General features: G+C 69.3%; 52 protein-coding genes, 1 tRNA gene and 1 riboswitch (2 of these 54 cut by a window edge). Of the genes, 14 read left to right on the top strand and 39 right to left on the bottom strand.

The features are described 5' to 3' along the window. The 7 genes in view from EV644_RS24260 to EV644_RS24230 are tightly spaced (at most 46 nt apart) and all read right to left on the bottom strand, a layout consistent with a single transcriptional unit that may run on beyond the window. Window positions 1–616, bottom strand: partial view of an ABC transporter substrate-binding protein gene (locus EV644_RS24260; protein ID WP_132190957.1) — the 5' portion only. Its footprint begins 950 nt before the window's first position; 616 of the gene's 1,566 nt are visible here — the first part of the coding sequence; the start codon lies at window positions 614–616; its stop codon lies beyond the left edge, outside the window. A gap of 46 nt (window positions 617–662) precedes the next feature. Continuing rightward, window positions 663–1,697, bottom strand: a complete 1,035-nt coding sequence (locus EV644_RS24255) for an ABC transporter ATP-binding protein (RefSeq protein ID WP_199239989.1) — start codon at window positions 1,695–1,697, stop codon at window positions 663–665. Further along, window positions 1,694–2,701, bottom strand: a complete 1,008-nt coding sequence (locus EV644_RS24250; protein WP_132190958.1) for an ABC transporter ATP-binding protein — start codon at window positions 2,699–2,701, stop codon at window positions 1,694–1,696. Before EV644_RS24250 ends, EV644_RS24255 begins: the two co-directional genes overlap by 4 nt. A 17-nt stretch (window positions 2,702–2,718) precedes the next feature. Continuing rightward, window positions 2,719–3,870: an ABC transporter permease gene (locus EV644_RS24245; RefSeq protein ID WP_132190959.1), complete on the bottom strand. Its 1,152-nt coding sequence runs from the start codon at window positions 3,868–3,870 to the stop codon at window positions 2,719–2,721. Between the two features lie 6 nt (window positions 3,871–3,876). Beyond that, window positions 3,877–4,875 (bottom strand): ABC transporter permease, encoded by a 999-nt coding sequence (locus tag EV644_RS24240; RefSeq protein WP_132190960.1) that lies wholly within the window; start codon window positions 4,873–4,875, stop codon window positions 3,877–3,879. Between the two features lie 3 nt (window positions 4,876–4,878). Further along, the gene (locus EV644_RS24235; RefSeq protein WP_132190961.1) at window positions 4,879–6,873 is read right to left on the bottom strand and encodes an ABC transporter substrate-binding protein; all 1,995 of its coding nucleotides are present in this window, start codon (window positions 6,871–6,873) and stop codon (window positions 4,879–4,881) included. Between the two features lie 20 nt (window positions 6,874–6,893). Beyond that, complete coding sequence (locus EV644_RS24230; protein WP_132190962.1) at window positions 6,894–9,269, bottom strand: Ig-like domain-containing protein; 2,376 nt, start codon at window positions 9,267–9,269, stop codon at window positions 6,894–6,896. Window positions 9,270–9,556: 287 nt separating this feature from the next. Here EV644_RS24230 and EV644_RS24225 point away from each other — a divergent pair, with 287 nt between their 5' ends. Continuing rightward, window positions 9,557–11,431: a glycoside hydrolase family 127 protein gene (locus EV644_RS24225; RefSeq protein WP_132190963.1), complete on the top strand. Its 1,875-nt coding sequence runs from the start codon at window positions 9,557–9,559 to the stop codon at window positions 11,429–11,431. Between the two features lie 79 nt (window positions 11,432–11,510). Here EV644_RS24225 and EV644_RS24220 read toward each other — a convergent pair whose 3' ends face one another. Next, window positions 11,511–12,482, bottom strand: coding sequence for a sugar phosphate isomerase/epimerase family protein (locus tag EV644_RS24220; protein WP_132190964.1), 972 nt, complete (start codon window positions 12,480–12,482; stop codon window positions 11,511–11,513). Window positions 12,483–12,569: 87 nt separating this feature from the next. After that, window positions 12,570–13,577 (bottom strand): sugar-binding transcriptional regulator, encoded by a 1,008-nt coding sequence (locus tag EV644_RS24215; protein ID WP_132190965.1) that lies wholly within the window; start codon window positions 13,575–13,577, stop codon window positions 12,570–12,572. 141 nt (window positions 13,578–13,718) lie between these two features. Here EV644_RS24215 and EV644_RS24210 point away from each other — a divergent pair, with 141 nt between their 5' ends. From EV644_RS24210 to EV644_RS24195, 4 genes are read left to right on the top strand one after another with little or no spacing between them, the layout of a single operon-like run. After that, on the top strand, window positions 13,719–14,597 hold the full coding sequence (locus tag EV644_RS24210; RefSeq protein ID WP_132190966.1) for a transketolase: 879 nt from the start codon (window positions 13,719–13,721) through the stop codon (window positions 14,595–14,597). Continuing rightward, entirely contained in the window at window positions 14,594–15,574 is a 981-nt protein-coding gene (locus EV644_RS24205; protein ID WP_199239976.1) for a transketolase family protein, read from the top strand. Before EV644_RS24210 ends, EV644_RS24205 begins: the two co-directional genes overlap by 4 nt. Then, complete coding sequence (locus EV644_RS24200; protein ID WP_132190967.1) at window positions 15,561–17,045, top strand: FGGY family carbohydrate kinase; 1,485 nt, start codon at window positions 15,561–15,563, stop codon at window positions 17,043–17,045. Before EV644_RS24205 ends, EV644_RS24200 begins: the two co-directional genes overlap by 14 nt. Further along, window positions 17,042–19,906: a glycoside hydrolase family 2 TIM barrel-domain containing protein gene (locus EV644_RS24195; protein WP_132190968.1), complete on the top strand. Its 2,865-nt coding sequence runs from the start codon at window positions 17,042–17,044 to the stop codon at window positions 19,904–19,906. The genes EV644_RS24200 and EV644_RS24195 overlap by 4 nt, the downstream gene beginning before the upstream one ends. 16 nt (window positions 19,907–19,922) lie before the next feature. Here EV644_RS24195 and sppA read toward each other — a convergent pair whose 3' ends face one another. From sppA to EV644_RS24125, 14 genes are all read right to left on the bottom strand, one after another. After that, on the bottom strand, window positions 19,923–21,581 hold the full coding sequence (sppA, locus tag EV644_RS24190; protein ID WP_132190969.1) for a signal peptide peptidase SppA: 1,659 nt from the start codon (window positions 21,579–21,581) through the stop codon (window positions 19,923–19,925). A 39-nt stretch (window positions 21,582–21,620) separates the two neighbouring features. Continuing rightward, window positions 21,621–22,052, bottom strand: coding sequence for a DUF2550 domain-containing protein (locus EV644_RS24185; RefSeq protein ID WP_132190970.1), 432 nt, complete (start codon window positions 22,050–22,052; stop codon window positions 21,621–21,623). 94 nt (window positions 22,053–22,146) lie between these two features. Next, entirely contained in the window at window positions 22,147–22,551 is a 405-nt protein-coding gene (locus tag EV644_RS24180; RefSeq protein ID WP_132190971.1) for a F0F1 ATP synthase subunit epsilon, read from the bottom strand. Beyond that, entirely contained in the window at window positions 22,551–24,005 is a 1,455-nt protein-coding gene (atpD, locus tag EV644_RS24175; protein ID WP_132190972.1) for a F0F1 ATP synthase subunit beta, read from the bottom strand. Before atpD ends, EV644_RS24180 begins: the two co-directional genes overlap by 1 nt. A 5-nt stretch (window positions 24,006–24,010) precedes the next feature. Beyond that, window positions 24,011–24,922, bottom strand: a complete 912-nt coding sequence (locus EV644_RS24170; protein WP_132190973.1) for a F0F1 ATP synthase subunit gamma — start codon at window positions 24,920–24,922, stop codon at window positions 24,011–24,013. Window positions 24,923–24,929: 7 nt separating this feature from the next. After that, window positions 24,930–26,567: a F0F1 ATP synthase subunit alpha gene (gene atpA, locus EV644_RS24165; RefSeq protein ID WP_132190974.1), complete on the bottom strand. Its 1,638-nt coding sequence runs from the start codon at window positions 26,565–26,567 to the stop codon at window positions 24,930–24,932. A gap of 105 nt (window positions 26,568–26,672) precedes the next feature. Beyond that, entirely contained in the window at window positions 26,673–27,470 is a 798-nt protein-coding gene (locus tag EV644_RS24160) for a F0F1 ATP synthase subunit delta (protein WP_132190975.1), read from the bottom strand. After that, a complete protein-coding gene (locus tag EV644_RS24155; protein WP_132190976.1) occupies window positions 27,470–28,036 on the bottom strand; it encodes a F0F1 ATP synthase subunit B in 567 nt (188 codons plus the stop codon). Before EV644_RS24155 ends, EV644_RS24160 begins: the two co-directional genes overlap by 1 nt. Window positions 28,037–28,067: 31 nt before the next feature. Continuing rightward, entirely contained in the window at window positions 28,068–28,292 is a 225-nt protein-coding gene (atpE, locus tag EV644_RS24150) for an ATP synthase F0 subunit C (RefSeq protein WP_132190977.1), read from the bottom strand. A 73-nt stretch (window positions 28,293–28,365) separates the two neighbouring features. Further along, on the bottom strand, window positions 28,366–29,148 hold the full coding sequence (gene atpB / locus EV644_RS24145; RefSeq protein WP_132190978.1) for a F0F1 ATP synthase subunit A: 783 nt from the start codon (window positions 29,146–29,148) through the stop codon (window positions 28,366–28,368). 97 nt (window positions 29,149–29,245) lie between these two features. Beyond that, the gene (locus EV644_RS24140) at window positions 29,246–29,458 is read right to left on the bottom strand and encodes a hypothetical protein (protein WP_132190979.1); all 213 of its coding nucleotides are present in this window, start codon (window positions 29,456–29,458) and stop codon (window positions 29,246–29,248) included. A 126-nt stretch (window positions 29,459–29,584) separates the two neighbouring features. Further along, window positions 29,585–30,049 (bottom strand): Cg1360 family ATP-synthase-associated protein, encoded by a 465-nt coding sequence (locus EV644_RS24135; protein ID WP_132190980.1) that lies wholly within the window; start codon window positions 30,047–30,049, stop codon window positions 29,585–29,587. Window positions 30,050–30,324: 275 nt separating this feature from the next. Continuing rightward, window positions 30,325–31,443: a glycosyltransferase family 4 protein gene (locus EV644_RS24130; RefSeq protein ID WP_132190981.1), complete on the bottom strand. Its 1,119-nt coding sequence runs from the start codon at window positions 31,441–31,443 to the stop codon at window positions 30,325–30,327. Further along, complete coding sequence (locus tag EV644_RS24125) at window positions 31,443–32,438, bottom strand: L-threonylcarbamoyladenylate synthase (protein ID WP_132191099.1); 996 nt, start codon at window positions 32,436–32,438, stop codon at window positions 31,443–31,445. The genes EV644_RS24130 and EV644_RS24125 overlap by 1 nt, the downstream gene beginning before the upstream one ends. A 121-nt stretch (window positions 32,439–32,559) precedes the next feature. Between EV644_RS24125 and EV644_RS24120 the strand changes: the two genes are divergently transcribed. Then, window positions 32,560–33,576 carry an adenosine deaminase gene (locus tag EV644_RS24120; RefSeq protein ID WP_132190982.1) on the top strand — a complete coding sequence of 339 codons (1,017 nt, stop codon included), beginning with the start codon at window positions 32,560–32,562 and terminating at the stop codon, window positions 33,574–33,576. Window positions 33,577–33,642: 66 nt separating this feature from the next. After that, window positions 33,643–34,602: a hypothetical protein gene (locus EV644_RS24115; protein ID WP_241998685.1), complete on the top strand. Its 960-nt coding sequence runs from the start codon at window positions 33,643–33,645 to the stop codon at window positions 34,600–34,602. A gap of 305 nt (window positions 34,603–34,907) precedes the next feature. Here EV644_RS24115 and prmC read toward each other — a convergent pair whose 3' ends face one another. From prmC to EV644_RS24060, 11 genes are all read right to left on the bottom strand, one after another. Beyond that, complete coding sequence (gene prmC, locus EV644_RS24110; protein ID WP_199239975.1) at window positions 34,908–35,741, bottom strand: peptide chain release factor N(5)-glutamine methyltransferase; 834 nt, start codon at window positions 35,739–35,741, stop codon at window positions 34,908–34,910. Further along, window positions 35,738–36,814 carry a peptide chain release factor 1 gene (prfA, locus tag EV644_RS24105; RefSeq protein WP_132190983.1) on the bottom strand — a complete coding sequence of 359 codons (1,077 nt, stop codon included), beginning with the start codon at window positions 36,812–36,814 and terminating at the stop codon, window positions 35,738–35,740. Before prfA ends, prmC begins: the two co-directional genes overlap by 4 nt. A gap of 110 nt (window positions 36,815–36,924) precedes the next feature. After that, the gene (gene rpmE, locus EV644_RS24100) at window positions 36,925–37,131 is read right to left on the bottom strand and encodes a 50S ribosomal protein L31 (protein WP_132190984.1); all 207 of its coding nucleotides are present in this window, start codon (window positions 37,129–37,131) and stop codon (window positions 36,925–36,927) included. Window positions 37,132–37,315: 184 nt separating this feature from the next. Continuing rightward, a complete protein-coding gene (rho, locus tag EV644_RS24095) occupies window positions 37,316–39,499 on the bottom strand; it encodes a transcription termination factor Rho (RefSeq protein WP_241998686.1) in 2,184 nt (727 codons plus the stop codon). Between the two features lie 337 nt (window positions 39,500–39,836). Then, on the bottom strand, window positions 39,837–40,724 hold the full coding sequence (gene thrB / locus EV644_RS24090; RefSeq protein ID WP_132333393.1) for a homoserine kinase: 888 nt from the start codon (window positions 40,722–40,724) through the stop codon (window positions 39,837–39,839). Window position 40,725: 1 nt separating this feature from the next. Beyond that, the gene (gene thrC / locus EV644_RS24085) at window positions 40,726–41,802 is read right to left on the bottom strand and encodes a threonine synthase (RefSeq protein ID WP_132190987.1); all 1,077 of its coding nucleotides are present in this window, start codon (window positions 41,800–41,802) and stop codon (window positions 40,726–40,728) included. Window positions 41,803–41,807: 5 nt separating this feature from the next. Continuing rightward, window positions 41,808–43,130, bottom strand: a complete 1,323-nt coding sequence (locus EV644_RS24080; RefSeq protein ID WP_132190988.1) for a homoserine dehydrogenase — start codon at window positions 43,128–43,130, stop codon at window positions 41,808–41,810. Continuing rightward, entirely contained in the window at window positions 43,127–44,470 is a 1,344-nt protein-coding gene (gene lysA / locus EV644_RS24075; RefSeq protein WP_439649182.1) for a diaminopimelate decarboxylase, read from the bottom strand. The genes EV644_RS24080 and lysA overlap by 4 nt, the downstream gene beginning before the upstream one ends. A 56-nt stretch (window positions 44,471–44,526) precedes the next feature. Continuing rightward, window positions 44,527–46,185: an arginine--tRNA ligase gene (argS, locus tag EV644_RS24070; RefSeq protein WP_132190990.1), complete on the bottom strand. Its 1,659-nt coding sequence runs from the start codon at window positions 46,183–46,185 to the stop codon at window positions 44,527–44,529. Between the two features lie 163 nt (window positions 46,186–46,348). Further along, complete coding sequence (locus EV644_RS24065; RefSeq protein WP_241998687.1) at window positions 46,349–46,882, bottom strand: hypothetical protein; 534 nt, start codon at window positions 46,880–46,882, stop codon at window positions 46,349–46,351. A 27-nt stretch (window positions 46,883–46,909) separates the two neighbouring features. Continuing rightward, window positions 46,910–47,095: a PspC domain-containing protein gene (locus tag EV644_RS24060; protein ID WP_132190991.1), complete on the bottom strand. Its 186-nt coding sequence runs from the start codon at window positions 47,093–47,095 to the stop codon at window positions 46,910–46,912. A 152-nt stretch (window positions 47,096–47,247) separates the two neighbouring features. Between EV644_RS24060 and EV644_RS24055 the strand changes: the two genes are divergently transcribed. The 6 genes from EV644_RS24055 to zwf all read left to right on the top strand — a co-directional run bounded on the left by EV644_RS24055 (window position 47,248) and on the right by zwf (window position 51,875). Continuing rightward, window positions 47,248–47,319, top strand: a tRNA-Arg gene (locus tag EV644_RS24055). 231 nt (window positions 47,320–47,550) lie between these two features. Beyond that, window positions 47,551–47,946, top strand: a complete 396-nt coding sequence (locus EV644_RS24050) for an SHOCT domain-containing protein (RefSeq protein ID WP_132190992.1) — start codon at window positions 47,551–47,553, stop codon at window positions 47,944–47,946. Between the two features lie 292 nt (window positions 47,947–48,238). Further along, window positions 48,239–48,760 (top strand): ATP-binding protein, encoded by a 522-nt coding sequence (locus EV644_RS45505; RefSeq protein ID WP_199239974.1) that lies wholly within the window; start codon window positions 48,239–48,241, stop codon window positions 48,758–48,760. Beyond that, window positions 48,727–50,076, top strand: coding sequence for a LuxR family transcriptional regulator (locus tag EV644_RS24045; protein WP_199239973.1), 1,350 nt, complete (start codon window positions 48,727–48,729; stop codon window positions 50,074–50,076). The genes EV644_RS45505 and EV644_RS24045 overlap by 34 nt, the downstream gene beginning before the upstream one ends. Window positions 50,077–50,138: 62 nt before the next feature. Next, complete coding sequence (locus EV644_RS47240; RefSeq protein ID WP_255511345.1) at window positions 50,139–50,273, top strand: hypothetical protein; 135 nt, start codon at window positions 50,139–50,141, stop codon at window positions 50,271–50,273. Window positions 50,274–50,360: 87 nt separating this feature from the next. Further along, a complete protein-coding gene (gene zwf / locus EV644_RS24040) occupies window positions 50,361–51,875 on the top strand; it encodes a glucose-6-phosphate dehydrogenase (RefSeq protein WP_132190993.1) in 1,515 nt (504 codons plus the stop codon). A 79-nt stretch (window positions 51,876–51,954) separates the two neighbouring features. Here zwf and EV644_RS24035 read toward each other — a convergent pair whose 3' ends face one another. After that, complete coding sequence (locus EV644_RS24035) at window positions 51,955–52,554, bottom strand: TetR/AcrR family transcriptional regulator (protein WP_132190994.1); 600 nt, start codon at window positions 52,552–52,554, stop codon at window positions 51,955–51,957. 100 nt (window positions 52,555–52,654) lie between these two features. On the opposite strand from EV644_RS24035, the gene EV644_RS24030 reads away from it, so the two are divergent. Continuing rightward, the gene (locus EV644_RS24030; RefSeq protein ID WP_132190995.1) at window positions 52,655–53,404 is read left to right on the top strand and encodes an SDR family NAD(P)-dependent oxidoreductase; all 750 of its coding nucleotides are present in this window, start codon (window positions 52,655–52,657) and stop codon (window positions 53,402–53,404) included. Window positions 53,405–53,438: 34 nt separating this feature from the next. On the opposite strand, the gene EV644_RS24025 is transcribed toward EV644_RS24030, so the two are convergent. The 4 genes from EV644_RS24025 to EV644_RS24005 all read right to left on the bottom strand — a co-directional run. Next, a complete protein-coding gene (locus tag EV644_RS24025) occupies window positions 53,439–54,311 on the bottom strand; it encodes an LLM class F420-dependent oxidoreductase (RefSeq protein WP_132190996.1) in 873 nt (290 codons plus the stop codon). Window positions 54,312–54,504: 193 nt separating this feature from the next. Further along, window positions 54,505–55,386, bottom strand: a complete 882-nt coding sequence (folP, locus tag EV644_RS24015; protein ID WP_132190998.1) for a dihydropteroate synthase — start codon at window positions 55,384–55,386, stop codon at window positions 54,505–54,507. Between the two features lie 20 nt (window positions 55,387–55,406). Further along, window positions 55,407–55,498: riboswitch (ZMP/ZTP riboswitch) on the bottom strand. A 24-nt stretch (window positions 55,499–55,522) separates the two neighbouring features. Next, complete coding sequence (locus EV644_RS24010) at window positions 55,523–55,906, bottom strand: nuclear transport factor 2 family protein (RefSeq protein ID WP_132190999.1); 384 nt, start codon at window positions 55,904–55,906, stop codon at window positions 55,523–55,525. After that, window positions 55,903–56,782: the 3' portion of a DNA alkylation repair protein gene (locus EV644_RS24005; RefSeq protein WP_241998688.1), read on the bottom strand. Its footprint extends 224 nt past the window's final position; the window shows 880 of its 1,104 coding nt (coding positions 225–1,104); the start codon falls outside the window, past its right edge — the gene reads right to left on this strand; its stop codon occupies window positions 55,903–55,905. Before EV644_RS24005 ends, EV644_RS24010 begins: the two co-directional genes overlap by 4 nt.

Here is a 56,782-nt window from a genome sequence, read left to right as displayed (position 1 = left end):
CGTCGGAGCGGGACTTCACCTGCTCGACCGCGCCCTGGTTCAGCGCGGCCAGGTCGATCCCGGCCTGCTGGACGTCCGCGGTCAGGTCGGCGACCCAGCCGAGCGGCTCCAGGTCACGGTCGATCCGGGTCCGCGGGTCCTCGATGATCAGGTCCGGCAACCGGCCGGCCCTGGCGATGTCCTCGTACCGGATCGGGTAGTCCCAGGTGGCGTACTTGAGCTTCACAGCGGGGAACCTGGCCCGGATCGCGTCGCCGAGGACGAGGTTGAAGTACCGGGACGCCTCCCGGCCCGCGTCGTCACCGCCGAGCTCGAACGGCTTGAAGTTCGCGGCGAAGATGAACAGTTCGTCGTCGGCGACCGAGAACGGCTTGCCGTACCGGTTCGGGATGTCGACGCTGCCCTGCGCCGACCCGGCCCCGGCCCGCGGCGTCGCCGAGGTCGAGCTGGTCGTCGCCGCGGCCGCGGTGCCGACCGGCAGTCCGCCGGCCAGCGCCGCGAGACCACCGAGCAGCGCACTGTTACGGACGAAACCGCGGCGGGACAGACCGGGCGACGGGGGCGCGCTCGGGTCCTTTCCCTCGCCGTGGCCGGGCGTGTTCTGAACTTCGGACATGGTGAGCCTCTCTGCTGACTCTTCTCGGGGCGGTGGTGCCTGCCGGTCAGACCGTGACGGCCTCGGCGACACCCTTCAGCTCCAGCTGCTCGGCGAGGTGACAGGCGACCTTGCGCCCGCCCACCTCGCGCAGCTGAGGTACTTCGGTCCGGCAGCGCGCCTCGGCGTAACCGCAGCGCGGGTGGAACGGGCAGCCGGGCGGCGTCCGGGACGGGTCCGCGATCTCGCCGTGCAGCACGATCCGGGAGCGCTTCCCTCGCGACCGGGGATCGGGATCGGGCACCGCGCTCAGCAGCGCCTCGGTGTACGGGTGCAGCGGCCGGGTGTAGAGGTCGTCGGTGCTGGTGACCTCCACCACCTTGCCGACGTACATCACCGCGACGTCGTCGGCGACGTGCTCGACGATGCCGAGGTCGTGGGAGACGAACAGGTAGGTGAGCCCGGACTCGTCCTGCAGGTCCTTCAGCAGGTTGAGGATCTGCGCGCGGACCGACACGTCCAGCGCGCTGACCGCCTCGTCCGCGACCACCAGCCGCGGGTCGAGCGCCAGCGCCCGGGCGATCACCACCCGCTGCCGCTCGCCGCCGCTGAAGGCGTGCGGATAGCGGTGTGCGTACTCCGCCCGCAGCCCGACCCGCCGCAGCAGGGTGGCGACCTGGTCGTCGATCTCCGACCGGCTGCCGCGCCCGTGCACCCGCAGCGGTTCGGCGATCAGGTCACGCAGCGTCTTGCGCGGGTCGAGCGACGAGTGCGGGTCCTGGAAGATCAGCCGCACCTCGGCCCGGTACGGCTTCAGCTCCCTCTCGGACAGGGCGGCCAGGTCCACCTCGGCGCCGTCCGCGCCGCGGTACCGGATGGCGCCGGCCGTCGGCTCGTACGCGCGGACGATGCAACGGCCGAGGGTCGTCTTGCCGCAGCCCGACTCCCCCACCAGCCCGAGGGTGCGGCCGGCGCGGATCGTCAGGTCGACTCCGTCGACCGCCTTCAGCACGCCCCGGTTGCGGCCGAGGAACCCGCCGCTCAGCGGGAAGTGCATGGCCAGGCCCTCGGTGGTCAGCAGGTTCTCTTCGGTCTCGCTCACAGGTCCTCCTCGACGTCGTAGAGCAGACAGGCGACGTCGATGTCGTCGCTGCGCACCCGGGTCGGCACGGTCTGGTCGCACGAGCCGGCCATGAACAGGTCGCAGCGCGGGTGGAACCGGCATCCCGTCGGCCGCTCGTACGGCGGGGGCACGGTGCCGCGGACCGCCTCCAGCCGGCCGGCGCCGCGTTGACCGAGCCGTGGCACCGACCGGACCAGGGCCCGGGTGTAGGGGTGTTTGGGTGCTGTCAGCACCGATTCGGCCGGACCGTGCTCGACCACCTCGCCGAGGTACATCACGGCGACCTCGTCGGCGACCTGGGCCGCGACGCCGAGGTCGTGGGTGATCAGCATGATCGCCATCCCCAGCTCCTGCTGCAGATCCTGCAGCAGGTCGAGGATCTGCGCCTGGGTGGTCACGTCCAGCGCGGTCGTCGGCTCGTCCGCGATCAGCAGCCGCGGCCGGCACGACAGCGCCATCGCGATCATCGCCCGCTGCCGCATCCCGCCGCTGAGCTCGAACGGGTACGAGTCGACCCGGCGCTTCGGGTCCGGGATGCCGACCCGGCCGAGCATCTCGATCGCCCGCTGCCGGGCCGGCGCCTTGCCGAGGTTCTCGTGCAGCCGGACAGCCTCGATGATCTGGTCGCCGATGGTGTGCACCAGGCTGAGCGAGGCCATCGGCTCCTGGAACACCATCGCGATGTCCGCCCAGCGCACCTGCCGCATCCGCTGGTCCTTGGCCGCCAGCAGGTCCAGTGGTTCGCCGGACGGCTCCTCGCCGTGCAGCAGCACCTGCCCGCCGACGATCCGGGCCGGCCGCTCGACCAGCCGCAGGATCGACCTGGCGGTGACGCTCTTACCGCAGCCGGACTCGCCGACGACGGCCAGGGTGCGGCCTCGCCGTACGGTCAGCGAGACGCCGTCGACGGCCTTGACCACACCGTCCTCGAGCTCGAAGTGCGTCCTGAGGTCGCGCACCTCCAGCAGGGGCTCAGCGAGCATCTGTCCTCCTTCGCCGATCACTTGTACGGGTCCGCGGCATCGCGCAGGCCGTCACCGACGAAGTTCATCGCCAGCACCACGACCACCACGGCCAGACCGGGGGTGAGCAGCCACGGCGCGGTCGCCACGGCCCGGATGTTCTGCGCGCCCTCGAGCAGCACGCCCCAGCTCACGGCCGGCGCCTGCAGGCCGAGGCCGAGGAAGCTCAGGCTGGTCTCGCCGAGGATCATCCGCGGCACCGCCATCGACACCGACGCGATGATGTGGCTGGCGAAGTTCGGCACCAGGTGGCCGAAGATGATCGACCCGCGGCCACAGCCGTCCAGCCGCGCCGCCATCACGAAATCCTCCTCGCGCAGGCTGAGGAACCGGCCGCGAACATCGCGGGCCAGCCCGGTCCAGCCGATCAGCGACAGGATCACCGTGATCGCGAAGTACCGGGTGAGAGGTCCCCAGCTGGCCGGCAGCGCCGCGGACAGCGCCATCCACAACGGCAGCGTCGGGATCGACATGATGAACTCGATGACGCGCTGGATCGCGTTGTCCACCCGGCCGCCGCAGTACCCGGAGATGCCGCCGATCAGCATGCCGAGCAGGAAGCTGGCGAAGACACCGACCAGGCCGATCGAGAGCGACACCCGGGCTCCCTCGATCAGCCGGGACAGCAGGTCCCGGCCGGAGTGGTCGGCGCCGAGCAGGAAGAACGGCTGACCGGCCGTTTTCGGCCCGATCAGGTGGATGTCGCTCGGGATCAGCCCGAGCAGCTTGTACTCGTCGCCGCGCACGAACAGGCCGACGTCGATGATCCTGTTCCGGTCGACCGTGAAGGTCTGCTCGAACGTCTCCTGGTTCCGCGTCGACTGGTACCCGTAGACGAACAGGCCGTGCTCGGTGGACACGTGCACCCGCTGCGGCGGCGCGTACGGCAGGTCGGTGTGCGCGCTGTTGCTGCTCGCCGGTGCGAAGAAGCCGGCGAAGATGGCGACGAAGTAGATCGGCACCAGCACGATCAACCCGATCAGGGCCAGCTTGTGCCGGCGGAACTGCCGCCACATCAACCGCCACTGGGGCAGTGCACCGTGGTCGCGCAGGCTCTTCACGACCTCCGGCCCCGCCCGGTCCGGCGCAGGGTCCGGCGGGGGCTCGAGCGTCTCTGTCTGCTGGAGCATCCGGTCCTAGCCCTTCTGGAACCTTGCGCGGATACGGGGATCCCACCAGGCGAGCGCGAGATCGCTGAGCATCGTGCCGACCACGGTCAGGGCGCTGAGGATCAGCACGAAGCTGCCGACCAGGTACATGTCCTGGCTCTTCACCGCGCCGAGCAGCAGCGGGCCGGACGTCGGCAGGCTCATCACGACCGAGACGATCGTCTCGCCGCTGATCAGGCCCGGAAGCAGCCAGCCCACCGTGCTGAAGAACGGGCTGAGCGACATCCGGACCGGGTACTTGAGCAGCAGCTTCCACTCCGGCAGTCCCTTGGCCCGCGCGGTCGCGACGTACGGCTTGTGCAGCTCGTCGAGCAGGTTCGCCCGGGTGATCCGGATCAGCCCAGCGGTGCCGGCCACCCCGACCACGACGATCGGGATCCACAGGTGGGACAGCAGGTCGATCAGCTTGCCGAGGTTCCACGCCGCGTCGGCGTACTCCGGTGAGAACAACCCGCCGACGCTCTGGCCGAAGTACCGGAACCCGACGTACATCATCACCAGCGCGAGCATGAACTCCGGCACGGCCATCCCGATGAAGCCGAGGAAGGACGCGAAATAGTCGCCCCCCGAGTACTGCCGCAGCGCGCTGTAGATGCCGATCGGGAACGCGATCGCCCAGACGAACAGCAGGCTGGCCAGGGACAGCAGGATCGACAGCAGCACCCGGCTGCCGATCAGGCTCGCCACCGACTGGTTCCAGGCGAACGACTGGCCGAGGTCGCCGCGCAGGACGACGCCGGAGATCCACTTGCCGTACTGGACCAGGAACGGCTGGTCCAGCCCGTAGTGACGCTTCAGCTCCGCGATCTGGGAGTCGGGGATGTCCTGGCCCCGGGCCTCGGCGTTGCGGATCACCGTGGTGGTGTAGTCGCCCGGCGGCAGCTTGATGACGACGAAGGTGACGAAGGAGATCGCCGCGAGCGTCACCACCATCCAGAGCAGCCGGCGGGCGAGGAAGCGGGCCATACGCTACTGCCCGATCGCGAACTGCTCGGGGTGCGACAGGCCGGGGGCGACCGCCTCGACCATCTGGTCCGGGACGTTGTGGAAGTCGTTCTTCACCACACCGTAGGTGTTCGGCACGGTGCTGATCCCGATGTAGTAGAATTGGTCGGCCGCGATCTGCAGTACCTGTTTGCCGAGGTCGAGCGCCTTGTCGGCGTTCGGTTCCTGCCGGCCCTGGGTGAACAGGTCGAGCTGCTTCTTCACCTCGGCCGGCGGCTCGGCGCCCTCCTTGCCCTTGGACTGGTACCACTGCGCCCACGTGATGGCGTACCGCGCGCTGCCGTCGTTGGTCGGCACGTAGTAGTGGTCGCCACCGGTACCGGTCGGCAGCAGGAAGGCGCCGCCGGTCCAGCTGCCGGCGTCGTGGTCGTTCGCCCGCACCCGCTCCTTGTAGAGGTCCTCGCTGATCGCCTGGGTGCGCAGCTCGATCCCGACGGCCCGCCAGCGCTTCTTCACCAGCTCGATCGCCTCGACATGGTCCGGGAACGACTCGCTGATCAGCACGGTCACCGCCACCGGCTTGCCGTCGGCGCCGAGCCGGCGGCCGTCCGGCGCCTTCTTCGTCAGCCCGGCGGCGTCCAGGTGCTGGTTCGCCTTGGCGACGTCGAACTCGAGGAACTGGGTGGCGAGCTGCTCGTTGTAGAAGGGCGACGACTTCGGCGGCGCGCACTGCCAGGGTTCGCCCTGGCCGGCGTACACGGCGTCGATGATCTCCTTGCGGTTGATCGCGTGCGACAGCCCGACCCGGAAGTCCTTGTTCGCGAACAGCGTCCGCTTGGCCGCGTCCTTGTGGGTCATGTTCAGGCCGATGATCATCGTGTTGGTCAGCTGGGTCGGCACCTCGAAGATCCGGTAGCCGCCCTTGCCCCGGTTCTGCGCCACCACCGGCTTGTTCTGCGGCGTGCCGAAGTTGCGGTACTGCATGCCGAACTCGCCGTTCATCACCTTCAGCAGCTCGACCTGCGCGTCCTGGACCACCTCGATCCGGCAGCCGTCGATGTACGGCAGCTGCCGACCCTGGTCGTCGACCTTCCAGTAGTACGGGTTGCGGGTCAGCGTGACCGCGGAACCCCTGCCCAGCGCGGTCGTCACCTGCCACGGCGCCAGCGTCGGCTGGTCCGGGTTGGTGAACGGGTTCTGCTTCTGGGTGAACAGGTCGGTCCAGCTGCCGACCCCGGCCTTCTTGGCGGCCGCCACGACGCCCGGGGTGTACTTCTTGTGGAACTGCTGGAAGTAGTGCTTCGGCAGCAGCATCCCGTACGGACCCTCGCGCAGGAAGGTGGCGTCGGCGATCTGGCTGAGCAGCGACGGCTGCGGTGCGGTGTAGGTGATCCGCACGGTGCGCTCGTCCGCCTTCTCGATCGCGGCCAGCTTCTCGGTGTCCGGCGACAGGTAGACGTCGTAGATGCCGTCTGGGTGCAGGTCCTTGTCACAGGAGACGTCGAGCAGGGCGAACATCATGTCGTCCGCGGTGCACGGCTTGCCGTCGGACCACTTCAGCCCGTCCCGCAGCTTGAAGGTGAACACCTTGCTCTCGGCATCGACGGTGAACTCGCAGACGTTCGCCTCGATCTCGTCATAGCCGGGCTTGCCGGTCCGGTCCGGCTTCCAGCGCACCTCGGGCTCGTACGCCGTCGCGTACCACAGCCACTGGGTGTCCTCCTGGGTGAGCATCGCCGAGCGCCAGGTCCCGCCGTAGCCGGACTTGCCCGTCAGCGGCTTGATCACCAGCGGGTTCTTCGGCAGCCGCTCGGCCAGCGGTGGCAGCGACCCCTGGTCCACCAGCGCCTTCAGGGCCGGCGCCTCCTTCTCCCCCGCGGCCGCCGCCTGCCCACCGGCGCCGGCCGGCTTGGTGTCGAAGAAACCGCAGCCGGGCACGGTGGCCGCGGCCAGCAGACCGAGTCCGCCCTGCAACAACCTGCGCCGGCCGATCCGGCGTTCCTGCGTACTTCCGGACATCTCCACTCCCTGGTGTCGGTTCACTGCTCGACCGTGATGGCGCTGAACTGTGCGGTGCCGTAGTCGACGAGGCCGTTGTTCTCCCGGCCACCGTCGACGGCGAAACCGATGTAGAAGGTCAGGCTCGGCATCACTAGGCGCTCGTAGCCGAACCGGTCCCACTTCGTCTTGTCCTCGGAGATGAAGGCCTCGAACTCGACCTCGCCGGCCTGCGGGCGCTCGCGGCGGAGCAGCCGCAGCCAGTACTGCTTGGCCGGATCGAGGTACTCGTCCTCGGTCCACGGCCACGGTCCGACGCTCGGCGCCGGTCCGGACGGCTGGATCCGGATCGCCTGGGCCTTCATCCCGCCGTCGTCGGTGACACTGCTCGAGCCGCCGTCGTCGTTCACGGTGCCGAGGCCACCGGCCACACCGAACCCGATGCCGCCGTACATGAACGGCGCGGCCGGGTCGAGGCTGTCCCGGATCATCAGGCCGGCGGTGAGCCCGTTCGCCACCTTGGCGAGCGAGTCGAGCCTGGCGGTGACCTGGGCGACCGAGCCGGCGCCGCCGACCCGGAGCTTGCGGTAGACGTAGTGGAAGTTGCCGGTCCGGCCGAGGATCCGGCCCGAACCCTTGATCGTCAGGATCCCGCCGTCGAGGCTGCCTGACCCCTGCACCGGCGGCTTGCCCACCGCGGCGGACGTCCAGCCCGGCGTACCGGCCTGCAGGTTGACGTGCACCGGCACGGCCGCCGACTGGGTCGCCGTCCCGTTGTGGTCGGTCGCCCGGGCGGTCAGCCAGTAGGTGCCGTCAGCAACGTTCGTCCAGGTGGCCCGGTACGGCACGCTGGTGGCGGTGCCGATCAGCTGGTCGCCGGCGAAGAACTCCACCTTCGCCAACTGGCCACCGCGAGCTGCCGTGGCGTCGGCCTCGAGTGTGACAGTCGGCGCGGTCCGTTTCGCGACCACCTGGTTGTGCGTCGGGCTGGTCAGCCGGACGGTCGGGTTGCCGACCGGGTCCGGCACGATCGAGTTGAGGTAGTTCTCCAGGTAGGTGTAGCCGTTCGGCGCGATCTTCTGCGCGTCGGACGGGTCGGCCGGGTCCAGCCCGTTCGCCTTCTCCCACCAGTCCGGGATGCCGTCGTGGTCGGAGTCGACGGGTGGTTCCGCCGACACCAGCGGTGGAAAGCCCCCGACCTCCTTCTGCGAGTTGATCAGCCGGCCGGTGCCGTTGCGGACGTCGTTCACGATCCGCGCGTCGGCGGCGTCGCGGCGCGGCAGGATCGCACCGGCGGAGGCGAGCACGGCCTCGTAGGCCTTGGCCGGCGTCTGCGCGTCGATCTCGTCGGCGAATCTCACCGGCTCGGCCAGCTCGGCGATGCCGCCGATCGGGTAGCGGACCCCGCGCCGGTTGTGCGCGGTCACGTCCGGGTGCCCGTCGACGTGGTTGCCGTCGACATACCACTGGCCGCCGCGGTTCGCCGACAGGATCACCGGCGCGACGTCGGCCAGCGTGCTCGGCCCGGGCTTGTAGTAGTTGCCGACGATGTTGATGCCGTTGGCCCACTCCCCGCCGTACACCGAGGTGTAGCCGTGGTCGTAGACGACGTTGTTGCGGTGGTCGACCTCGAGGTTGATCCCCTCGGTGTAGCCGAACCGGGGCTGCCGGCCACCCTGGTGGGCGATCAGGTTGTGGTGGTAGCTGTTCCGCTCGCCGCCCCAGATCCCGCCGTACCCGTGCCGGCTCTTCGGGTGCGCGGACAGTGCCAGGCCCTCGGCCACGATGCACCACTGCACGGTCACGTCGAAGTTCCCGTACGGCGACAGGCACTCGTCCACCGCCCAGCTGAACGAGCAGTGGTCGATGATCAGGTTGCGGATCTCCGGACTGACCGAGCCGGGCACGTTGGTGTTGAAGGCGTCGTCGGCGATCGCGTTCAGGTCGCCGAGGCGGAACCGCAGGTAGCGGATCACGATGTCGTGCGCGCCGCCCTTGATCCCGGTGGAGTGCCCGGACAGACAGATGCCGCCGCAGGGCGCGGTCTGGCCGGCGATGGTCAGGTTGTTGCCGGCGATCAGCAACTGGGACTGCAGCTGGATGGTGCCGGACACCCGGAACACCACCGTGCGGTCCGACCCGGAGACAGCGTCGCGCAACGACCCGGGACCCGAGTCGTTCAGAGTGGTCACCTCGTAGACGGACCCGCCCCGGCCACCCTTGGCCCACTTGCCGGCGCCCTCGGCACCGGGGAACGCGGGGATCCTGTCCTCGGCGGCGCCGGCGACGGCCCCGGCGGCCTGTGCGGCCGGGGCCGCGCCGATGCCGATCGTGGCGGCCGTGCCGACCGCTGCCGCGGTGCCGACGAAGCCCCGCCGGGTCCAGCCGGTGACCGCGTCGGTGGAGGTCTCGGTCATTCTCACGCCTCACTTCTCGCCTGGGCGGCACGGGAGCGGGACCGCCGGGCGGAACGAATGATGAATATCTAGTCACTGTCGAATGAAATGACGGACTCATGGTCGCGGAGGTTACGAGGGGGTGTCAAGGGCGTGTCACTGACCGACTCCGGCCAGTGGAAACCGCAGCGGCAATCGTTTGCACGGGCTCTTGCCCGGCCGTCTCACCGGCAGCTACGATCCCGGCCAGCCCGCCCCGCCGACCGGTCACGCGTCCGGTCGGGCCGACAGGAAGGTGCCTCTCAGCCATGTCCTCACTGCAGCCGCCCGACCCGTCGGCGGCCGTCGCACCGATCGCTGCCACGACGCTGCGGCCGCTGCCACTCGGCGCCGCGAAGATCACCGGCGGTTTCTGGTCGGAGCGCCAGGACGTCAACCGCAAGGCCACGATCCCCGCCGCCGGCGACCGGCTGGAGGAGGCCGGCACACTGCGGAACCTGCGTCGCGCCGCCGGTCGCGAGCCCGTCGCCGACGGCTTCACCGGCCGGCCGTTCGCCGACTCCGACGTGTACAAGTGGCTCGAGGCCGTCGCCTGGGAGCAGTCCCGCGAGCCGTCGGAGGCCTTCGCCGCCTGGCAGAGCAGCACCAGCGCTCTCGTGGCCGACGCCCAGGAAGCCGACGGCTACCTCAACACCCACATCCGCCTGGCGGTTCCGGACGGCCGGTTCACCGACCTGGAGAAGGGCCACGAGCTGTACTGCGCGGGCCACCTGCTGCAGGCGGCGGTCGCGCAGTACCGCGCCACCGCCGATCGCACGCTGCTGACGGTCGCGACCCGCTTCGCCGACCTGCTCGCGGACCACTTCGGCCCCGGCCGCACCGAGGGGATCGACGGTCACCCGCTGATCGAGATGGCGCTGGTGGAGCTCTACCGGACGACCGGCACGACCGCGTACCTCGACCTGGCCCGGTACTTCGTCGAGGCCCGCGGTCACGGCCTGCTGGTCCCGCCGGGGCACCACGGCCCGGCGTACTTCCAGGACCACCTGCCGGTGCGCGACGTCCGAGTCCTCGGCGGTCATGCCGTGCGGGCGTTGTACCTCGCGTCCGGAGCCACTGATGTCGCGGTCGAGACCGGCGACACGGAACTGCTCGACGCCCTGCGGGAGACCTGGCAGACGATGGTCGACACCCAGGCCTACCTCACCGGAGGTGTCGGCTCCCGCTGGTACGGCGAGGCTTTCGGCGATCCGTTCGAGCTGCCACCGGACGCGGCGTACTGCGAGACCTGCGCCGCGATCGCGAGCGTGCAGTGGAGCTGGCGGTTGCTGTTGGCAACGGGTGGGAGCAGGTACGCCGACCAGCTCGAGCGCACGCTGTACAACGCGGTGATCTCCGGCGTCTCCTCGACCGGCGGCGAGTTCTTCTACGTGAACACCCTGAAGGTGCGGAACAACGCGTACGCCGACGACCAGCGCTCCGCGGTCGCCGGGCGGCAACCGTGGTACGGCACGGCGTGCTGCCCACCCAACGTGATGCGCACCCTCGCGTCTCTCGACCAGCTGGTCGCGACCTCGGACGACAGCGGCATCCAGCTGCACCTCTACGCGCCGGCGACCGTGATGGCCGAGGTCGGTGGCGCGGCAGTCGGCCTCGAGGTGACGACCCGCTACCCCTGGCACGGCCGCGTGACCGTCACCGTCACCGAGTCGCCGGAAACTCCCTGGACACTGGGACTTCGGCTTCCTGCCTGGGCGGAAGGCTGCAAGCTCACGATCAACGGGACCGAGGAACCGGTCGGCGAGGTCGGCCGGACCGCAGCCCTGGAACGACGGTGGAAGCGTGGCGACGAGGTGGTGCTCGACCTGCCGGTGCGTGCCCGGCGTACGGCGCCGGACGACCGGGTGGACTCGGTGCGCGGCTGCGTGGCGATCGAGCGCGGCCCGTTGGTGTACTGCTTCGAGCAGCTGGACCAGCCGGACGGCGTCGTCCTGGACGAGACCGCGGTGCTGCCGGGCGAGCTGGTCGAGACCGACCGCCCGGAACTGCTCGGTGGGGTGACGACCGTCTCCGTGCCGGCCAGACGGCGCGACGGGAGCGGCACAACGTTGACCGCGATTCCCTACTATGCCTGGGCGAACCGGGCGATGGGACCGATGACGGTGTGGATCGACGCGCCCTGATCGGCCGGCTCGCTGACGGGACACCGGGACCACGGCTCCGGCGATGACCACGATTCGGGTCGTCGCCGGAGCACTCGGCTCAGGAGAAGAGCGCCGCCCGGACCACCCGCTGGGCAGCCATCGCGTCGTGCGTCGCCTGCGCCGCCCGCAACTGCTCCAGGTCGAGTCGTTCAGCTCTGGTCTCGAGCTCACGGAGCGCGGCGACACTCTCGCGAACCGCCTCGCCCGCGTCCTCGCGGTACGGGAAGAGGTCCAGCTTGAGCGGACCCTCCCAGCCGATCGAGCGGACCACATGCAGGAACTCCAGCGTCTCCACCAGATGCAGCGATCCCGCTGTCAGGTCGTCGTCCCACTCGCGGTAGTTGTCGTCCACCTCGATGTCGACCAGCCGGCCCATCCCGTGGGCGAGGCTGAGCGCCTCGGCCGGATTCTCCTTGGCGAACAGCGAGTGGCCGAAGTCGATCACCAGGCCGACGTTGTCCACCTTCATCTGCTCGATCGCCAGCAGGCTGGCCGGCGCCGTCCCCCAGAACAACCGGTTCCGCGGTTCCTTGAGTTTGTACTCGATCCCGAACGTCACGTCCGGGAACGCCCGCGCGACCGCACCGATGCCGTCGATCGCGTGTTTGCGCAGCGTCGGGTGGTCGACCTGGAAGGGATAGTCGTAGCCGTCCTGCCCGGGCCAGAACTTCACGTACCGGGCGCCGAGCTCGGCCGCCACCGCGACCGCTTCATGGCCGAGCTCGATCGCCTGCCGGCGGACGTCGGGATCGGCGCTGGTGAAGGAGCCGCTGCGGAAGCGCCGGTCGTAGATCACCGGCGTCACGCAGACGGCGGACAGTCCGTACTCGGCCAGCGTCTTCTTCACATCGGCCACCTCGACGCCGGGATCGAAGGGATAGTTGAGATCCAGGCCTTGCAGCCCCGCGGCGGCGGCCAGCTCGATCGTCCGCAGGGTGCCCACCAGCGGGCCGTAGCCGTCGGTGGCGTAGCGATCGATGATCCGTCCGAAGGTCCACATCCCACCGGTGTATCCGCGTGCACTCGTCATCGCATCCGCATTTCTATTCAGAGTATGGGGATATATTCCGAGCGTGACCGTAGGACGGCACCCGCGAGGTGTCAAGGGTGGGACGGCTCAGTCGGCGACGAGCTGCTCGGCCACCGTGCGGTCGGTGATCAGCACGTCGATCCACCCACCGAGCAGGGCGGCGCGGATGGCGGCGTACTTGCGCATGCCGCCTGCGACGCCCACACAACGCAGGTCGTCGCTGCGCACCTGCGCGGCGGACAGACCGAGGACGCGCTGGTCGAGCTCCGAGCGGACGGACTTGCCGTCGGCGTCGAAAAACCGCAGGCAGATGTCACCCACCGCGCCCTGGTCGCGGAGTACCTTCTGGTCCTCGGCGGAGATGGCGTTGCCGCTCTCCTTCAGCAGCGGCGACGGCTCCAGGCTGCCGATCCCGACCAGCAGCAGGCTGAGCCGCGACCAGGCCTCCATCACCTCGCTGACCACACGGTCCTTCATCAGCGTCCGCTTCGCGCTCGGACTGCCGACCAGTCCGGGCACCGGGAGCTGGACGGGCGCGGCGCCGGTGAGGTCCGCCAGCCGGCCGACCAGCCGCGCCGCCTGGGACTGGGCGGCCGGATTGCCGACGCCACCGAGGATCTGGACGACCTCCTCGGCAACCCGGGTCGGCCGTGGCGTCATCGACTCGACGGTCGCCAGCAGGGTCGAGCTCCACGACGAGATCCCGATTCGGTCACCGCCGGTGAGGGTGGTCTCCAGGTACACGGCGGCAGCCGCGCCGAGAGCCGGGATGACGTGCGCGTCGTCCTCGCCACTGGCGTCGACGACGATCGCCTCGCGCAGCCCGTACCGCTGCTCGACGGCGTTCTCCAGCTCGGTGTGCACACCGCCGGGCGGGATCACCACGGTCCGGACGATGCCGGCCATCACGGCCTGCTTGAGCAGCCGGGAGACCCGCGGCTGCGAGATGTGCAGCTGGGCGGCGATCTGAGGCTGCCGGACACCCTGCTCGTGGTACAGCTTCGCGACCTTGGTGAGCAACCGCAGATGGTCGGCGGACGGCTGCCGCTGGGCTCCCGCCCGCGCACCGGCCCGGCCCGCGTTCGCCGTCGTCATGCTGGTCCGTCCCTGTCTCGAGTCCTGGCTAGAGCATGCCATGTCCGACCGGTTCCGGACCCGCCACCCGGACCGCCGTTGACGCATCCGGCGAGCGCCCGGCAGAATTGGAACATCCATGCGCTAGTGAATAGGTATTCTATGTTGACCTCGAGTCGCCCGCAAGTCGAGCAATGGCAGGCGTTCCGCGACCGCGTCCGCGACGCCGGCCGGGACGAACGCGCCCTGCTGCTCGCCACCGCCTCCGACCAGATCCGCCGCGACGTGCTCACCATGATCGAGCGGGCGGGTCTGGGACATGTCGGCGGCGACTTCTCCGTCACCGACATCCTCGTCACCCTCTACGCCTCGGTGCTCTCGGTCGCGCCGGCCGAGCCCGACTGGCCGGACCGGGACCGGTTGATCCTCAGCAAGGGTCACAGCGCGGCCGCGCTCTACGCGACCCTGGCCTCCTGCGGCTTCTTCCCGGCCACGGAGCTCGCCACCTTCATGGCTCCCCTGTCGGCGCTGAGTGGCCACCCGGACCGGACCAAGGTGCCGGGCATCGAGACGAACACCGGTCCACTCGGCCACGGCCTGCCGATCGGCGTCGGCACCGCGCTGGCGGCCCGGCTCCGGAACAGCCCCGCGCGCACCGTGGTGATCCTCGGCGACGGCGAACTGCAGGAGGGCAGCAACTGGGAGGCCGCCATGTGCGCAGGCCACCACCGCCTCGGGTCGCTCACCGCGGTGGTCGACCGCAACGGCCTGCAGCAGGGCGCCCGGACCGAGGACACCAACGCGCTCGAGCCCCTCGCGGACAGGTGGCGGAGCTTCGGCTGGTCGGTCGCCGAGGTCGACGGGCACGACCACGCGGCCCTGGCCGAGGTGTTCGCCGTCCGGTCGGATCGCCCCACCGCCGTCATCGCCCACACCCAGAAGGGACGCGGAGTGTCGTTCATGACCGACCGGGTCGAGTGGCACCACAAGGTTCCGAGCCGCGACGAGCTTGCCCTGGCGCGAGCGGAGCTGAGCCGATGATCGAGTCCACCCCGGTCCGCCCGGCCACCGACCGGCGGACCATGTTCGACTGCCGGCAGGCGTTCGCCGAGCAGCTCGCCGCGCTGGCCCGGGTGGACGAGCGGGTGGTTGCCGTGTGCAACGACTCGGTCGGCTCCAGCAACCTGGCCGGGTTCCGCGACGAGTTCCCCGACCGTCTGGTGAACGTCGGGATCGCCGAGCAGAACATGGTCGGCGTCGCCGCCGGCCTGGCCAACGGCGGGCTGCTCCCGTTCGTCTGCGCCGCTGCTCCCTTCCTCACCGGCCGCGCGCTGGAGCAGATCAAGGCCGACATCGCGTACGCCGACCGGCACGTGGTGCTGTGCGGGATGAGCCCGGGCGTCGCCTACGGACAGCTCGGGCCGACCCACCACTCGATCGAGGACCTGTCCTGGTTGCGGGCGATCGCGAACCTGCCGATCGTCGTACCGGCCGATCCCGCCCAGACCCGGGCGGCGGTCCGGTGGGCGGCGTCGGCCGACGGCCCGAGCTATCTGCGGATCCCGCGCTCGCCGGTGCCGGACCTGTTCGGGCCGGAGACGACGCTCGAGCCGGGCCGGTTCGTTCCACTGACAGAAGGCGACGACGTGACGCTGGTGGCCGCCGGGACCCTGGTCTGGCGGGCCGTCGAGGCGGCCACGCTGCTCCGGCACGAGGGCGTCTCGGCCCGGGTGCTGGCCGCACCGTTCGTCGAACCGCTGGACGAGGCCGCTGTCATCGCGGCGGCCCGGGAGACGCGCGGGATCGTGTCCGTCGAGGAGGCCACGGTCAGCGGTGGCCTCGGGGCCGCCGTCGCCGGAGTGGCCGGCCGGTACTGCCCGACGCGGGTGCGGGTGCTCGGAGTACCAGGGGTGTTCGCCCCCACGGGGGACGTCGAGTTCCTGCTGCGGTACTTCGGCCTGACCGCGACCGGGATCGCCGACGCCGCCCGGGCGGTGCTCGCCGATGCCGCCCGCTGAACCGCTCGTCCTGGCCGTCGACCAGGGCAGCAGTGCGACCAAGGCGGTCCTGGTCGACCGGCGCGGACGAGCGGTCGCCACCGGCCGGGCTCCGGTCACCGAGCGGCATCCGGAACCAGGACACGTCGAGCAGTCGGCCGTCGAGCTCCTCGCCAGCGTCCACCGGGCGGTCGCCGACTGCCTCAGTGGGTACGACGCGTCGCGGGTCGTCGCGGTCGGCCTGTCCACGCAACGCGAGTCCGTCGTGCTCTGGGACTCCCGGAACGGTGAGCCGGCCGGCCCGGTCCTCAGCTGGCAGGACCGGCGGACCGTCGCCGAGGTCGAGCGGATGGCCCAGCAGGCTGATGTCCCCGAGCTCGTCCGCCGCCGCACCGGTCTGCCGCTGGACCCGATGTTCTCGGCGTCGAAGGCCCGCTGGCTGCTGGAGCACGCCGATCCGCGGGCGGTTCGGGCGGGTCATCTGCGGCTGGGCACGATGGACGCCTGGCTGCTGCACAACCTGACCGGCGCCAACCGGACCGAGCTGGGCAACGCGTCCCGCACCCAGCTGCTGGAGTTGGACTCAGCCGGCTGGGACGACGACCTGCTGGACCTCTTCGGGATTCCCCGCGGCTGTCTTCCCGAGGTCGCGCCGTCGGCCGGTCCGCTCGGAACCTGCCGGGGCCTGGCACCGCTGCCGGACGGAGTACCGGTCACGGCTGTGCTCGGCGACTCACATGCCGCGCTGTTCGCGCACGGGGTCACCGGGCCCGGAGTGGTCAAGGTGACGTATGGGACCGGCTCGTCGGTGATGGGCCTGGTCGACCCGGACGTGCAGGTCGCCGCCGGTCTGTGCCGGACGATCGCGTGGGCCGATCCGGCGCCGCGGTTCGCTGTCGAGGGCAACATTCGCGCGACGGGTGCGACGATCCGCTGGCTGGCCGGATTCCTCGGCCTCGGTCCCGCCGAGGTCATCGCCCTGGCCGCCGCGTCGCAGAGCGACGGCGTGCAGCTCGTCCCCGGCTTCACCGGCCTGGGTGCGCCCTGGTGGGACGGCTCGGCGGTCGGGCTGGTCAGCGGTCTGACGCTCGGTGCGACACCGGCCCAGCTGGCCCGGGCGGCGGTCGAGTCGATCGCCTGCCAGGTCGAGGACGTGCTCGCCGCCGTCGACGCCCTCGGGACCCCGGTGACGACCGTGCTCGCCGACGGTGGTGCCAGCGCCGACGACTCGCTGATGCAACTCCAGGCCGATCTCAGCGGCCGGGTCGTCCGCCGATCGGCCGACGGGCAACTCTCGGCCAACGGTGCCGCCCGGATGGCCGGCCTCGGCTGCGGCCTGTGGACCGAGGCCGAGCTGCCGGGCCTGACCCCGGCGTACGACGACTTCCGGCCCGCTCTCGATCCCGGGCTCCGGGCGCGGAGGCTGGCCGAGTGGCACGACGCGGTGGACCGATCGCGCGGCACGAACCGGCAACTGGGAGGAGCACGATGAGGTACTACGAGGATCCGGGCCCGGGGTACGGCGCTCTGCCGCCACGCGCCGCGGTGCGCTCGGACGCACCTCGGTTGAGCCTGAACGGGACCTGGCGCTTCCACCTGGCCGAGTCGGTCGCCGAGGCGCCGGCCGGGTTCGAGCGGGAAGACTTCGACGACTCCGGCTGGGACACCATCCCGGTCCCGTCGAGCTGGCCGATGCACGGGTTCGGGCGGCCGGCGTACACGAACCAGCCCTACCCGTTCCCGCTCGACCCGCCTTACGTACCGGACGAGAACCCGACCGGGGACCACCGGCTCGGGTTCGAGCTGCCCGAGTCGTGGTCCGGAGCGTCCGCCGTGCTCCGCTTCGACGGGGTGGACTCGTGTGCGCGGGTCTACCTGAACGGTGTGGAGCTGGGGGTCACCCGGGGCAGCCGGGTGCCGGCCGAGTTCGACGTCAGCGAGCAGTTGCGGCCGGGGCGGAACGTGCTCGCCGTCCGGGTGCACCAGTGGTCGTCGGGCAGCTACCTGGAAGACCAGGACATGTGGTGGCTGCCGGGGATCTTCCGCGACGTCACGCTGGTCGCTCGACCGCCCGCAGGGGTTCCGGACGTGTTCGTGCACGCGGACTACGACCACCGCACCGGGACCGGCACGCTGCTGGTCGAATCGGTGCCCGGGGCAACGGTACGGATCCCGGAGCTCAGTGTCTCGACCGTGGCCGGGCAACCGGTCCCGATCCCCGGCGTCGAGCCGTGGTCCGCCGAGTCCCCGCGGCTGTACGACGTCGTGGTGGCGACCGAGGCCGAGTCCGTGACCCTGCGGACCGGCTTCCGCACAGTCGCGATCAAGGGCGGCGTCCTCACCGTCAACGGGCGGCGGGTTCTGTTCCACGGGGTCAACCGGCACGAGCACGATCCGGTCCTCGGCCGGGCGATCCCGGAGCACCGGCTGCGGCAGGAGCTGCTGGTGATGAAGCAGCACAACATCAACGCGATCCGGACCAGCCACTACCCGCCGGACTCCCGGATGCTCGCGCTCTGCGACGAGCTGGGGTTCTGGGTGATGGACGAGTGTGACTACGAGACGCACGGGTTCTTCCTGCTCGGCTGGCGCGGCAATCCGGCCGGCGATCCGCAGTTCGAGGCGGCGTCGCTGGACCGGATGCGGCGGCTGGTCGAGCGGGACAAGAACCACCCGAGCGTGATCATCTGGTCGCTCGGCAACGAGGCCGGCACCGGACGCAACCTGGACGTGATGGCCGCGTGGACCAAGCAGCGCGACCCTTCCCGGCCGGTGCACTACGAGGGGGACCTGACGAGCGCGTCGGTCGACATGTACAGCCGGATGTACGCCTCGCACGCCGAGGTCGAGGCGATCGGCCGGCGCGCCGAGGAGCCGCTGAACGACGCGGAGCTGGACGCCCGCCGCCGGGCGATGCCGTTCGTGTTGTGTGAGTACTCCCATGCCGGGGGCAACGGCCCGGGCGGGTTGCCGGAGTACGAGGAGTTGTTCCACCTGTATCCGCGCTGCCAGGGCGGGTTCGTCTGGGAGTGGATGGAGCACGGCATCAGCCGGCCCGGTGGCGGGTACGCGTACGGCGGCGAGTTCGGCGAGGAACTGCACGACGGGACCTACGTGCTGGACGGTCTGGTCTTCCCGGATCTCACCCCGCAGCCCGTGCTCGCGGAGGTCCACAAGGCCTTCGAGCCGGTGCACCTGAGCGTCGACTCCGAGGCCAGGGAGCTGCGAGTGGTCAATCGGTACGACTTCGTGGACACCTCGCATCTGGCTCTGCAGTGGGAGCTCGCGGACGACGGTCGGGTGGTGACGCGCGGTCTGCTCGCCCTGCCGGTGGTGGCGTCCGGCGCGGAGGCCACGGTCGACCTGCCGAAGGAGGCACTCGACCTGCCCGGGCTGTACTCCGAGCGGTGGCTGACCGTGCGGGCCACGCTGGCCGCCGACACTCCGTGGGCGCAAGCAGGTCACGAGGTCGCCTTCGGTCAGGGACAGCTGAGTACAGGAAGGCCGCCTGTTGCGAGTACGCGGGCACCCACCTCTTCGAGCTCCGGCTCACTCGCTCTCGGGCCCGGGCGGTTCGACCGGCACACTGGACGGCTGGTCGGGCTGTACGAGTGGCCAGTCAGCCATGTCCCGCTGGAGCTGTGGCGGGCACCGACTCAGCATGATGCGCGGACCTGGGACGCGACCACTCTTGACCGCAGGACGAGATGGGCCGACGCCGGACTTCATCGGTTGCGGTACCGGACCTTGTCTGTCGAGAAGAGTGGCGACGAACTGACGGTGGTCACCAAGGTGGGGGCGGCCGCGATCGACGCCGGCGTGGTCACGACGTACCGGTGGAGCCTGGTGGACGACCGGTTGACCGCCGAGGTCGAGGTCGAACCGGTGGGAACCTGGACGGTGCCGTGGGCCAGGGTGGGTCTGACCCTCGGTCTGCCGGCGGGGTTCCGGGACCTCACCTGGTTCGGCCTCGGCCCCGGCCCGGCGTACCCGGACTCGCGGGCCGCCGGCCGGGTCGGGCGGTTCACCGCGACTATCGACGACCTGCAGGTTCCGTATCTCTACCCGCAGGAGAACGGCGCTCGCGGCGACGTCCGGTGGGCCGAGTTGTCCGGACCTGCCGGGCAGCTCCGGGTGGCCGGCGATCCGGTGCTCGCACTGACCGTTCGCCGCTGGACGATCACGGACCTCGCCGCCGCGGACCACCCGGAGGACCTGGTGCCCGGTGACCGGATCTGGCTCACGCTCGACGCCCTGCAGCACGGTCTCGGCAGCCCCACCAGTGGCGCCCCGATTCTGCCGCCGCACGACCTGCAGCCGCGATCCCACCGGTTCCGGTTCAGCCTGGGCTGACAACCAGGACCCGGCGTTAGGTGAGGCGCCAGTTCAGGGGCATCGTCAGTACTCCGGTGGGCGGGAGGCCGAGTGCGGCGTAGATCGCGCTGGTGAGGCCGTCCGCGGTCCAGGCCTTGGCGGTGGCGGCCAGGTCCTCGGTGGATTCCGGCGGGCGCAGGCGATCCAGCAGGGACCGATGGGGTGCCGCGGTGAGGGCGATCTCGTCACGGTCGAGGCCTGCTCGCTGGCAGGCGAGCTGGATCGCTCGCTCGAAGCCGCCGAGCTCATCGACCAGCTTGCGCTCGTGGGCGTCGGCGCCGGTCCAGACGCGGCCGCGGGCCAACGGCTCCAGCTCGGACTCGGGCATCCCGCGGTCCTGAGCGGCCTTGGCGACGAAGTCCGCGTAGATGCGGTCCAGTGTCTCCTCGAGCCGCTCCCACTGCTCCGGGGAGAACTCCTCCTGGGCCGAGTACATCCGCGCGTTCTCGCCCTGCGACACCGCCTCCTGCGAGATGCCGATGCGGCCCAGCGCGTCGCGGACGACTCCCTTGCCCGACAGCACGCCGATGGAGCCGGTGATCGTCCCCGGCTGGGCGACGATCACGTCCGCCGGCATGGCCACGAAGTACCCGCCTGAGGCAGCCACGCTGCCCATGGAGGCGATCACTGGCCGGCCGGTGGCTCGCAGGCGCAGTACCTCGTGGCGGATGGCGTCGGAGGCCACATACGAACCGCCCGGGCTGTCGACTCGCAGTACGACGGCTTTGACCTTCTCGTCGTCGGCTACAGCGCGCAGTGCGGCGCCAATGGTGTCGGAGCCCGAGCCGGAACCACCCATGGGGCCACCACCGGAGTTGCGGCCGACACTGATGGCTCCACTGACCCGCACGACGGCTACTACGGGCTTCTGCGGCCAGGGGAGGTTGTCGCGCACATCCCGGAGAGTGCGGGGGCCGCGGCGGTGGTAGCGCTCCACCAGCAGCGGTGTGGTCTCCCCCAGGCTCTTCTCGAGCGCGTCGTACACGTCGGACCGATAGCCCAGCTGGTCGACCAGACCGGCCTCACGCCCGGCTTCAGCGGACAGTGGTGCGCTGTCGACGAGCTCCCGCACCCTCGCGGTGTCCAACCGCCGCCGTACGGCGATGCCCTCGACGATCTGCTCGAAGGCAGACTCGGCCAGGCGGGTCGCCATCTCCTTGGCAGGCCCGGTCATCTCCTTCTCGGTGAACGTGTCCACGGCGGTCTTGTACTCACGCCGCTTGCCGAACTGCGGGATCACCCCGGCCTTGTCCAGCGCTCCCCGGACGAAGATCGCCTGCACGGAGACGCCGGTGACCCCCAGCTCCCCTGACGGCTGGACCCAGATCTCGTCGAACGCGGTCGCCAGGTAGTACGGCACGGTCCCCCGGCTGACTTCTCCGAACGACTCGGTCCAGGCGACCGCGGTCTTCCCGGACGCGCGGAAGTCCGCCACCGCCTCCCGGAGATCCTGTACCTGCGCCAACGACAACGCCGGACCACTCAGGTGCGCCACCACCCCGCGCACGTTCTCGTCGCGAGAGGCCTTCCGCAGCCCCTCGACCAACTCCCGCAAGGTCGGCAGATGCCGCATCCGGAAGGCAGCCACCGGCGATGCCGGCGGCGTTTCCAGCACACCCCGAGTCAGATCCAACTCCAGCAAGATGCCCGTCATACACCGACCCTAGACAAGCCGGGCAAGAAGCGCAGGCAGCTAGAGGTAGGTCTCGGTGCTGGGTGGGGCGGATTCCATCCAGGCCAGGACGCCGGTGAGGGCTTCTTCGGTCATGGCGAAGTGGACGGTGCGGTCATGGAGCTCGGCGTCGACTATCACGTGGCCGGCGTAGGTGACCAGGGGCTCGTTGCCCATCGGGCGGCGGGTGGTGACGCCTTGGAGCCGGCGGCGGTTGACGATGAGTTTCGGCCACCAGGCGAGGCTGAAGACGCGAAACCACTGGAGGTCGTCACCGACGTAGCGGGCCAGGCCCAGGGCCCAGCCGCGGCCGTGGTCCTTCTGGGCGAGCTGGAGGCTGCAATCGAACGTGCCGCCGTCCCTGGACAACCAGCGACGACGGCACGCGAAAGCGACGATCAGCAGTGCGGCGGCAAGCAGACAGACCCCGACCACATCGAGGACTGTCCTCATATTTTGCCGACCTCATTCCTGGTGCCCTCGCTGAATTGGCACCAAACCCCGAACCCGTACTGACTGTGACGATATTCAATTATTACAGGCAGGGTCAGGACGCCTTCTCGGCGGCCCTCACCCTGGCCTCGGCGATCCGGACCTGCTCCTGCTCGTCCTCGGAGTCGGTCCCGATGGACTGGGCCTGCTCGAGCGCCCGCTTGGCCTCTTCCAGGTCGATGTCGTGCCCCATCTCGGCGTTCTCGGCGAGGATCGAGACCCGGTCGTTCGCCACCGAGATGAAGCCGTCCGGCGCGGCCGCGACGAAGTACTCGTCGTCGACGGTCCGCACCTGGACGGTGCCACCCTGCAACAGACCCAGCAGCGGCGCGTGCCCCGGCAGGATACCGACGTCACCGTCGGTGGTGCGGGCGATGACGATCTTCGCCTGCCCCTCCCATACCGTCCGCTCGGCCGCGACCAGGGCGACCTCGAGGTGCTTGCCGGTGTCCTCGGCCATCAGAGTTCCTTCTGGAGCTCAGCCCAACGCCGCTCGACGTCGTCCAGGCTGCCGACGTTGAAGAACGCCTGCTCGGCGATGTGGTCGCACTCACCCTCGGTGATCTTCTTGAACGACTCGATGGTGTCCTTCAGCGGCACCGTCGAACCCGGGGTGTTGGTGAACTTCTCCGCCATGTAGGTGTTCTGCGACAGGAACTGCTCGATCCGGCGCGCCCGGGCGACGGTGATCTTGTCCTCTTCGGACAGCTCGTCGACACCCAGGATGGCGATGATGTCCTGCAGCTCCTTGTTCTTCTGCAGGATCTGCTTGACCCGGACGGCCACGTCGTAGTGCTCTTGGCCGATGTACTGCGGGTCGAGGATCCGCGACGTCGAGCTCAGCGGGTCGACAGCCGGGTACAGACCACGCGAGGCGATGTCACGCGACAGCTCGGTGGTCGCGTCCAGGTGCGCGAAGGTGGTGGCCGGCGCCGGGTCGGTGTAGTCGTCGGCGGGCACGTAGATCGCCTGCATCGAGGTGATCGAGTGACCCCGGGTCGACGTGATCCGCTCCTGCAGCACGCCCATCTCGTCGGCCAGGTTCGGCTGGTAACCCACCGCGGACGGCATCCGGCCGAGCAGCGTGGAGACCTCGGAACCGGCCTGGGTGAACCGGAAGATGTTGTCGATGAAGAGCAGCACATCCTGGCCGGCGACGTCGCGGAAGTACTCCGCCATCGTCAGCGCCGACAGCGCGACGCGAAGACGCGTGCCCGGCGGCTCGTCCATCTGGCCGAAGACCAGCGCGGTGTCCTTGAAGACGCCCGCGTCCTCCATCTCGTGGATCAGGTCGTTGCCCTCACGGGTGCGCTCACCGACGCCGGCGAACACCGAGGTGCCACCGAAGTTGTGGGCGATCCGGTAGATCATCTCCTGGATCATCACGGTCTTGCCGACGCCCGCACCGCCGAACAGGCCGATCTTGCCGCCCTGAACGTACGGCGTGAGCAGGTCCAGCACCTTGATGCCGGTCTCCAGCATCTCGGTCTTGGACTCGAGCTGGTCGAAGGCCGGCGCCTTGCGGTGGATCGGCCAGCGCTCGGTGATCTCGAACTCGGACTCGTCCTGGCTCAGGCACTTGCCGGTCACGGACCAGACGCGACCCTTGGTGACGTCGCCGACCGGGACGGAGATCGCCGCACCGGTGTCGCGCACCTCGGTACCGCGGACCAGGCCGTCGGTGGGCTTCATCGAGATCGCCCGGACGATGTTGTCGCCGACGTGCAGCGCCACCTCGAGGGTGATCGTCTGGGTGGTGTCGCCCAGGGTGATGTCCACCTCGAGCGCGTTGTACATGTCCGGCATCGCGTCCGCGGGGAACTCGATGTCGACGACCGGGCCGATCACCCGGGCGACGCGGCCAACGGCACCTGCCGCGCCGCTGTTGTCTTTCTCGGTAACCGTGGCAGTCATCTCTCTCACTCGCTCCCGGCGGAAGCATCGGCCAGCGCACCCGCGCCACCGACGATCTCGCTGATTTCTTGGGTAATTTGGGCCTGACGCGCCTGGTTGGCCTCACGCGTCAGTCGCTCGATCAGGTCCTGCGCGTTGTCCGTCGCGGACTTCATCGCCCGCTGCCGGCTGGCCAGCTCGGAGGCCGCAGCCTGCAGCATGCAGTAGTGGATCCGGCTGGCGACGTACTTCGGCAGCAGTCCGTCGAGCACGTCCTCCGCGGACGGCTCGAACTCGTACAGTGGCAGTACGTCGTCGGGCTCCGGGGCCTCCTCGCCCTCGACGACCTCCAACGGCAGCAGCCGGATGACGTCCGGGCGCTGCGTCAGCATCGACACGAACCGGGTGAAGACGATGTGGATCTCGTCCACACCGCCCTCCTCGGTCGGGGTCAGGAATGCCTCGATCAGGGCGTCGGCGATCTCCCGGGCCCGGGTGAACGACGGCGCGTCGGAGTCGCCGCTCCACGACTGCGCGATCTCGCGCTGCCGGAAGGTGTAGTAGGCGATCCCCTTGCGGCCGCTCAGGAACGGCAGGATCTCCTTCTCGTCCTCGCGGAGCAGCTGGTTCAGCCGCTCACCCTCGCGGATGACGGAGGAGGAGTACGCGCCGGCCTGGCCACGGTCCGAGGTGATCAGCAGCACCGCGGCGCGCTTCGGGTTCGGGTTCTCGGTGGTCAGCGGGTGGTCGACGTTCGAGAACGTCGCCACCGCCGACACGGCACGGGTGAGCTCACGCGCGTACGGACCGGCCGCCTGGGCGCGTTGCTGCGCCTTGACGATCCGGGACGCCGCGATGAGCTCCATCGCGCGGGTGAGCTTCTTGATCGTCGAGACCGAGGCCCGGCGCTCGCGAAGCTGCCGCAGAGTGGCTGGCATGGGTTGATCAGCCCCGCTTCTGCCGGACGATCTGCTCCTGCTCGACGTCCTCTTCGTCCATCGCCTCAGTCTCCTCCCGGCCGACCAGCAGCTCGCCGCCGGAGGTCTGGAAGGTGGGCTTGAAGTTGTCCAGCGCCGTCACCACGGCCGCCTGGGCGTCGTCGTCGAACAGGCTGGTCTCGCGGACGCCGTCGAGCACGTTGGACTCCCGGCGCAGGTAGTCCAGGAACTCACGCTCGAACCGCAGCACGTCCTCGACCGGGACGTCGTCGAACTTGCCGGTGGTACCGGACCAGATGGAGATGACCTGCTCCTCCACCGGGTACGGCGAGTACTGCGGCTGGCGCAGCAGCTCCACCAGGCGCTGACCACGGTCCAGCTGACGGCGGGAGGTGGCGTCGAGGTCGGAGGCGAACATCGCGAACGCCTCCATCGAGCGGAACTGCGCCAGGTCCAGCTTGAGCGAGCCGGAGACCTTCTTCATCGCCTTGACCTGGGCGGCGCCGCCGACCCGGGACACCGAGATACCGACGTCGATGGCGGGGCGGATGTTGGCGTTGAACAGGTCCGACTGCAGGAAGATCTGGCCGTCGGTGATGGAGATGACGTTGGTCGGGATGAAGGCCGAGACGTCGTTCGCCTTGGTCTCGATCACCGGCAGACCGGTCATCGAGCCGGCGCCGAGCTCGTCGCTCAGCTTCGCGCAGCGCTCGAGCAGCCGGCTGTGCAGGTAGAAGACGTCACCCGGGTACGCCTCGCGGCCCGGCGGGCGGCGCAGCAGCAGCGACATCGAGCGGTAGGCCTCGGCCTGCTTGGTCAGGTCGTCGAACACGATCAGGACGTGCTTGCCCTGGTACATCCAGTGCTGGCCGATGGCCGAGCCGGTGTACGGCGCGACGTACTTGAAGCCGGCCGGGTCGGACGCCGGGGAGGCCACGATGGTGGTGTACGCCATCGCGCCGGCCTCTTCGAGCGCGCCGCGCACCGAGGCGATCGTCGAGCCCTTCTGGCCGATCGCGACGTAGATGCAGCGGACCTGCTTGTCCGGGTCGCCGGACTCCCAGTTGGCCTTCTGGTTGATGATCGTGTCGACCGCGATCGCCGTCTTGCCGGTCTTGCGGTCGCCGATGATCAGCTGACGCTGACCGCGGCCGATCGGGATCATGCCGTCGATCGCCTTGATACCGGTCTGCAGCGGCTCGCGGACCTCCTGGCGGTCCATCACGCCCGCGGCCTGCAGCTCCAGCGCGCGGCTGCCCTCGAGGTCCTTGATCTCACCCAGACCGTCGATCGGGTGGCCCATCGGGTTGACGACGCGACCGAGGTAGCCCTCGCCGACCTGCACGGACAGGACCTCGCCGGTCCGGCGGACCTGCTGGCCCTCCTCGATGCCGTCGAACTCACCGAGGACGACGACGCCGATGTCGCGGACGTCGAGGTTCAAGGCGATGCCCTGGGTGCCGTCCTCGAACTCGAGCAGCTCGTTCGTCATCGCCGAGGGCAGGCCCTCGACGTGCGCGATGCCGTCACCTGCGTCGACAACGGTACCGACCTCTTCGCGGGTCGCCGTCTCCGGTTCGTAGTCGGAGACGAAGCGATCCAGGGCGTCCCGGATTTCCTCCGGCCTGATCGTGAGCTCCGCCATTATCTTCCGTCCCTGCTTCCTTGACCTAGCCGGCCTGGTGTCTTGGCCCTAGAGGTTTCCGTAACTAGCACAGGCCGCTAGCGCCATAAAATTTTGTCGTTAGGGTCAGCCCGCGATGCGCCGTTGCGCCTCGTCGAGCCGGGCCGCGATGGTTCCGTCGATCACTTCGTCACCGATGTCCACCCGGACGCCGCCGACGACCTTGGGGTCGACGATCACGTTCAGCTGGATCTGCCGACCGTACTGCCGGCCGAGCGCCTCGGCGAGCCTCTGGCGTTCGCCTTCGGTCAGATCGACCGCCACCCGGACGGTCGCGATGCTGGCGTTGCGCCGGGCCGCGGCAGCGACCTGGTACGACCGCATCGAAGTCGCGAAGTGCCGGCCACGGCCGTCCACCGCCCGCTCGGCGAGCCGCACGGTGACGGCGTCCGCCTTGCCCTGCAGCAGCCCGTGGATCAGCTCCTGCCGGGCCGCGACCGGGATGTTGCGGTCGCTCAGCTTGTCGCTGAGAGCCCGCTCGGCCGAGATCACCCGGTCGAGGCGGAACAGCTCGTCCTCCACCTCGTCCAGCTTGTCCTGCGAGTCGGCGTACGCGATGTCAGCCTGGACGCTCAGCTCGTCGAGCGCGTTGCCGAGGTCACGGCTGCTCACCCAGCGGCCGCTCACCGCGGCCGTCAGGACCTCCAGCGCCTCGGCGGCGATCTTGCCACCGAACAACTGCTGAACCAGCCCGGTACGGGCCGGCACCGGACGAGCCGGGTCGGTCAGGGCCCGCCGGAGCGAGCCGTTCCCGTCCAGCAGCTTGGCGATCGAGAACAACTCGGTGCCGAGCCCCTCGGTGACGGTGACACCCGCCAGGGCCTCCTGGGCCCGGGCGAGTGACTCCTTCGATCCGCCGCGCATCAGCCGTCCGTTCCCACAGCCTGGCGGGCGGACTCCGACGACTCCAGGTCCGCCAGGAAGCGCTCGACGGTGCGACGCTGACGCGCCTCCTCCTCGAGCGACTCACCGACGATACGGCTGGCCAGCGTGGTCGCCATGGTGCCGACCTCACGACGCAGCGAGGCGACGGCCTGGGCCCGCTCGGCGTCGATCTGGGTGCGGGCGTGGGTCACGATGCGGTCAGCCTCGGTGCTCGCCTGCTCGCGCATCTCCGCGATGATGAGCGCACCCTGCTCGCGCGCGTCCTCGCGGATCTTCGCCGCCTCCTGCCGGGCCTCGGCAAGCTGCGCGTTGTACTTGTCCAGCGCCGCCTTCGCCTCAGCCTGGGCCACCTTGGCCGCGTTCATCCCGCCCTCGATCGCCTCGGTCCGGTCGGCATAAGCCTTCTCGAACTTCGGAACGACGACCTTGGCGAAGGCGATGGCCAGCAGGATCAGGAAGACGAAGCCGAAGATGATCTCCGCGGTATGCGGCATCAGCGGGCTCGGGCCCTCGGCCTCGGTCAGCGGAAGAACTAACGTCAACATGTCTGGATCCTGTCAGTCGAAAGGGGGGCGATCAGGTGCGGAAGACGAAGGCGAGCGCGATACCGATGATCGCCAGCACCTCGGTGACGCCGAAGCCAATCCACGCGATCGACTGCAGCTTGCTCTGCGCCTCGGGCTGTCGCGCGGTGCCGCTGATGACGGCCGCGAAGATCAGACCGACACCGACGCCCGGGCCGATCGCGGCGAGGCCGTAACCGAGGACGGCGATGTTGCCGGAGAGCTCGAGAGCGTTCATTGCAGTGTGTTCCTTTCGGTACGGATAGGGACTATCCGGGTTTCCGTTGGTACGGGTCTGTGGATGGTGTGGATCAGTGTTCGTCGGCGAGCGCGCCGCCGATGTACTGCGCGCTCAGCACGACGAAGATGTAGGCCTGGATGCACTGGACGAACAGCTCCAGTCCGGCGATCGCGAGGCCCATCAGCAAGGTGATGACGCCGACGCCGCTGAGCGCGATGCTGCCGGAGTGCAGCAGCAGGTACTCACCGCCGAGGACGAACACCAGCAGCAGGATGTGGCCGGCGAACATGTTCGCGAACAGCCGCAGGCTCAGCGAGATCGGCCGGACCACGATGTTCGAGATGAACTCGATCGGGATCATCAGCGGCAGCAGCCAGAGCGGCACACCGGCCGGCATGGTCTGCAACTTGAGGTAGCGGAGGAGCCCGTGCTTGCGGATGCCGACCCCGTTGTAGATGACCCAGCTCAGGATGGCCGCGGAGTACGCCCAGCCGATGTGGCTGAAGGTCGGGAACTGGACCAGCGGGATCGTCGCGGCCACGTTGTTCAGCAGGATGAAGAAGAAAAGGCCGCACAGGTACGGCACGAACTTCATGTAGTCCTGGCTGCCGATCGCGTCGCGGGCGATCGAGTTCCGGACGAAGTTGTAGCCGAGCTCGCCGGCGAACTGCAGCTTGCTCGGCACGATCGCGGACTTACGGGACGCCCCGTAGAAGAACCAGACGATCAGGACCACCGACAGGCCGGCCACCAGGACCGGCTTGGTGAACCAGTCGACGCCCGGGATGATGGGCGGCAGCTGGAAGTCCTCTGGACCGGGTGGGTTGAACTCGGTCGAAACGCCGGCGATCACCGGGTCTCCTCTCGCGTCGTGCTCAAGTCGTTCGCCATCGGGCTAAGGGCAGGGCGGCTCAGGGCAAGGCGGTCAACTACGTCAGACCCGGTAGGGCTCAGGACTGCCCGTACCGGAAGTGCAACAGCAAGATGGTGAGGCCGGCACCGAGGACGATGCCCACCGGAAGCAAGAACTGGGTGCCCAGCCAGCGGTCCAGACCGAACCCGATTCCCCCGTAGATGAGGATTCCGCCGATCAAGTAGGACAGGACCCGCCAGCCATCGCCGGAAGTGTTCGGCGTCGGCTTCGGATCCTCTTGCTGGCTCATTGGCACCCGAACGGTAGCAGTCGGCGACAGGCCGGGTCATATCGGCCTGAGCGGGGTGTTCAGTGCGGTTCGCCACACCCTTGATCACGACTGGGAAACGGCTATCCGAGGCGTCACGGACGGTGATCATCTGTTCACCTCGTGGTCGAGGTCGTAGATCGGAATGCGCAGTCGCGACCAGGCCCAGATCTCGCCGGCCATCCAGCCCATCACGACCACCAGCGCGCTCACTCCGAGCGCGGTCAGGTTGACGTTCTCGGCCAGGTTCTCGGAGCTCAGGGCCAGGGCGAGGAGGCCGCCGAAGATCGCGATCCGGCCGGTGTAGGAAGCCATCGCGACCGCGAGTTGCACGGTCGGGCTGGTCCGGCGGGACAGGTGCAGCGCCAGCAGTCCGGCGCCGGAGAAGATGATCACCATCAGCAGCCCCAGCAGCGCACCCCACAGGCCCTCGATGCCGGCGGCCACGGTCGCCACGGCCACGGCGTTCACGCCGACGACCACGGCGGCGACGAGTGCGCCGCGCAACATCGCCAGCGCCGGGTGCCGAGTGGCCTGGCCGGCTTCGTTCTGGCTGACTACTTGGGGAGCCATCCGGTCGTTCCGTCCTGCTGGCGACCGGGATTGTTGCCCTCGGTCGTCGGGTGGGCGGGGTCAGGGGTGAAGCTGTACTTCGCTGGTGCTTGTGAAAACTAGCACAAAGTCTTCGCAGTCAGCAAAACCAGCACCCTGCCGCTGTACACGAACACCCTATCGGTAGCCCACGTCACTCACTGGTCTGGTCCCCCTCCAGCTCCCGCAGGCATCGTCAGTACGCCCGGAAGGACCTCGGTACCGGGATCGTCCAGGAACTCACCCCACCGCGCGGGTCAGACCTTGGCGAGGGGTTTCGCGGTGCGGCGTGGGAGGCCGGTGGTGAGGAAGATGGCGGTGATCGTGACGGCCAGCACGAGGAGGGCCGTCCACCAGTACAGGACCAGGCCGAGGACCACCACGCCGAAGGCGATCAACGCGGTCCACAGGTACATCAGGAGCACCGCGCGGCGGTGCGAGTGCCCGCGCTGCATCAACCGGTGGTGCAGGTGGAGCTTGTCCGCCGCGAACGGCGACCTACCCGCCTTGGTACGCCGTACGTAGGCCATCGTCAGGTCCAGCGCGGGGATGGCGAGCACGGCGATCGGCAGGATCAGCGGGAGCAGGGCGGGCAGCAGGCTCGAGCCGCCGACCTCGTACGGGACCGCGTTCGGGTCCATCTGGCCGGTCAGGCTGATCGTCGACGCGGCCAGCATCAACCCGATCAGCAAGGCGCCCGAATCCCCCATGAACACCCTGGCGGGGAAGAAGTTGTGTGGCAGGAATCCCAGACACGCACCGGCCAGGGCGACCGTGATCAGCGTCGAGGTGGTCGCGCGGTCGAGGTTCTGCTCGACGTTCAGCAGGTACGAGTAGGTGAAGAACGCGCCCGCGCCGATCGCGGTGACGCCGGCGGCGAGACCGTCCAGGCCGTCGACGAAGTTCACCGCGTTGGTCGAGACGAGCAGGATGCCGGCGGTGAGGACGGCGAGCTGCGCGGGCGGCGGCGAGAAGATGCCACCGGGCAGCGGCAGCCAGTACAGCTGGATGCCTTGCACGACCATGACGCCGACGGCGAGCACCTGGCCGGCCAGCTTGGTGATCGCGTCGAGCTCGTACAGGTCGTCGACGACGCCGACGGCGCAGATCACCACGCCGCCGATCAGGATCGCCCGGGCGTCGTGGGCGACCTGCAGGCTGTCGCCGAGGAAGGGCAGGCTGGAGGCGACCGCGAAACCGGCGATCAGGCCGCCGAGGATCGAGACGCCGCCGAAGTACGGGATCGGGATCTTGTGCACGTCGCGGGCGCGGACCTTCGCGACGGCGCCGTACCGCAGCGCGATCTGCCGGGCCACGCCGGTCAGCAGGAAGGTCGTGGCCATCGCCACGAACAGGACCAGCAGGTACTCGCGCACTAGTCCGCAGGCCTCACATCAGTCTTCGTTTCGTCCACCGGCTTCTCGTCCACAGGCTTCACGTCGGCCGGCTTCCCATCGTCCGCCGGGTTCTCGTCGGCAGGCTTCACGTCGGCCGGCTTCTCATCGTCCGCCGGCTTCTCGTCGGCGGGCTTCACATCGGCCGGCTTCTCATCGTCCACCGGCTTGTCCTCGGCGGGCCTCTCGTCCACCGGCTTCTCGTCGGTGGGGAGGTCGTCTGCCGGAGTGTCGTCGGCGGGCTTGGCGTCCGTCGTCTCCTGCTTGGACGCCTCGGGCTGCGGTTCGGTTGGCTCGTCCTCGGTGTCGGGCTTCTCGTCCGGCTCGAGGTCGGTGGTCGCCTCGGGGACGATCTCGCGGATCTGCGCCATCGACAGGGCGCCGATGCGGACCACGTGCGGCACGTCGCCGGTCAGGTCGACGATCGTGGACGGCTCGCCACCGGTGACGGCTCCCCCGTCGAGGAAGACCGCGACCGAGTCGAGCAGCTGCGCCTCGGCGTCGTACACGTCGAGCGCCGCCGGCTGTCCGCTCAGGTTGGCCGAACTGACCGCCAGCGGACCCGTGCGGGACAGCAGTTCGCGGGTGTTCTCGTGGTCCGGCACCCGCAGCGCGACGGTCCCCTGGGTGTCCCCCAGGTCCCACATCAGCGACGTCTGCGCGTGGCAGATCACCGTCAGCGGCCCGGGCCAGAACGCCTCGCACAGCTTCCGGCCCGCTTCCGGCACGTCGGTGGCGAGCGCGTCCAGCGACTCGACCACCGAGATCAGGACGGGCGGGGGCATGTCCCTGCCGCGGCCCTTCGCGTCCAGCAGCCGCTGCACCGCGTCGGCCTTGAAGGCGTCGGCGGCGATCCCGTACACAGTGTCCGTCGGCAGGACCACCAGATCGCCGGCCTCGATGGCGTCCACGGCCGCACGGTAGGCCGGTGCCAGCTCGTCACCGGTGAAGTCAAAGCGCTCGCTCACGCAGTGCATCGTGCCACCCGCGGGGCTCCCCACTCCAGCCGGGCTGTCCACAGGCCCATAGAACAGACTCCTGACAAATGATTGTCAGCTTCCGCGCCGCCCGGGGGAAGTGCTGCATAAGATCCCGGCCATGACTTTGTCGCGGGAGTTCCTGACCGGTTTGCCGAAGGCCGAACTGCATGTCCACCATGTCGGATCGGCGTCGCCGCGGATCGTGGCCGAGCTGGCCGCGCGGCACCCCGACTCCCCCGTGCCGGCGGACGCGGCCGCGCTCGCGGAGTACTTCACCTTCACCGACTTCGCGAAGTTCATCGACGTCTACCTGACCGTGGTCGACCTGGTCAGCACCCCCGACGACGTGCGGCTGCTGACCTACGAGATCGCCCGGGAGATGGCCGCGCAGAACATCCGGTACTCCGAGCTCACGGTGACGCCGTACACCTCGGTCCAGCGGGGTATCGCGCCCGAGGCGTTCTGCGAGGCGATCGAGGACGCCCGGACCGCGGCGGAGAAGGAACTCGGCGTGACGCTGCGCTGGATCTTCGACATCCCCGGCGAGAGCGGGATCCCCGCCGCGATCGAGACCACCCGGATCGCGACCGGGATCCGGCCCGACGGCCTGGTCGCCTTCGGACTCGGCGGCCCGGAGGTCGGCGTACCGCGGCCGCAGTTCGCGCCGTACTTCGATGCCGCGCGGGCCGTCGGTCTGCACAGCGTGCCGCACGCGGGTGAGACCACCGGGCCCGAGACGATCTGGGACGCGCTGCGCGCGCTGAAGGCGGAGCGCATCGGCCACGGCACCTCCGCGATGCAGGACCCGGCGCTGGTCGACTACCTGGGCGAGCACAGGATCCCGCTGGAGGTCAGCCCGACGTCGAACCTCGCCACCCGCGCGGTCGCGTCGTACGAGGAGCACCCGCTGCGCGCGATGGTCGAGGCGGGACTGGTCGTCACCATCAACTCCGACGACCCGCCGATGTTCGGGACCGACCTGGTCAACGAGTACGCCGTCGCCGCCGAACTGCTGGAGCTCGACGAGGCCGGCGTGGCCGAGCTCGCCCGGACGGCCGTGCGGGTGTCCTTCGCCGAGGACTCGGTGAAAACCGCACTGCTCACCGAGATCGACGACTACCTCACCAAGGCCTGACGGCACAGGTAGCGGGGTGACACGCTCCGCTGTGGCTGAGTTGGCGAGGCGTGGTTCCCTGGTCCGGTGGTCGTTCCGCGCAAGGCTCCAGTCGCCACCGCAGCCGTGTTGATGCTGCTGGCAGCAATGAGCAGTTGCAGCGACTTGCCGGCGCCCACAACCCCGGCCCCAGCCGCCCAGCCCACGCCGACGCCGGAGCCGTCCACCACTCCTACTCCCGCGGCGGCCTCCGACGGTGAACTCCCCCGCGGCGGCCGTCAGATCTTCCCGAAGTACCAACTGGTCGGGTACGTCGGGATGCCGGGTTCGCCATCGCTCGGCCCGCTCGACAGCAACCTCGAAGCGAAGGCCGCCAGGCTCGAGAAGCTCTCGAAGTCCTACGCCGCCGGCCGTACCCCGCAACCGGTGATGGAGCTCATCGCCGTGGTCGCGAACGGCCACCCCGGCAAGGACGGCAAGTACCGCACCCGCATCTCCGACGCCGACATCCAGAACTACCTGACGGTCGCTCGCAAACACCGCATGCTGCTGCTCCTCGACGTCCAGCCCGGCCGCGCCAAGATCGTGGACGAGGTGAAACGCCTCGAACGCTGGCTCGACGAACCCGACGTAGGCCTCGCCTTCGACCCGGAGTGGGCAGTAGGCCCCACCCAGGTCCCCGGCCGCGTCTTCGGCCACACCAGCGGCGCCGAACTGAGCGTGATCGCCGCCTACCTCTCCACCTTGGTGACGAAGAACAAGCTCCCCGAAAAGGTCTTCGTCTTCCACCAGCTCTCGGTCCGGATCCTCACGAACGAGCGCGCCCTCAAACCCCACCCCGGCGTTGTCACCATCAAGTCCGTCGACGGCATCGGCCACCGAACCGACAAAGAAACCACCTGGCGCAAACTCACCCCCACCCTCCCCCCGGGCATCCACGCCGGCTTCAAACTCTTCTACCAGGAAGACACCCGCCACGGCCCCCTGATGACCCCCACCCAAGTCCTCTCCCTGAAACCCCGCCCCGAATACGTCGTCTACGAGTAGTCGCCCGGCGAGGTGCGCGAGGTGTGCGCCGGCGAACGCTTTCGCTGGCAGGTTGTTCGCCGGCTGGCGGCTTACAAGGCGCCAGCCGGCGAACGACCCGTCAGCGGGCGGCCGAAGGCGCACCTTGTGCACCGCGTGAGCGCCCGAGGCGCCGGGGTGTGCTTCGCGCTGGGGCCGATCAGCCGCCCCGCGAGGGTTGATCCAACTGAGCCAACGTGCGCCAATCCCGGGCCCGCAGTACAGGAACCAGACTGTGGGGTGGGAGGTTGGTGTGCGCCCTCCCGGACGCCGGCCGGGGGCGGGAGTCAGATTCGGCGGCCGGTGGTGAAGCGAGGGCGTCCGGATAGGTCTTGCTGGTCTCGGATTTCGGTGAAGAGGGTTGTGGAGGTGAAGACGGCGGGGGCTGATTCGCCCTGGACGTCGGCGTGTTCGCAGCCGAACCAGCCGCCGGGCTTCAGCAAACGGCCGGCAGTCGCCGCCACGACCTTGATCTCATCCAAACCATCGTCCCCCGACCACAAGGCCAACGCCGGATCATGGTCACGGACCTCGGCAGTGACCGATTCCCAAGCAGTCAAAGGGATGTACGGCGGATTCGAGATCACCGCGTCAACCTTCCCGTTCAACTCCGGCAGACACCCATCGATATCCCCCTCATGCAAGGTCGCTCCCGTCCCCGCCAAATTCCGGCGAGCCCAGACGCAAGCCTCCGGCGACAACTCAACCGCATGCACCGTGCTATCCGGCCGCTCAGTAGCAACCGCACCAGCAATAGCCCCAGAACCACTACAAAGATCCACCACCAGCGGCGCCTCAACCCCAACCAGCCGATCGAGAATCCACCCCACCAGCACCTCAGTCTCAGGCCGCGGCACGAACACCCCAGGCCCGACCGCAAGCTCGCGATACCGAAACGCCGCAGTACCAGTCAGATGCTGCAGCGGCTCCCGCTGAGCCCTCCGACCCACCAGTACTGCGTACTGCGCCTCCTGCTCGGCCGTCGGCTCAACAAGCGCAAGCTGAAGCCGGCTGCTACCTGTCACATGCGCAAGCAGCTCAGCCGCGTCATAGTCGGGTGAAGCCACTCCAGCCTCGGCCAACCGAGCCGTAGCCTCCGCCAGCAAGGTACGAGTACTCACTGCGAGTCGACAGCCTCGAGACGCGCCGCCAGATCAGCCTCGGTCAGCGCCTGGATCACCGGCGCCAGGTCCCCACCAAGCACCTGGTCCAGGTTGTGCGCCTTGTAGCCGACCCGGTGGTCCGAGAACCGGTTCTCCGGGAAGTTGTAGGTGCGAACCCGCTCCGACCGGTCCACCGTCCGGATCTGCAGCCGGCGCGCGTCGGACGCCTCCTGGTCGGCGGCTTCCTGGGCTGCGGCGAGCAGCCGGGAGCGCAGTACGCGCATGGCCTGTTCGCGGTTCTGCAGCTGGGACTTCTCGTTCTGCATCGAGACGACGATCCCGGTCGGGAGATGCGTGATCCGCACCGCCGAGTCGGTCGTGTTGACGCTCTGCCCGCCCGGCCCGGACGACCGGAACACGTCGATGCGCAGATCGTTCGGGTCGATCTCGACGTCGACATCCTCCGCCTCCGGCAGCACCAGCACGCCGGCCGCCGAGGTGTGGATCCGCCCCTGCGACTCCGTCACCGGCACCCGCTGCACCCGGTGCACGCCGCCCTCGAACTTCAGCTTCGCATACGGCGCCTCGCCCGGCTCGGGGGTCCCCTTGGCCTTCACGGCGACGGTGATCGACTTGTAGCCACCCAGATCCGACTCCGCCGAATCCAGTACCTCGGTCTTCCAGTTCTGCGACTCGGCGTACTTCAGGTACATCTTCAGCAGGTCACCCGCGAACAGGGCGGACTCGTCGCCCCCCTCGCCGGCCTTGATCTCGAGGATCGCGTCCTTGTCGTCGCTCGGGTCGCGCGGCACCAGCAGCACCTGCAGCTTCTCGGCCAGCTCCTCGCGCCGGTGCTCGAGCTTGGTGGCCTCCTCGGCGAACGACGGGTCCTCGTGCGCGAGCTCGCGGGCCGCCTCGATGTCGCCGGCGGTCTGCAGCCACTCGTCATAGGTCCGGACCACCGGCGCCAGCGCGGCGTACCGCTTGCCGACCTTGCGCGCGTTGCCCTGGTCGGAATGCAGCTCCGGATCCGCCATCTGGCGTTCCAGCTCGGCGTACTCCGCCTTCAGCGTCTGCACCGCCTCGAACATGCCCCGCACCCTCTCTCTGACCTTGCGACTCGTGAACCAGCGAACCCGGACAACGCAACGGCGCCGGTCCCCGAACCCGTGAGGGATCGTGGACCGGCGCCGGAAAGTCGCTACTTCTTGGCGTACCGCTTCTCGAACCGGGCAACCCGGCCACCGGTGTCAAGGATCTTCTGCTTGCCGGTGTAGAACGGGTGGCACTGGGAGCAGACGTCGGCGTGGATCACGCCGTTCTCCGCGGTCGAGTGCGTCTCGAACGTCGCGCCACAGGTGCAGGTCACCTTGGTCGCCACGTAGTTCGGGTGGATGTCGCTCTTCATGGATCTCCTCGAGTCAAGGCGGCCCGGGTCGCCCGCACGTCACGAACGTGAACCGGAACCAACACACGATTCTGCCATGGGCGGTCCCAGACTGACGAATCCGGGGGTACGGCGGACCCGGCAGACAAGAAGGCAAACGGTCCGCCCGGGCAACCCCGGGAGGACCGTTCTGCCAGAACCTGCCTCAGTTGCCGTCGTCGGTGTTTCGGCCGCTGGGGGACGGGGTGGTCTTGTTGACCTGGAGGAGGAACTCGATGTTCGACTTGCTCTCCTTGAGCTTGCCGATCAGGAGTTCCAGGGCGGCCTGGCCGTCGAGGGCGGAGAGCACCCGGCGGAGCTTCCAGACCACCTGGGTCTCGTCCTTGCTCATCAGGAGTTCCTCGCGGCGGGTACCGGAGGCGACCACGTCGATGGCCGGGAAGATCCGGCGGTCGGCGAACTCGCGGCGGAGCCTCAGCTCCATGTTGCCGGTGCCCTTGAACTCCTCGAAGATGACCTCGTCCATCTTGGAGCCGGTCTCGATCAGCGCGGTGGCGAGAATGGTCAGCGAGCCGCCGTCCTCGATGTTGCGGGCCGCGCCGAAGAACCGCTTCGGCGGGTACAGCGCCGACGAGTCGACACCACCGGACAGGATCCGGCCGCTGGCCGGTGCCGCGATGTTGTACGCCCGGCCCAGGCGGGTGATCGAGTCGAGCAGCACGACCACGTCGTGACCCAGCTCGACCAGGCGCTTGGCCCGCTCGATCGCCAGCTCCGCGACCGTGGTGTGGTCGTCGGCCGGCCGGTCGAAGGTGGAGGCGATGACCTCACCCTTGACCGTGCGCTGCATGTCGGTGACCTCTTCGGGCCGCTCGTCCACCAGCACGACCATCAGGTGTACTTCGGGGTTGTTCGTGGTGATCGCGTTCGCCAGCGCCTGCAGCACCATCGTCTTACCGGCCTTCGGCGGCGACACGATCAGGCCACGCTGGCCCTTGCCGATCGGGCTGACGATGTCGACGATCCGGGTGGTGAGGATGTTCGGCTCGGTCTCGAGGCGAAGCCGCTCGGTCGGGTAGAGCGGCGTCAGCTTGTTGAAGTCCTGACGCTGCTTGGCTACCTCGGGGTCCGACCCGTTGACGGTGTCGATCCGGACGAGCGGGTTGAACTTCTCCTTGCGCTCGCCGTCCGACGGCTGCTTCACCGCGCCGGTGATCGCGTCACCCTTGCGCAGGCCGTAGCGCTTCACCATCGACAGCGCGACGTACACGTCGTTCGGGCCCGGCAGGTAGCCGCTGGTCCGGACGAAGGCGTAGTTGTCGAGCACGTCGAGGATGCCCGCGGCCGGGACCAGGACGTCGTCCTCGCTGATCGTCGGCTCCGGCTCGAAGCGCTCGCTGCGGCCGCGGTTGCGGCCACTGTCACGCCCACTGTCACGCCCGGTGTCGCGACCACCCGTGTCGCGGCCACCCCGGTCGCGATCGCGGCCCCGGCGGCGACGGCGACGGCCATCGCCCTCCTCGCCACGGTCGCTCTGCCGGTCGCGGTTGTCGCCACGATTGTCCCGGCCACCGTCGTTGCGCTGGTCGGCCCGGCCGTCGTTGCGGTTCTGACCGTCGCGACCGTCGCGGTTCTGACCGCCGTCGGCGCGGTCGCCACGCTGGTTGTCCCGCTGACCATCGCGGCTCTGAGCACCATCGCGGCTCTGGGCACCATCGCGGCTCTGGGCACCATCGCGGTTCTGGGCGCCGTCACGGTTCTGGCCCTCACGGCCGTCCCGGTTCTGAGCGCCGTCGCGGTTGTCGGTGCGCTGGTTGTCGCGGCCACGGTTGCGGTCGCGGCTCCCGTCGGCCCGGTCGGCGCGGCTCTCGGCACCACGCTCGGACTGCTCGGAGGTCTGCTCGGCTGCCTTCTCCGGCACCTGGACGGTCTCGGCCGGAGTGGAGCCGTTCTGCGCCGCGGGCGCTTCGATGGCCGGAGTAGTGGCGCCATTCTGCTCGGCGGCCCCGGTCTGTACGGCGGCAGCTCGGGTCCGGCGGCTGCCGGTGCGCTGCGGGGTCTCCTGAGCGGGAGCCTCGGCGCTCGGAGAGCGCACCTCAGGCTCCGCGGCCGCCTCGTCGAGGGTCGGCTGGCTCGAACGCGAGCGGGAACCGCCCGTCGAGCCGCCGCCTGTCTGGGCAGCCTTGATCGCCTCGATCAGCTGGCCCTTGCGCAGAGCGCCGGTGCCCTTGATGCCGAGCGTCCCGGCGAGCTGCTTGAGCTCGGGGAGCAGCATGCCCTCGAGGCCGCCTCCGGTCTTGCGGCGACGCGGCGCGGCGGTAGCCGTCGCGTCGGTGCCCGGGGCCGACGTTGCGTCGGCTCCGTTGGAGGCTTCAACAGTTTCTGTCACGTGAGGTCCTTCCCACACGGATGGACGATGTCCAGAAGGCTCATCGCCCGGAATCATCTCCCGCGACCGACGAAACGGCGACGCGGGCATAAAGTGGCGGCTCTCGCTGAATCTGGGTTCCCCCGGAAATCTCCTGCGCAGGCGGCGCAAGTCCTTCACGGGGGGACGCCACGTACACCTGGGTGCCGGGAGCAAAGCCCGATTGCGGCGAGAGTTCGCCGATCACCTGGAGGGGATCGGGTGAGTCGAGACTAGCACCACTGGGGGTCCTTCTGGTGACTCGGGAGGTATAACGCGCGTCCGGAACCGATAATTCCTGGCTCACCCTATCTGCGCCTCAGACCGCTCCGGACCAGACCTGTACGCCGACTGGATCAACGCCCAGGTCATAGCGCGACCAGCCGTCGGGTGGCTCGGGCGCGGACGCCGCAGAGGTCCCACCTGGGCCGCCCAGCACGAGCACCGTCGGACCGGCTCCGCTGATGACGGCCGGCAGGCCACTCCCCCGCAACTTCTGGACCAGGGCGAGGCTCTCCGGCATGGCCGGCTCCCGGTATTCCTGGTGCAGCCGATCCTCGGTCGCCGTCATCAGCAGATCGGGCCGATTCGTCAACGCAGCCACGAGCAACGCCGACTTCCCGGCGTTGGCCGCGGCGTCACCATGCGGTACCACGTCGGGCAGCAACCCGCGAGCCGCCTTCGTCAGAACCCGCGTCTGCGGCACATACGCCACGGCCGTCAATCCTTCGACCGGCTCCAACCGCACAGCCCGCCCGGCATCCCCTTCGGTCCATGCGATGGTGAAACCACCGAGCACACTGGCTGCCACGTTGTCCGGGTGTCCCTCGAGCTGATGGGCGAGCGACACCACCTGGTCGCGGTCGAGCGGCGTGCCGGTCAGACCGTAGGCGGCGGCCAGGCCTCCGACGATCGCGGCCGAGGAGGATCCCAGGCCGCGGCCGTGCGGAATGCGGTTCTCGCAGCGCAAGGTGAACCCCGGCACCGCGGCGCCGAGCGACTCCAGCCCGGCGCGGATCGCGCGGACCACCAGGTGCGACTCGTCCAGCGCCACCTCGCCCTCCCCCGGCCCGACAACCTCGACGGTGACACCGGAACCACCCGGGGTCACCGTCAGTTCGTCGTACAGGGTCAGGGCGAGGCCGAAGGCGTCGAAGCCGGGGCCGAGATTCGCGCTGGTCGCCGGGACGCGGACCCGGACGGTCATCTCAGGCCAGTCCCGCGACGCGCGCCACCGCGTCCGTGTCCGCCGGGGTCACCGGAGCCTCCACGGGCGGCGCATAGGCCAGGGCGGTGTCGATGTCCTTCAGGCCGTGACCTGTGACGGTGATCACCACAGTCAGGCCGCCATCGAGCCGGCCGGCGGCCTTCGTCGCGAGCAGGCCGGCCACACCGGCAGCCGAGGCGGGCTCGACGAAGACCCCTTCCCGAGCGGCCAGTTCGCGCTGCGCGGAGAGGATCTGGTCGTCCGTGACGGCCTCGATCCGGCCGCCCGACTCGTCCCGGGCGGCTTCGGCCAGCGTCCAGGAGGCGGGGTTGCCGACGCGGATCGCGGTGGCCGCCGTGTCGGGGTTCTCGACGATCGCACCGCGCACGATCGGCGCGGCGCCCTCGGCCTGGAAGCCCCACATCTGCGGGGCTTTCGAGGAGATCTTGTCCTTCTTGTACTCCGAATAGCCCTTCCAGTACGCCGCGATGTTGCCCGCGTTGCCGACCGGGAGCACGTGCAGGTCCGGGGCGTCGCCGAGCGCGTCGCAGACCTCGAACGCCGCGGTCTTCTGGCCTTCCAGCCGGACCGGGTTCACCGAGTTCACCAGCGCGACCGGGTAGTGCTTGCCGAGCTCGCGCACGATCCGGAGGCAGTCGTCGAAGCCGCCGTCGATCGAGACCAGCTGCGCGCCGTGCACGATCGCCTGCGCGAGCTTGCCCTTGGCGATCCGGCCGGCCGGGATCAGCACCAACGGCAACAACCCGGCCCGCACCGCGTACGCCGCGGCCGAGGCGGAGGTGTTCCCGGTCGAGGCGCAGACGACGGCCTTGTCACCGGCCTGCGCGGCCAGCGAGATCGCCACGGTCATGCCGCGGTCCTTGAACGAGCCGGTCGGGTTGTTGCCCTCGACCTTGAGCCAGACCTCGCAGTTGGTCTTCTCGCTGAGCCACTGCGCGGCCACCAGCGGCGTACCGCCCTCGCCGAGCGTGACCACCGGGGTGTCCGTCGAGACCGGCAGCCGGTCGCGGTATTCCTCGATCACGCCTCGCCACAGGTGTGGCCGCTGGTTCGCCATTGCGATCAGTCTCCTTCAACCCGCATGACACTGCTGACTTCGCGGACGATGTCCATGTCGCGCAGGGCCTCCACGGTCGCGGACAACGCGGCGTCGGTGGCGGTGTGGGTGACCACCACGAGTTGCGCGTCACCGCCCCTGCCCTCCTGGCGGACGGTCTGGATCGACACGTCGTGCTCGGCGAAGGCGTGGGCCACCGCCGCCAGCACGCCGGCCTTGTCGGCCACGTCCAGCGACACGTGGTAGCGGGTCATGGTGGCACCCATCGGACGGGCTGCCCGCTGGGTGTACGACGACTCGCCGACCCCCGGCACACCCTTGAGCCGGTTGCGCGCGGCGGACACCAGATCCCCGAGGACAGCACTGGCCGTCGGGGCGCCGCCGGCACCACGACCATAGAACATCAGCTGGCCGGCCGCTTTGGATTCCACGAACACGGCGTTGTAGGCGTCCCGGACGGAGGCCAGCGGATGACTCAGCGGGATCATCGCCGGGTAGACCCGGGCGCCGACCGAGTCGCTCGCCTCGTCCAGCTCGCAGATCGCCAGGAACTTCACCACGCAGCCCATCTCCCGGGCCGAGGCGATGTCCGTCGCGGTCACCTCGGTGATGCCCTCGCGGTGCACGTCGGCGATGGAAACCCTGGTGTGGAAGGCCAGACTGGCCAGCAGCGCCGCCTTGGCCGCGGCGTCGAAGCCCTCGATGTCGGCGGTCGGATCGGCCTCGGCGTACCCGAGGGCCTGGGCCTCCTCCAGCGCCTCGTCGAAGCCGGCGCCGGTGGAGTCCATCTTGTCGAGGATGTAGTTCGTGGTGCCGTTGACGATGCCCATCACCCGGACCACGTCGTCACCGGCCAGCGACTCGCGCAGCGGCCGCAGGATCGGGATCGCACCGGCCACGGCGGCCTCGAAGTACAGGTCGCGCTCGTACTTCTCGGCGGCGGCGAAGAGCGTCGGGCCGTCCTCGGCGAGCAGGGCCTTGTTCGCGGTGATCACGGAGGCGCCGTTCTCCAGCGCGGTCAGGATCAGGCCGCGGGCGGGCTCGATGCCGCCGATCACCTCGATCACCAGGTCCAGGTCGCCGCGCGAGACGAGCGCCTGCGCGTCGGTGGTGATCAGCGCGGGGTCGACCGCGATGTCGCGGGTCCGGCCGGCCCGGCGGACCGCGATGCCCGCGATCTCCAGCGGCGCGCCGACCCGGGCGGCCAGGTCGTCGGCGCGTTCGGTGAGGATCCGGACCACCTCGGTGCCGACCACGCCGCACCCGAGCAGCGCCACCTTCAGCGGCTGTTTCTCTTCTGCGAGCGGCTTGTCCGCGTTCTCGGTCATTCGGCCCCCATGTCCAGGCTGAGCATGTCGTCCTCGGTCTCCCGCCGTACGACGACGCGCGTCCGGCCGTCCTTGACCGCGATCACCGGTGGCCGCGGTACGTGGTTGTAGTTGCTCGCCATCGACCGGCAGTAGGCCCCGGTCCCCGGTACGGCGACCAGGTCGCCCGGGGCCACGTCGGCGGGCAGGAACTCGTCCTTCACCACGACGTCACCGGACTCGCAGTGCTTGCCGACCACCCGGGACAGCCTGGGGCCCTCGTCGGAGTACCGGTTGGCGAGCGTGCAGGAGTAGTCCGCGTCGTACAGCGCGGTGCGGATGTTGTCGCTCATCCCGCCGTCGACGGACACGTAGGTGCGGGACTCGCCGAAGTCGAGCGCCACCTCCTTGGTGGTGCCGACGGTGTAGACCGTGCAGACCGCAGGTCCGACGATCGCCCGCCCCGGCTCGATCGACAGCTTCGGCACCGCGAGGTCGAGCGCCTTGCACTCGTGCTCGACGATCTTGCCGAGCTCGGTGGCCAGCTGGGCCGGGTCGGACGGATCATCCTGGGTGGTGTAGGCGATCCCGAATCCGCCGCCCAGGTCGAGCTCCGGCATGTCGACGCCGAGCTCGTCGGAAACCCTTGCGTGCAAGGCGATCAGCCGCCGAGCGGCCATCTCGAACCCGGACGAGTCGAAGATCTGCGAACCGATGTGGGAATGCAGCCCCAGCAGTTCCAGCTCCGCCGTTTCGTTGATCCGGGCAACGGCATCGAACGCGTCGCCGGTGGTGATCGAGAAGCCGAACTTCTGGTCCTGGTGCGCGGTCGCGATGTAGGCGTGGGTGTGCGCCTCGATACCGGCGGTCACCCGGACCATCACCGGCGCCACCACGCCCCGCTCCGCGGCGAGCCGGGTCAGCCGCTCGATCTCGTGGAACGAGTCGACGATGATCCGCCCGATCCCCGCGTCGAGTGCGCGAGCCAGCTCGGCCTCGGACTTGTTGTTGCCGTGGAACCCCAGTCGCTTGGGATCGGCGCCGGCCCGAAGGGCGACAGCAAGCTCACCACCTGAGCAGATGTCGAGGTTGAGTCCCTCCTCCATCACCCAGCGCACCACGGTCGTGCACAGGAACGCCTTGCCGCCGTAGTAGACGGCGAAGTCCTTGAATCCTTCGCGGAACGCCCGGGCCCGGGCGCGGAAGTCCGCTTCGTCCAGCAAGTAGGCCGGTGTGCCGTGCTCCGCAACCAGCTCGCGCACGTCGACGCCGCCCACTTGGAGCGCGCCGTCGGTGTTCTTGGTCGCGGTCGACGACCACAGTTGCGGGACGAGGTCGTTGACATCCTCCGGGGGACGCAACCACGACGGTCGAGGGTGCCCTGCCTCGGCCTGTCCGGACCGCACCTCGCGCGCCCTCACATCCGCTCCGGGGCGGAGACGCCGAGCAGGTCGAGCCCGTTGGCGAGAACAGTCCTGGTGGCGCCCACCAGGGTCAGGCGAGCCTTGTGCACCGGCTCGACCTCCTCGTCGCCGCGCGGAAGCACCCGGCAGCTGTCGTAGAACTTGTGGAACGCCGACGCGGTGTCCTCGAGGTACCGGGCGATCCGGTGCGGCTCCCGCAGCTCGGCCGCGGTGGCGACCACCCGGGGGAACTCGGCGAGCGCCCGGAGCAGGTCGCCCTCGCGCTCGTGACTGAGCAGGCCGGGGTCGAACTCGTCCAGCTTGATCCCGAGATCGTCCGCGTTGCGCAGGATCGAGGCGAGCCGGGCGTGCGCGTACTGCACGTAGTACACCGGGTTCTCGCTGACCTGCCGGGTCATCTCCTCGATGTCCAGCGTCAGCGGCGAGTCCACCGGGTAGCGGCACAACGTGTACCGCAGCGGGTCGACGCCGCTCTCCTCGACCAGCTCGGCGAGCGTGACGATGGTGCCGGCCCGCTTCGACAGCTTCATCTCCTCGCCGTTCTTGAGGATCTTCACCAGCTGGCCGATCAGGATCTCGATGTTGTGCTCGGGGTCGTCGCCCGCGCAGGCCGCGATCGCCTTCAGGCGGTTCACGTACCCGTGGTGGTCCGCGCCGAGCAGGTAGATCGCCACCTCGAAGCCGCGCTCGCGCTTGTTCACGTAGTACGCGGCGTCGGAGGCGAAGTACGTCGGCTCGCCGTTGGACCGGATCAGCACCCGGTCCTTGTCGTCGGTGAAGTCGGTGGTGCGCATCCAGAGCGCGTCGTCGGCCTCGTAGAGGTGGCCCTGCTCACGGAGCTTCTCGATCGCGTGGCCGACGCCGTCCTGCTCGTGCAGGCTGCGCTCGGACGTCCAGACGTCGAACTTGGTCCGGAAGTGCTCGAGCTGGCTCTGCTGCTCCTTGAGCTGACGCTCGTACCCTGCCTCGCGGAACGCGACCAGCTGCTCGTCCTCCGGCAGCTTGGTGATGTCCGGCACCTCGGCGACGATCTGCTTCGCGAGATCGTTGATGTACTCGCCGTGGTAGCCGTCCTCGGGGATCGGCTCGCCGTGCGCCGCGGCCTGCAGGGAGGCGCCGAACTTGTCCATCTGGGCGCCGCGGTCGTTCACGTAGAACTCGCGGGTGACGACCGCGCCGGCCGCGTTCAGCACCCGGGCCAGCGCGTCGCCGACGGCCGCCCAGCGGGTGTGGCCGAGGTGCAGCGGGCCGGTCGGGTTGGCGGAGATGAACTCGAGGTTGATCGCCTGGCCCTTGAGCGAGTCGCTGCTGCCGTACTGCGCGCCGGCCTCCACGATCGAGGCGGCGATCTTGCCCTGGGCGTCGGCGGCGACCCGGATGTTGATGAAGCCCGGTCCGGCGATCTCCACCTCGGTGATCGCCTCGTCGTCGGTCAGCTTGGCGGCGAGCAGTTCCGCGAACTGCCGCGGCGGCATGCCGGAGCGCTTGCCGAGCTGCATCGCCACATTGGTCGCGTAGTCCCCGTGCTCGGGGTTCTTGGGTCGCTCGACCTTCAGCTCGCCCGGCAGCCCGCCGTCGACAGTGATGGTGCCGTCGTCGACGAGCGCGGTCAGGGCCTGCAGGATCTTCTCAGCGAGCTGTTCCGGAGTCACCGGCCCAGCCTAATGGCCCCGGCGCCGAACCCTTGACTCAGTATCCACAGCCCGGTACGGCAGGCACGCGAGCGCAGGTCAGGATCATGGTCACGTGCTTCGCCATGGGTTCAGCCAACCGCACCACGGGGCCGCAGTACGGCGTGATGCCAGGTTCCTGCCGTCAACCGGTGGCTTCCACCTGGATCAGGCTCTCGCGGGAGAGTTTCGTGTCCCAGGCGGCCGGCTGGCCGTTGACCCGGACGGTGACCGACGAGCACGCGTCGCCCAGGCACTTGCCGTCGTACCGGACGCCCCAGAGCTCGAAGAACTGCTTCAGGGTCGGCCGCTCGGCCTTCGTCTTGGCCTCGACGTAGACGACACCGTCGGTGGCATGCGTGTGGATCGCGGCCTGCTCGGCCCGGACCCGGTCGACGCCGATGCCGGCCGGGATCTGTATCGCGTTCCCGTCGACCGTCACCGCGACCTTCACCGTGTACGGCGCCGGTCCGCTGAAGTCGAGGGGCAACCGCTCGAAGCCGGCCTTCTCGATGTACGACACGGCGTCACGCGGCGCGTCCCACGGCGGCGGCCCGGACCGGATCTCCGCCGGACCGGGCGGCGCCGGACCGACCTGGCAGCCGCTCACCACGGGCAGCAGGCCCACCGCGACGGCGGCCGCCAACGCGCTCGCCCGGCGCCGGGAACCGACTCTCATGGAGAGCAGGTTTTCATGCCCGGCTGCTCAGTCCTCCGACGGCATCAGGATCCACAGCACGATGTAGACCAGGAACTGCGGGCCGGGCAGGATGCAGCTGATCACGAAGATGAGGCGCATTACGTTCGGCGTGGTCCCGAACCTCCGGGCCAGCCCGGCGCAGACACCGCCGATCCAGCGACCGCGGGACGGACGGACCAAGGTGGTAGCCATTGTCAGAAATCCTTTCGGTGCTATCGACTTACGACCACTATGACGTCCGGTACCCACGGTTGATCCCGCCGCGCGGAAGACCCAGGGACCGTTCAGGGTCTCCCCGGTGCAAGACCTGGCCGAATTTCCTGGTACTGTTCTGCCGTTCCTGAGCCCCCGTAGCTCAGGGGATAGAGCACCGCCCTCCGGAGGCGGGTGCGCAGGTTCGAATCCTGCCGGGGGCGCCTTTTCCACCGTCCCGCCGCGAATGCCTCTCGATCAACTGATCGGAGGCATTTTTCCGTTTCGGGGCTCGGTCGAGACGTGCGCTGAGCTGTCGGGGGCCGCCGGCGCTTGTGGCCCCAGGCATCTGAATCTTCGGCGGCTGACCACTGGCGGTAACCGACGCCCTCTGGGAGGCTGAGACGCGGCGCTCACCCGGACGGCGCGTGGACCGACCTCGTGAAGGAACGACCATGGACGCAATCACGAATGACTTCGGGGAAGTTCTCTTGTGGAGCTTCTGGTTCTTCATCTGGATCGCCGCACTGGTGGTCTGGTTCCGTTGCCTCTTCGACCTGTTCGGCGACAGATCCCTCAGTGGCTGGGCGAAGGCCGGTTGGGCGATCCTGCTCATCTTCGTGCCGTGGGTGGGCGCGCTGATCTACCTCATCGTTCGGGGCCGGAGCATGACCGAGCGGCAGGTGCAGGCGGTTGCGCAGCGCCAGGCCGAGCAGGACAAGTACATCCAGCAGGTTGCAGGCTCCTCCCAGGCCCCGACCGAGCAGATCGCGAGCGCCAAGGCGCTGCTCGATTCCGGAACCATCACGCAGGCGGAGTACGAGTCCCTCAAGGCCAAAGCGCTCGCCTGACCGCACCGTACTCACGGCGCCGAACGGCGCCCGCCCTGCGCAGCGCGATAGTGCGACGGTCGGGCGCCGTGCGACGCATACCGTGAGTCTGCCCGTCAGTCCGTCGGGTTCGCTGACACCAGAGCGGCCTCGAGTGCGATCGCAATCCCGTCCAAGTCCGTTCCGGCCACCGGCGGTCCGCTCGTCCGCGACCACAGCACCGGCACCGGCACCGGCACCAAGAGTGATGCCGGGGAAGGGCTTTAGCCTGCTCTGAGGCAGCAGAGACGGCGAGTCACGGAGGGGGCGGGCGATGCCCGAGGTCGGCGGAGTGGCAGGGCTGCCGCTGTTCGGGCGGGAGCTGGAGTCGAAGTTGCTGGCCGACCTGGTCAGCGGAATCCGCGATCGCGGCGCCGCCCTGTTCCTGTCCGGCGAGGCCGGGATCGGGAAGTCGGCGTTGCTCGCCGAGGCGGGTGCGCTGGCGGCGGCCGCCGGCCTGCGGGTGATGAGAACGACCGGGGCCGAGGCCGAACAGCACCTCCCGCTCGCCGGGCTGCACCAGATCCTTCACCCGATCCGCTCGGGTCTCGACACCCTGCCCGGTCCCCAGCGCGACGCGCTCCAAAGCGCGATGGGTCTCGCCGACAGCGCCGTTGCGGACCTCTACCTGGTCGGGCTGGCGGTCCTGAACCTGCTGGCCGAGGTCGCCGCGGAGACGCCGGTGGTGCTGATCGCGGAAGACGTGCACTGGCTGGACCAGGTCAGCGCCGATGTACTCGCCTTCGTGGCCAGGCGGCTGGAGTGCCCGGCACGGTCTTCCCAGATTCGTTGCTGAAGGCCACCTTGCCGTTGAACGCGCAGCTCGAGCAGGCCTTCGGCACCCGGGCCGCCACGTTGCCCGCGGCAACCAGGACGAGCCTGTTGGTTGCCTCGCTCAACGACGGCGACTCGGTCGCGGAAGTGCTGGCCGCCGCCGCGACAGTGCTCGGTACGGAGGTCGAGGTGGACGTGCTCACCCCCGCGGTCGCGGTCGGGTTGATGGATCTCGCCGGTAGTACGGGCGGCGATCCGCAGGTGGAGCGTTTCCTCGGCAGCGCGGCGCTGCAGATCGGGGCGTTCGAGCTGTCCGCGCGGTTCTCCGCCGGCGCGGTCGCCGGGTTGCGTCCCCAGGGCAGGCTCGGGCTGCTGACGCGGGCTCTGGCCGTCCAGGCCTGGAGCTCGACCCGGCTCGGCAACCTCACCGTGGCGCTGCCCGCCGCGGAGGAGGCGGCGAGGCTCGGCCGGGAGACCAACCAGCAGTTCATGTATGGGCTGGCTGTGGCCGTGCAGGCCGAGATCGCCGCCCTGCGCGGTGACTACGAGGCGGCCACCAGCCTGGCGGCGGAGGCGGAGCAGGTCGGCATCGCTGCAGGCGCCAGACCAGTACTGGCCACTGTTCAGCTGGCCCGGGGCCTGACAGCACTCGGTGAAGGCCGGTACGCCGATGCCTTCGCGGATCTCCGCCGGATCCACGATCCAGCCGACCCGGCGTACCAGGTGGCACTGCGGTGCTACGTCGTCGCGGACCTGGCGGAGGCGGCCGTGCGCAGCGGGCAGATCGCCGAGATGCAGGACATCGTCCGGGACCTCCAGCAGGCGGCGGCCTCGACCACCTCGCCGGCTCTGCACATCGGCCTGCGCTACGTCAGTGCGGTCCTCGCGGAAGGCGACGACGCGGAAACCCTGTTCAAGGCGGCCCTGGATGCCGACCTCAGCGGCTGGCCGCTCGAGCGCGGCCGGGTCCAGCTCGCGTTCGGTGAATGGCTGCGGCGCCATCGACGTACCGCCGACTCCCGGGTACACCTGCGGGCCGCCCGGGAGACCTTCGACGCGCTGGGCGTGATCCCGTGGAGCGAGCGAGCACGCGCCGAACTACGCGCCGCCGGCGAGACGAGCCCACGCCGTACTCCGGATGCGCGCGACCACCTGACCCCGCACGAGCTGAGCATCGCGCAGCTGGCTGCCGAGGGATTGACCAACCGGGAGATCGGCCAGCGGCTCTACCTGTCCCACCGGACGGTCAGCACGCACCTGCACCGGATCTTCCCCAAGCTCGGGATCAGGGCGCGCGGCGACCTGGCGGCGGCGCTCGGACCGCTCACCGGCCAGTGACGTACAAGCCCAGCGTCATCTGACGGGCGCGGAGCGGCCGGCCGCGTACCTAGCTTCAAAACATGAACATCGTGAAGCTGAGCATCTTCGGCGGCCGGGGAGCCGCGTGGCAGGGCGGATCGACCGTCAGCAACCCGCTGTACTTCGACTGGGCCGACCAGGCGCAGCTGGAACTCCTGCAGCAGGAGTACCGATGATTTCGCCCAGGCGATCTTCGAGGCAGCGCGGCTCCGCTGACCTACACTGAAGCCGTTTGTGGCGTCGTCTGTAGGAGGACCCCGAGAATGCCCGACTCCCGTACCCAGACGATCGCCTATCCGGCGCCAGGTTCGCGGCCGTCGCGGCGTGATCCGGAGCCGCTCGCACCGCACGTGATCGTACTGTTCGGCGCCACCGGGGACCTGGCCAAGCGCAAGCTCCTGCCGGGCCTGGCGTATCTGCAGCAGTCCAGGTTCGCCCCCGACGTACGGATCATCGGTACTGCGACCGAGGAGCTCACGTCGGACGAGTTCCGGGCCCGGGCGCGGGTGGCGGTGGACACCTTCGGCACGCACAAGATCACCGACGAGGAGTGGGCGCAGTTCTCCGACCGGCTCGAGTATGTGCCGACCACGGCCGGACCGGACGCGCTAGCGGCCGCGGTGAAGACGGCGGAGAACGCGCTCGGACCTGACACCTGCCGGCTGCACTACCTGTCGGTGCCGCCGAAGGCCGCGCGCTCGGTGATCCAGATGCTGCGCGACGCCGACCTGGTCGACCGGGCGCGGGTGGTGATGGAGAAGCCGTTCGGCGACGACCTGCAGAGCGCGATCGAGCTGAACGACTTCGTGCACGAGACGTTCGACGAGTCGCAGATCTTCCGGATCGACCACTTCCTGGGCAAGGAGGCGGCGCAGAACATCCTCGCGTTCCGGTTCGCCAACGGACTGTTCGAGCCGATCTGGAACCGCAACTTCATCGACCACATCCAGATCGACATCCCCGAGTCGCTCGGCCTGGACCAGCGTGCCACCTTCTACGAGCCGACCGGCGCGTTCAAGGACATGGTCGTCACACACGTGCTGCAGGTGCTCGCGTTCGTCGCGATGGAGCCGCCGACCGCGCTGGAGCCCCGGGCGATCTCGGAGGAGAAGAACAAGGTCTTCCGCTCGATGCTGCCGATCCACCCCGAGCACGTGGTCCGCGGCCAGTACGGCGGCTACCGCAGCGAGGAGGGGGTCGCGCCGGACTCCGACACCGAGACGTTCATCGCGATGCAGGTCGGGATCGACAACTGGCGCTGGGCCGGCGTGCCGTTCTACCTGCGCACCGGCAAGAAGATGGCCGAGGGGATGCGGATCATCTCGATCGCCTTCAAGGAGGCGCCCAAGACGATGTTTCCGGCGGGTTCGGGCGTCGGCTCGCAGGGGCCGGACCACCTGACCTTCGACCTGGCCGACTCGTCGCGGGTGTCGCTGTCCTTCTACGGCAAGCGGCCCGGACCGGGGATGCGGCTGGAGAAGCTGTCGATGCAGTTCTCCACCCAGGAGACGGAGACGGCGGGCGACGTACTGGAGGCGTACGAGCGGCTGATCCTGGACGCGATGCGCGGCGACCACACGCTCTTCACCACGGCCGAGGGCATCGAGTCGCTCTGGGAGAACTCCACGCTGCTGCTGGAGGACCCGCCGCCGGTCAAGCCGTACGCTCCGGGCACCTGGGGTCCGAACGCGATCCACCAGCTGATCGCGCCGCGGGCCTGGCGGCTGCCCTTCGAACGCGAATGGCGCGAAGGCAAGAAGCCCGTCCCGGAGGGCTGACGCTCAGCGACGAGGACGCCTGGAGCTCCTCAGCGGCGAGGACGCCTAGGCTCCTCAGCGGCGAGGACGCCTAGGCTGCTCAGCGGCGAGGTCGGCGGAGGCCGTCCAGCGCCTCGGTGAGGGCGTCTTCCAGGTAGCTGAGGCGGTCGGTCGACTGGAGCAGGGTCGCGCCGCCGGTGACAGCGGCCAGGATGGCGCTGGCCGACTTCGCCACGTCGACGCGGGCGTCGATCTCGCCGGATTCCTTCAGCGCCCGTACTCCGACCGCCAGGTAGGCGTGCCATTCGTCGGTCAGCGCGTTGACGATGTCTCTGGTGGCCGGGTTCGCAGTACCCAGCTGGGCGGTCAGGGCTGACAGGGCGCACGCCTGCCGTTGCGCGTCGTAGACTTGGATCACCCGGCGCCGCCAGGCCTGCCACTTGCGCCAGGTGGTGAGGTCACCGAGCTGCGGCATCTGGTCGGCGATCACCTGGCCGGCCTCGTACTGCGCCACCGCGAGCATCAGGTCCGCCTTCCCGTCCGGGAAGTAGTGGAACAGCTGGCTCTTGCTCGTCGAGCTGGCCCCGCGGATGTCGTCCAGACCGACGTTCTGAACCCCCTCGACCCGGATCAGCTGCGCGGCCCCCTCGACGATCCGCTGCCGGGTCGCCGCCCCCTTGGCGGTCAGCACTCGCTCCATGCCCGCCAGCCTAGCGCGACCCCACCCCCTGGACCGAGCAGTCCAATCGACACGCTACTGTGGACCCAACGGTCCAATCTAGGATTCTGAGGAGAACCCCATGCGACTGGCAGGCAAGACGGCTCTGGTCACCGGAGCCACCAGCAACATCGGCCGGGCGATCGCCGTCGCCCTGGCCGCCGAGGGCGCCCACGTCGTGGTTGCCGGGCGCAACAAGGAGCGCGGTGACGAGGTGGTCGGCGAGATCCGCGCCGCCGGTGGCCAGGCGGACTTCGTGGCGGTGGACCTGAACGGCACGAAGGCGGCCGCGAACGAGCTGGCCGAGGCGGCCACCCGGCTGCTCGGCGGACGGATCGACGTACTGGTGAACAATGCCGGCGCGATCGACGGCGGGAAGACGACGGAGACCGACGAGGAGACCTTCGACACCGTCTACGCGGTGAACGTCAAGTCGCCGTACTTCCTGACCGCGGCGATCGCGCCCGCGATGGTCGCGGCCGGCGGCGGCACGATCATCAACCTCGGCTCCTGGGTGGCGCGGCTGGGCATCCCGGTCGGCGCGGTTTACGCCGCCAGCAAGGGTGCTCTGGAGACTCTGACGCGCGCCTGGTCGGCCGAGTTCGGGCCGTCCGGGGTCCGGGTGAACGCTATCGCTCCCGGTGTCGTCCACACCGATCCGAACCACCCGGCGACCGCGATGATGACCGGTACGCCACACGGCCGGATCGGCGCGCCGCAGGCGATCGCCGACGCCGCGGTCTTCCTCGCGAGCGACCAGGCCGCATTCGTCCACGGCACCGTCCTCGACGTCGACGGCGGCCGCCTCGGCGTCGCGGTGATCGCCGGCTGACCCTCCGCGTGGCCGCCCTCCAGAAGGCAGGTGATCAGAAGAGGGCGGCTACCGGGAGGACCTCGAGGCCAAGGCGTTCCAGGGGGTCGAGGCGCGGGAGGCCGGGGACGAAGCCGATCGCTTCGCTGAAGCCGAGGCGGTGCAGCCGGCCGAGCTCGTCGATCAGCTGGTCCTTCTTCTCGCCGTGCTCGCCGAGGTCGAGCGTCTGGTAGACGGTCTTGGTGATCTCGTCGTAGTCGCGGCCCTCGTTCTCGCAGTGCCGCTTCAGCACGTCGAGCTTGTGCTCCAGGTCGGGTGTGTTGAAGAGATTGCAGGCCTGGGCGTACTTCGCGACCAGCCGCAGCGTCTTCTTCTCTCCCCCGCCACCGACCAGGATCGGCGGGTGCGGCCGGCTCAGCGACTGCGGGACGTTCAGCAGCCGCTCGGCCTGGTAGTGCTTGCCCTGGAACGGCCCGTCGTCGTCGGACCACAGCTGCAACAGGTACTGGAGGGTCTCCTCGAGGCGCTCGAACCGCTCGGCCACCGGCGGGAACGCGAAGCCGAGTCCGCGGGACTCCTCCTCGTTCCAGCCCGCGCCGATGCCGAGGATCGCGCGGCCCTCGGACAGCACGTCGAGCGTGGTGACCGCATTGCCGAGCAGGCCGGGATCGCGATAGTGCACGCCTGTTACCAGGGTGAACAGGCGTGCACTATCGGTGTGGCCGGCCAGGAAACCGAGCGTGGTGTACGCCTCGAGCATGTCGTTCTCGACCGGGCCGACGCCGGGGATCTGGAAGAAGTGGTCCATCACCGCGATCGAGCTGAAGCCGGCCCGGTCGGCCGTGCTCGCCACTTCCGCGAGTTCCGCCCCGAGGGCCGGGGCGCCGTTGGGCCAGGTGTAGTTCGGGATCTGCAGACCGATTTTCATGGCTCAAGCCCTTCCGGATCGTCACCACCCACCTAACACCCCGCCCACGACCACCACCACCCGCGGGTCCCTGTCCTGGTCTGACAGGGCATGACCAATTATCGGATCGCCCTTGTTCCTGGTGACGGCATCGGCCGCGAGGTTGTGCCTGCCGCGCTCAGTGTGCTCGAGTCCGTTGGCAAGCGGCACGGGATCAGCTTCGGGTACGACGAGTTCGACTGGTCCTGCGGCCGGTATCTCGCCGAGGGGTGCTCTGACTGCGCGCAGTCAGAGCACCGAACACGGTGAGTGCGTCGCGGATCGCCGCGACATCGTGGGTGCGGATGAAGTCGACGCCCTGCGACGCGGCGTACAACTCTGCTGCCACGGTGGCCGGGCCGATGGCGGCGAGATCGCTGCCGGTGAGGGCTCGGAGGAACGACTTCCTCGACGGTGAGACCAGGACAGGCAGCCCGAAGCGCGCCTTCAACTGCCCGAGCGCAGCCATCATCGCCACCGATGGTTCTGGATTGCTCCCGAGGAAGTAGCCCAGACCTGGGTCGATGATCAGGCGATCGCGGCTGACGCCCGCGGCTTCGAGTGCGGCCAGCCGTTCGGTGAAGAACTGCTCGACCTCCGTCCAGATGTCCTCCGGATCAGTCACCTTCCTGGTGGCCGGTCCTCGGCGTTGGACCGAATGCATGACCACCAGCCGGCACGGGAGTTCCGCGAGTTCGTCGTACCTGTCGTGGTCGGGGAAGCCCTGGATGTCGTTCAGGTAAGCCGCACCCCGCGCGGCGGCGTACCGCTGGGTGTCGGGGCGGAAGGAGTCCACCGACACGGGGATGCCGTCGGCGATCAATTGATCGAGGACGTCGGCCAGCCGGTGGATCTCCTCCGCCGCGCTCACCTGCTCCGCGTCCGGGTGGCTCGACGCCGGCCCGAGCTCGACGATGTCGGCACCCGCCGCTCGCAGGCGTTGCGCTTGGGCGATCGCGTCGTCAGGGGTCAGGAACCTGCCGCCATCGGAGAACGAGTCGGTGGTGATGTTGACGATGCCGACGAGCCGAGGCGCCGGGTCGGAGTACTGGACCATGCCGTGTCTCCCAGATCGATTCCAGAAGCCCAGGCGCACGGCACGACGTCTTGATGACGGGGTCGCTTCCCGATGGTTGATCCATCTCGAGACGCCAGTCACGACCCGCTCGCACCCTAGCAAGCGGGGAGTTCGGTCAGGGGGCGATTTCCAAAGTGGTGATGAGGTTTTCGTCGTTGAGGGTGAAGCGGTAGATGAGGTCTACTACGCCGCCGGGGAAGTTGCCTTCCAGGTGGTTGGTGACGTCGTAGTGGGTGTCGTCGAACTTCTCCACGTGGGTGAGTTCGACCGTGTAGGTGTACTCGGTGGCGGCGGTTTCGCGCCAGTGGTGGATCTCGTCGTGGCCGCGGTAGGTCTTGTCGTCGTCGATGACGGTCGCGTCGAGGGCGAAGGCGGAGAGCAGGTCGTGGGCGTTGGCCTTGTGCGCCGGGTCGGCCTCGCGCAGGTACGTCGTGATCGCGTGCGGCAGGTGCTTCGCGGATTCGGCGGCGGTCGGGTCGGGAGGGGTGGGGATGGTCATCGGGTGCCTTCCAGCGAGAGGGTGAACGTGGACCGGCCGTAGCCTCGGCCGTTGATCTGGAGCTCAAGGGCGTGTTCGCCCGGGTAGTACCTGCGCGTCGAGATCGGCTTGAACGAGTGCCGCTTGCCGAGGGTCATGGACTCCCCCGGCGCCAGGGTGCGGGTGGTCAGCTTGAAGACCTTCGGCGCGAGCGTGCCGTTCGCCTTGACGTGGTGGACGACGTAGTCGATCGCCAGTCGCATCTCGGCGTCGCCTTCGTTGTGCGCGGTGAACTCGAACTCCAGGGTCTCACCCACGCTCACGCCCGCCACCGCCAGGACCGGCCCGTCGACGACCAGACCAATCGGCTGCCCGAATCCCAACAGGGCAAGGGCTCCAGGGTCACCGGCCTTGATCAGCGTGCGCAGCGCATGCCGGACCAACTGGGGTGTCGTCGCCTCGGGATCCGCCAGCCAGCCGCCCGCGATCTCGACCGCCAGCGCCGGGTCGGAGCGGCTGATGTCGTTGAGGTGGTTCGCGACCGAGCGACGCACGTACGCCGAGTCGTCGCGGCGCAGTACCTCGAGAATCGGCCGGGTGGCCTCGACGTTCTCCAGCAACTGCGGGACTCGCTTGGCCCAGGGCAGGCGCGGTCGCGTGCCTTCGGTGGCAAGGCGCCGGACATGCTCATCCGGGTGCTCTGTCCACGTCTGCACGACAGCCAGAGTCCGATCGAGGTCGGCCGTGAGCACCGTGCGGAGCGCGAACTCCGCCGTCAGCCTGGGCGTCAGGTCGGCGAGCAGTCCGAGGCCGGCCTCGAACTCCTCCGCTTCCACGGCCCGTACTGCGACCGCCTCGGTGATCGGCCAGATCATCCAGCCGGTGAACGCGTCGTCC

It is taken from the genome of Kribbella orskensis (genome assembly GCF_004342085.1).
Taxonomy (GTDB): Bacteria; Actinomycetota; Actinomycetes; order Propionibacteriales; family Kribbellaceae; genus Kribbella; species Kribbella orskensis.
This window is presented reverse-complemented; position numbering and strand designations above follow the sequence as displayed.

Bases quoted from the DNA above. Each gene is read 5' to 3' on its own strand.
- EV644_RS24135 (WP_132190980.1), bottom strand. From the start codon at position 30,049: ATGGCTCCCCAAGTAGTCAGCCAGAACGAAGCCGGCCAGGCCACTCGG.
- EV644_RS24200 (WP_132190967.1), top strand. From the start codon at position 15,561: ATGCCGCCCGCTGAACCGCTCGTCCTGGCCGTCGACCAGGGCAGCAGT.
- EV644_RS24160 (WP_132190975.1), bottom strand. From the start codon at position 27,470: ATGCGCGGCGGATCGAAGGAGTCACTCGCCCGGGCCCAGGAGGCCCTG.
- EV644_RS47240 (WP_255511345.1), top strand. From the start codon at position 50,139: ATGAACATCGTGAAGCTGAGCATCTTCGGCGGCCGGGGAGCCGCGTGG.
- atpD (WP_132190972.1), bottom strand. From the start codon at position 24,005: ATGACTGCCACGGTTACCGAGAAAGACAACAGCGGCGCGGCAGGTGCC.
- thrB (WP_132333393.1), bottom strand. From the start codon at position 40,724: ATGACCGTCCGGGTCCGCGTCCCGGCGACCAGCGCGAATCTCGGCCCC.
- EV644_RS24080 (WP_132190988.1), bottom strand. From the start codon at position 43,130: ATGACCGAGAACGCGGACAAGCCGCTCGCAGAAGAGAAACAGCCGCTG.
- sppA (WP_132190969.1), bottom strand. From the start codon at position 21,581: ATGACGGGCATCTTGCTGGAGTTGGATCTGACTCGGGGTGTGCTGGAA.
- thrC (WP_132190987.1), bottom strand. From the start codon at position 41,802: ATGGCGAACCAGCGGCCACACCTGTGGCGAGGCGTGATCGAGGAATAC.
- EV644_RS24205 (WP_199239976.1), top strand. From the start codon at position 14,594: ATGATCGAGTCCACCCCGGTCCGCCCGGCCACCGACCGGCGGACCATG.
- EV644_RS24170 (WP_132190973.1), bottom strand. From the start codon at position 24,922: ATGCCAGCCACTCTGCGGCAGCTTCGCGAGCGCCGGGCCTCGGTCTCG.
- EV644_RS24220 (WP_132190964.1), bottom strand. From the start codon at position 12,482: ATGACGAGTGCACGCGGATACACCGGTGGGATGTGGACCTTCGGACGG.
- rpmE (WP_132190984.1), bottom strand. From the start codon at position 37,131: ATGAAGAGCGACATCCACCCGAACTACGTGGCGACCAAGGTGACCTGC.
- EV644_RS24210 (WP_132190966.1), top strand. From the start codon at position 13,719: ATGTTGACCTCGAGTCGCCCGCAAGTCGAGCAATGGCAGGCGTTCCGC.
- EV644_RS24185 (WP_132190970.1), bottom strand. From the start codon at position 22,052: ATGAGGACAGTCCTCGATGTGGTCGGGGTCTGTCTGCTTGCCGCCGCA.
- EV644_RS24240 (WP_132190960.1), bottom strand. From the start codon at position 4,875: ATGGCCCGCTTCCTCGCCCGCCGGCTGCTCTGGATGGTGGTGACGCTC.
- atpE (WP_132190977.1), bottom strand. From the start codon at position 28,292: ATGAACGCTCTCGAGCTCTCCGGCAACATCGCCGTCCTCGGTTACGGC.
- EV644_RS24215 (WP_132190965.1), bottom strand. From the start codon at position 13,577: ATGACGACGGCGAACGCGGGCCGGGCCGGTGCGCGGGCGGGAGCCCAG.
- atpA (WP_132190974.1), bottom strand. From the start codon at position 26,567: ATGGCGGAGCTCACGATCAGGCCGGAGGAAATCCGGGACGCCCTGGAT.
- EV644_RS24010 (WP_132190999.1), bottom strand. From the start codon at position 55,906: ATGACCATCCCCACCCCTCCCGACCCGACCGCCGCCGAATCCGCGAAG.
- EV644_RS24235 (WP_132190961.1), bottom strand. From the start codon at position 6,873: ATGTCCGGAAGTACGCAGGAACGCCGGATCGGCCGGCGCAGGTTGTTG.
- EV644_RS24065 (WP_241998687.1), bottom strand. From the start codon at position 46,882: ATGAGAGTCGGTTCCCGGCGCCGGGCGAGCGCGTTGGCGGCCGCCGTC.
- EV644_RS24195 (WP_132190968.1), top strand. From the start codon at position 17,042: ATGAGGTACTACGAGGATCCGGGCCCGGGGTACGGCGCTCTGCCGCCA.
- EV644_RS24225 (WP_132190963.1), top strand. From the start codon at position 9,557: ATGTCCTCACTGCAGCCGCCCGACCCGTCGGCGGCCGTCGCACCGATC.
- EV644_RS24030 (WP_132190995.1), top strand. From the start codon at position 52,655: ATGCGACTGGCAGGCAAGACGGCTCTGGTCACCGGAGCCACCAGCAAC.
- EV644_RS24245 (WP_132190959.1), bottom strand. From the start codon at position 3,870: ATGCTCCAGCAGACAGAGACGCTCGAGCCCCCGCCGGACCCTGCGCCG.
- EV644_RS24120 (WP_132190982.1), top strand. From the start codon at position 32,560: ATGACTTTGTCGCGGGAGTTCCTGACCGGTTTGCCGAAGGCCGAACTG.
- folP (WP_132190998.1), bottom strand. From the start codon at position 55,386: ATGGTCCAGTACTCCGACCCGGCGCCTCGGCTCGTCGGCATCGTCAAC.
- EV644_RS24230 (WP_132190962.1), bottom strand. From the start codon at position 9,269: ATGACCGAGACCTCCACCGACGCGGTCACCGGCTGGACCCGGCGGGGC.
- EV644_RS24035 (WP_132190994.1), bottom strand. From the start codon at position 52,554: ATGGAGCGAGTGCTGACCGCCAAGGGGGCGGCGACCCGGCAGCGGATC.
- EV644_RS45505 (WP_199239974.1), top strand. From the start codon at position 48,239: ATGCCCGAGGTCGGCGGAGTGGCAGGGCTGCCGCTGTTCGGGCGGGAG.
- EV644_RS24050 (WP_132190992.1), top strand. From the start codon at position 47,551: ATGGACGCAATCACGAATGACTTCGGGGAAGTTCTCTTGTGGAGCTTC.
- EV644_RS24155 (WP_132190976.1), bottom strand. From the start codon at position 28,036: ATGTTGACGTTAGTTCTTCCGCTGACCGAGGCCGAGGGCCCGAGCCCG.
- EV644_RS24060 (WP_132190991.1), bottom strand. From the start codon at position 47,095: ATGGCTACCACCTTGGTCCGTCCGTCCCGCGGTCGCTGGATCGGCGGT.
- EV644_RS24180 (WP_132190971.1), bottom strand. From the start codon at position 22,551: ATGGCCGAGGACACCGGCAAGCACCTCGAGGTCGCCCTGGTCGCGGCC.
- EV644_RS24250 (WP_132190958.1), bottom strand. From the start codon at position 2,701: ATGCTCGCTGAGCCCCTGCTGGAGGTGCGCGACCTCAGGACGCACTTC.
- prfA (WP_132190983.1), bottom strand. From the start codon at position 36,814: ATGTTCGAGGCGGTGCAGACGCTGAAGGCGGAGTACGCCGAGCTGGAA.
- EV644_RS24125 (WP_132191099.1), bottom strand. From the start codon at position 32,438: ATGCACTGCGTGAGCGAGCGCTTTGACTTCACCGGTGACGAGCTGGCA.
- EV644_RS24140 (WP_132190979.1), bottom strand. From the start codon at position 29,458: ATGAGCCAGCAAGAGGATCCGAAGCCGACGCCGAACACTTCCGGCGAT.
- EV644_RS24025 (WP_132190996.1), bottom strand. From the start codon at position 54,311: ATGAAAATCGGTCTGCAGATCCCGAACTACACCTGGCCCAACGGCGCC.
- zwf (WP_132190993.1), top strand. From the start codon at position 50,361: ATGCCCGACTCCCGTACCCAGACGATCGCCTATCCGGCGCCAGGTTCG.